Below are 57,323 nucleotides of genomic sequence, written 5' to 3'. Positions count from 1 at the left end.
GCGGCGCTTCCATCAGAAAGGCGGCAACAGCCGAGGCCGCCGGTACGACAGCCAGCGCGATCCCGCCCGACGGCGATTCGCCACTGCCGCCACGAATTGGAGCCGATCATGCAGAGCAATGCCGATGTCTCGACGGCCATGCCGTTACGCCCGTTCATCCCGCTGCATCCCGTCGCGCCGCTGGACCAGCCCAAGCGCGCCGCCTCCCGCTGCTCGACGTGCGCATTGCGCACCGTGTGCATGCCCCCCGATCTTTCTCCCGACGATTTCGTGCGCGTCGACGCGATGATCTGCACGACCCGCCACATCAGGCGCGGCGAGACGCTGTTTCGCGCGGGCGACACGTTCAACAGCATCTATGCGGTGAGAACCGGGTCGTTCAAGACCATCGTGATGCATCGCGACGGCGACGAGCAGATCACCGGCTTCCAGATCGTCGGCGAGTCGCTCGGGCTCGACGGCGTGTCCACCGGACACCACAACGGCGACGCCATCGCGCTCGAGGACAGCACGGTCTGCATCATCCCGTTCGGCCAGCTCGAGCAGATGTGCCGCGAAGTGCGGCCGATGCAGCACCACTTGTATCAGATGATGGGCGGCGAAATCGTGCGCGAGTCCTGCCAGATGCTGCTGCTCGGCACGATGACGGCCGAGCAGCGCGTGGCCGCGTTCCTGCTGAATCTTTCGTCGCGCTTCAAGGCACGCGGTTACTCGGCCGCTGAATTCGTGCTGCGGATGACGCGCGACGAGATCGGCGAATTCCTCGGGATGAAGCTCGAAACGGTCAGCCGCATGCTGTCGAAGTTCCAGCGCAAGGGGCTCGTCGCGGCGCAAGGCAAGCAGATCCGGATCGTCGATCCGGAAGGACTCCGGCAGATCTGAGCGCGCCGCCGATCCGTCGCGTGAATCAACCGCGCATGCCCAGCACGGCGGCACCCGACACGCGGCCGCTGCGCAAATCGTCGAGTGCGCGGTTCGCATCGGTCAGCGCATAGCGCACCGTCTCGACCCGCAGCGGCATCGCGGCGGCGATCCGCATGAATTCGACGGCATCCGCACGCGTCAGGTTGGCCACCGACGCGATGCGGCGCTCGCCCCACAGCCACGCGTACGGAAAGCCCGGGATGTCGCTCATGTGAATGCCGCCGCACACGACGATCCCGCCTTTGTCGACCGCGCGGAGCGCGGCCGGCACCAGTGCGCCCACCGGCGCGAAAATCAGCGCGGCATCGAGTGGCTCGGGCGGCGCTTCGTCGCTGCCGCCTGCCCATGCGGCGCCCAGCGACAGCGCGAGCTGCTGCGCCACGGCATCGCCGGGCCTGGTCAACGCAAACACCTTGCGTCCTTCGCCCTGCGCGACCTGCGCGACGAGATGGGCCGCCGCGCCGAAACCGTAGATGCCGATGCGGCGAGCGTCGCCCGCCATGCGCAAGGTTCGATAACCGATCAACCCGGCGCACAGCAGCGGCGCGGCCTCCAGGTCGGAATAGCGCCGCGGCAGATGCACGCAATACCGATGATCGGCAACGGTGCACTCGGCATAGCCGCCGTCGATCGTATAGCCGGTGAATCCCGGGCTGTCGCACAGGTTTTCGCGGCCGGATGTGCAATACGCGCAATGCCCGCACGTCGAGCCGAGCCACGGTACGCCCACCCGGTCGCCGACGGAGAAACCCGTCACGCCTTCGCCGAGCACGCGCACCGTTCCGACGATCTCGTGCCCGGGAACGAGCGGCAGCTTCGGATGCGCGAGCTCGCCATCGACGACGTGGAGATCGGTCCGGCATACGCCGCAGGCGTGTACGTCGATCAGTAGCTGCCCAGCCGCGGGCGACGGGGCCGGCACGTGCGCCTCGCGCAAATGCGGTGTCGTGCCGTCAAACATCATCGCAAGCATGTTCGCCTCCTCGCGTGGCCGTCGTCGCGCGCTTTGCTTTCCAAGGCTAGTCGTTGCGCATCGTGCGCGCACCACCGAGAGCCTGGCGCTTGATGTGGGTCAACGGCCGCCGGACGGTTGCTGACACGATGAAGTGGTGTTCCGCCGCCAGCGCGGCGACCTGGAGATGAACAAATGATATCCGTTCCCCCGCTTGCCGCAAGCGCCCGTCCCGACCAGCAGTTGCGGTCGCTGCTGGGCTACGCGGTGCTGGCGCCGTCCAGCCACAATTCCCAGCCGTGGCGCTTCCTGGTCAACGGCGCCACGATTTCGGTCTGCGCGGACCGCGTGCGCGCGTTGCCCGTGATCGATCCGTTCGATCGCGAGCTGATCATCAGCTGCGGGGCGGCGTTGCTCAATCTGCGGGTCGCGCTCGATCACGCCGGGCTCGCGCACACGATCAGCACGTTTCCTTCCGAAGTCGATCCCGATCTCCTTGCGCTCGTCCGGGTCTGCGACGACGGCTATTCCGATGCATCGCTCGGTACGTTGTTCGATGCGATTCCGGACCGCGTCACGACACGCGCGCCGTTCGAATCGAGCCCCGTGCCCGAGGATCTCCAGCGCGAGCTGATTGCGGCCGGCGTCGCGGAAGGCGCCGACATCGCGTGCGTCGACTCGATCGCGCACCGCGCGCGCGTTGCAGAACTCGTTGCGGAGGCGGATCGCCAGCAGTTCGCCGACCCGCGCTTCCGGCGCGAGCTGGCGAGCTGGATCGATCCGCGCCGGCACGTGGACGGGATGCCGGCATTCGCGGCCGGCGTGCCGGCGTTACTCGATTTCGCGGCACCGGTCGTGACGACGGCGGTACGGACCTTCGATCTCGGCAACGGGCTCGCCGCGCTGCATCACCAGCTCGTCGGCGCATCGCCGTTGATCGTGTGCATCGCGACCGTGCGCGACGATCGCGAAGCGTGGCTCGCCGCAGGACAGGCGCTGGAGCGGATCCTGCTCGTCGCGACGCGCGCCGGTTATACGGCGTCGTACCTGAACCAGCCGATCGAGACGGCCGGGCTGCGCGCCCACCTGTGCCACATGCTCGGGCTGCGTGGCGAGCCGCAGTTGCTGCTGCGCGTCGGGCGCGGCCCGCACACGCCGCATTCCCCGCGTCGCCCGCTCGACGAAGTGATCTCCTTCGCCTGATCTCGACGAGGAAACGACCATGAACATCCTGCGTTGCGTCGCCTTTTGCGCGATGGCCGCGACGGCCGGCATGGCCGCCGCGCAGACGGCCGTGCCCGAACCGACCGAACTCGTCGACGCGCAGCACTGCATGTTCTGCCACACACCCGACATGACGTTCCTCGGGCCGTCATTCCACGAGATTGCAGAGCGGTACCGCGGCGATCCGAATGCCGGCGCCGAACTGGAACGCAAGCTGCTCGTCGGCGGCCGCGTGCACTGGGGCGACACGCCGATGCCGTCGGCGATCGATCGCGGCGGGCCGCTTTCCCCCGACGACGCGCATCAACTCGTGCAATGGGTGTTGAGCCAGTGAGCCGCGCGCGTCCCGTCCATTCATGTCGACCATGACCAAACGCGTGCCCGCCGGCATGACGCGGCACGTCGCGACGATCGCGAAGGCGCGCGGCAAACGGCCCGCCACGCGGTCCGATGCCGTCGTCGGCGACGACGGTAGCCGACGCATCCCGCGTCGCTCGCGGCGCGTCGCCAAAAGACCGGACTGCGCACCTGCCGATGAGGATGCGGCGCTGCTGCAGCGCGCGAGCATGCGAGGCATCCGGCTGCAACTCGACTACTGGAAAGCCGAGGAGCGTCTGCAGAACGAACGCATCGGCCATGCCGTCGTGATCTACGGCAGCACGCGCATCGTTGCGCCGGCGGCCGCACATGCGCGGCTGGGCGAAGCGAATCGCCTGCTCGCCGAGCGTCCGCACGACCCGGGCCGGCGGCGCGCCGTCGCGGCCGCCAGCCGGCTCGTCGAGCACAGCGGGTATTACCGCGTCGCGCGCGAGTTCGGGCGCATCGTCGCGCATGCCGACCGCTGCACGCGCGCCGCGCGGCTCGCGATCGTGACGGGCGGCGGCCCCGGCATCATGGAGGCCGCCAACCGCGGCGCCTACGAGCGCGGCGCGCCGAGCATCGGCTTCAACATCGAGCTGCCGCGCGAACAGGCGCCGAATCCGTACATCACGCCGGATCTCTGCTTCCGGTTTCACTATTTCGCGATCCGCAAGCTGCACCTGCTCGAGCGCGCGAAGGCGGCGGTATTTTTCCCCGGCGGCTACGGCACGTTCGACGAACTGTTCGAAGTGCTGACGCTGCTGCAGACGCGCAAGATCGCGCCGTTGCCTGTCATCCTCGTCGGCGAGGCGTACTGGCGCCGCGCGGTCGACCTGCCGTTTCTCGCGGACGAAGGGATGATCGACCGCCGCGACCTGGAGCTGTTCACGTATTGCGAATCCGCCGCGCAGATCTGGCACGCGATCGGAAGCTGGTATGCGCTGCGTCGGGAACGCGCGCCGGCACGCTGCGGTGCCGCTTCGAAGCGGCGCGCCGTGTAGGAATCCGCCGACGGCATTTGCACGATTCCTACCGCAGCTTCGGGCAACGCTGATTGAATCGCGCCGTGGCGACGACGATACTGAAATCACCGAGAACGGTTGCGCAATATACCGTTCGCAGGCACGAGGAGAGACGCCATGTCACACGCCGACACCCGCACCGACCCGGACGATTCGTCTCGCACGGCCGCACTCGATCAGCAGGCACTCGTCGCACTCGCTCGCGACGCCGGCATGCTCGTGATACTCGACGGACAGATCGGGCGCGAGCGCTACGAAAGCGTGACGGGATCGATCGCCACGCTGGCCCGCTTCGCCCAGGCGCTGCAGCTGTCGATGCTCAAGGCCGCGTGACGCCTGCCCGGCACGGCCGCGTCGTGACGCTGCGCCGGATTGCGACGCAATGGAGTCGCCCCGGCACTGGACGCGACGGCCACGCTCGTATCGCCCGACTCGTCCACCTCGTCCGCCTGTCGATATCGACTGTCTCCCGATGAACGCGCGCTTGCCGGACCGCCCCCCGCCTTTCGCCTGGATTGCGCCCGGATGAGCGCCGCGATGAACCGGCCCCGTTCCGGACGGATCGCCCGCATGCTCCCGGGCGTCGCGCTGCTCGCGAATTACCGGCGCGCGTGGCTGTCGCGCGACCTGTACGCAGGCCTTGCACTGTCCGCCGTACTGGTGCCGGTCGGCATGAGCTATGCGCAGGCGGCGGGGCTGCCGGCCATCACCGGGCTCTATGCGTCGATCGCCGCGTTGCTCGCCTATGCACTGCTCGGCCCGAGCCGGATCCTCGTCCTCGGCCCGGATTCCGCGCTCGCCGCACTGATCGCGGGCGCCATCGCGCCGCTCGCCGACCACGACCCGCAGCGCGCGATCGCGCTGTCCGGCGCGCTGGCGCTGTCGGCCGGAACGCTCTGCATCCTGCTCGGCGCACTCGGCCTCGGCTTCGTCACCGATCTGCTGTCGCGCCCCATCCAGTATGGTTACCTGAACGGCATCGCGGTCGCGCTCGCGCTTGGGCGGCTGCCTGAACTATTAGGCATGCCCGTATCGGGCGGCGATGTGTTTTCCAGCGTGCCACGCATCGCGCATGCGCTCGTCGACGGCCGTTTTTCCGTCGATGCCGGCCTGCTCGGCGTCGCCGTGCTGGCGGCCATCTTCCTGATGCAACGCGCGATGCCGCGCCGGCCCGGCGTATTGATCGCCGTGCTGGCGGCTACGCTCGTCGCCCGCCTCGCGCCTTTGCACGGCGTCGCGACCGTCGGCGCATTGCCGGCCGGCATGCCTGCCCCGCACCTTCCGGTCGTCTCGCTCGCCGACGTGAGCGGGCTCGCGTCCGGCGCGATCGCTGTCGCGCTGGTGTCGTTCGCCGACATCAGCATGCTGTCGCGCGCGCTGTCCGCACGGGCGGGCGATACGCCGGACCGCAACCAGGAACTGATCGCCTTGGGCGCGGCCAATCTGCTGGCCGGCGTGACGCGGGGTTGCGCGGTCAGCAGCAGCGCGTCGCGCACGCCGGTCGCGATCGCCGCCGGCGCGCAAAGCCAGGTCACGAATCTCGTCGCGGCCGCGTGCATCGCGATACTGCTCATTGCCGCGCCGGCACTGCTGACGTTCGTTCCGCGCACGGCGCTGGCCGCGGTCGTGATCTACGCGACATTCGGCATCGCCGACGTCCGCAGCGTCGTGCGGCTGTACCGGATGCGCCGCGGCGAATGCCTGATTTCGGTGCTGTGCTTTGCCGGCGTGATCGGCCTGGGTGTCGTGCCCGGCATTCTGCTCGCCAGCGCACTGTCGCTGCTGTCGTTCGTCTGGCGGGCCTGGCATCCGTACGATGCGGTGCTCGGCCGGCTGAAGGGCGTGCGCGGCTATCACGACGTCGCGCGGCATCCGGACGCGGCGCAAACGCCCGGGCTCGTGCTGTTCCGCTGGGATGCGCCGCTCTTCTATGCGAACGTCGAGATCTTCTGCGAGCATCTGCGCACCGCGATCGCGCGCTCGGCGAGCCCGGTCACGCGCATCGTGGTGGCTGCCGAGCCCGTCACCGACATCGACGTGAGCGCCGCGGATCGGCTCGTGGCGCTGCACGACGAGCTCGCCGAACGCGGCATCGCAATGAATTTCGCGGAAATGAAAGGGCCGGTGAAGGATCGCCTGCGCGCTTACGGCTTGTTCGACGTGTTCGGCGCCGGCAGCTTCTTTCCGACCGTGACCGATGCAGTCGCCCGTCACGTTCGGCGGCCGGGACGGCATGCGCATACCTGCAAGAGAAAGCGCGTGTCGCGCGAGCGGAGGATGTAGAAAAACGGGGCGCGCATCGATGCGGCAGTCGCCGCGTCGTGCGGCGGGACCGACGCCGTCGTCGCCGCGCGCTGCCCCGCCATGCTCGCCGGTTCAGTCGGTAAAGGTGTTCGACTTCCGCATCTCGATCCACGTCATGCCGGCCCGCAGCCCGTCGATCGCGGCGTCGCGCTCGGTCGCATGGATCCTGCTGTGCGCGAATGTGCGCTCGCACACGCCATCCGGCGACGTGAGCGTGACGTGGATCCGGCAGCGGAAGCCGCCCGTTTCGGCCGCGGTCGTTTCGATCGAGACCGACCAGTCCGCCTCGTGAAGTTCGCCCGAAAGTGTCATCTGACTGCCCTCCTGGATCTCCGCGGACCGCACCTGCGCCGGCCGCCTGCGGGATTCACTCGACCACCAGGTCGTCGACGACGGCACGCACGCCTCGCGCGGACCACGCGGCACCGCGCACGGCCTTGCGCTCGGAAAACGAGCCGACCTTGCCGGACAGCCGTACCGTGCCGTCGTGCACGTCGATCGCGATGTGCTTCGCCTCGCGCTCCGCGTGACGCATGATCGCGCGCTTGATGTTGCCGCCGATGTCGTCCGAACCGACCGTTCCCTGTACCGCGATGTGATCGGTCACGCCCGTCACGCTGCGCATCTGCGAAATCGCGCGCACGGCCAGGTGGCTCTGGTACGCCCAGTCGACCCTGCCGGACAGCGTGATCCAGCCGCGTTCGACCTGCACCTTGACCGCGTCGTCGTGCAGCCCGACCGTCCAGTGCAGCACCGAACGCACCGCTTTCGCGATGTCTTCGTCGGTGCGCACGTCGTCGTCCGGCAGATGCACGGTCATGTCGACGACGAGTGCCCTGACGCCGGCCACGCGGTTCGCCGCGCGCTCGATCGCCAGCTTCTCCGCGTAGCTCGGCGGGTGACCCGACAGCGTCACGATTCGGTCGGCCACCTCGACACCGATGCGTGTCGCATCGATCGACGGGTCGGATTCCAGTTCATCCTGAACGTCCTGCTTCAACTGCTTGTCGGTTTTCATCGTCTGCTCTCCTGTGAGCCGCGGCGTGCCTGTTCACCGCACGCAGCCAGATTGGCACACGCACGACCCCGGACCGCTGATACAGGTCAACGGATGCCTCGTGCCGTACCGCGCCGCCGGTCGATGCATCGCTTGACGAAGGTCAAGCCGATGCGGCCCGGCCGTCTTATCGTGAGATCGCCGATGCGCGACGTTCCAGGCACGCGCAACCACGCTTCAAGGAGACTCGCATGACCGAACAGCAACTGCTGGCCTATTCGCCGGCGCCCGCGGCGCAGCCGGCGTCGCCCCAGGGCGAGTCGCCGGCGAGCGTCGACTTGCCCCCCCCGATGCTCGACAGCGACGTGTCGCTGATGGCCGCGCTCGCGAGCCGAACGAGTTCCCGCGAATTCGCCGCCACGCCGCTGCCGCCCGCGACGCTCGGCACGCTGCTGTGGGCGGCGGACGGCATCAACCGGCCGGCGAGCGGCGGTCGTACGGCACCGTCCGCGCATGCATTCAACGAAATCGACATCTACGTCGCACTGCCGTTCGGTGTCTACCGATACGACGCATCCGCGCATCGGCTCGTGCTCAAACATGCGGTCGATGCGCGCAACCTGACCGGCTACCAGGACTTCGTCGGACGCGCCCCGCTGGATCTCGTCTACGTCGTCCGGACAGCCGCGATACTGGACATGCCGCCGCAGCAGCGCGACGTGTTCTCGGCCATCGCGGCCGGCGCCATCGCGCAGAACGTGTCGCTGTACTGCGCGGCGGCCGGCCTCGGCACGGTCGTGCGTGGCTGGATCAATCACCGCGCGCTCGCCGACGCGCTCCGACTGAACGAGGACGAGTTGCCGATCCTCGCGCAGACGGTCGGCTATCGGGCCGGCACTGCGATGTCGCACGCGTGAGCGAACCCGCGTCAGCATCGATGAAAACGGCGCGCGGATCGCTCCGCGCGCCGGATCCTCCCGATGGGCGATGCGTGCCTGCATCGCCCGTTGCCCGTCAACCGGTCAACTGATCGTCAGCTTCTTCTGCCCGACCGGCGCCTTCTTCGGCAAGGTCAGCGACAGCACGCCATCCAGATACGTCGCCGTTGCGTTCGCGTCGTCGATTTCGGCGGAAAGCGAAAACGACCGGCTGATCGCACCGCTGTAGCGTTCGCGCCGAATCACCCGCTCGCCGTCCTTCTGTTCGCGGTTGCGCTCGACCTTTGCGTTGATCGATACGGTCGAGCCCTTGACTTCGATGTCGATGTCCTCCTTCGCGACGCCGGGCAGTTCCGCGTTGACCTTGTAGGCATCGTCACTTTCCGTCACGTCGATCTTCATCGACGCAAGATCCGGCTGCTCGGCCAGCGCCATGCCGCGCAGCGGCCTGAACAGCCCCTGAAACAGGTCGGACACGGGTTCCATCGAGAACGGATCGTAACGCGTCATATTGCTCATGATTCGCACTCCTCATACAGATGACATGCGGCCGCCGCTTTCGTCCCGACAGCATAGGCCGCAATGGAGATCGGATGGCACGGCACCGCATGCCGCGCAAGGGACGAATGATCGCTCGAAGTCCAGCGTAACTGCCCGCACCGGTACGTGCTTGATGCGGGTCAAAGTCAGCGGCCGATTACGTACAGAACCGGAAATAGCCGCTATGAAGCAGGATCGGCCGCCCGCCGACTTCCTCGAGCAGGCAGCGTGCCGCCCGCTCGATGGCGGGACGGTGTCGCGCAAAGGCGTCGACGAGATCCTGCTCGCGGGGCGATGCCGCGCGGAAGTGGTCTTCCAGCGCCTCCGCGGTAATCACGCATCGCACGCGGCGGCCTTCGACGAGCGCCGGAAAGGCCAGCGCCGGGTCCAGGCCGCAGTATGTCGGATGCTCGACAGGAAAGGATATCTGCATGATGGTCACCCTGCGGCGCGACGCTAGGCCGCCGCCACGGCAGCAGGCGCGGCGTCGTGGCTGCGCACGAGCAGTACCGGACAACTCGATCCGCGCAGGAAACGTTCGGCGACACTGCCGAGGAGCAGCCGCCGCACACCGCGTCGTCCGTGCGTCCCGATCACGGCCAGATCGATCGACCGATCCACGACATAGCGCTGCAGCCGCTCGGCGATATCCTGACCGAGTTCGGTTTCGATGATTTCCGTCTCGCCGTTGACGGCCGCGTGCGAGATGGTTCGTTCCGCGTTTTGCAGAACCGCCGCGCCCTCCCGCCGGACATCGTCGAGCAGCGCGTCCGGGTCCAGTCGCCCGACATACGTGATCAGCAGCGACTTGTCGACGACGAAAACGGCGAACAGGCGCGCACCGCTCGATCTGGCCATCTTCAAGCCTTCGTCGAGTGCCCGCTTCGACGAAGGACTGCCGTCCACGGCGACCATGATGTTTGTGTACATACCGACCTCGCAGGATGATCCGGCGCGCTGGCGGCGTCCGGGTTTGCTTTCATCATCGGCGCGCGCCGGAAACCGGCGTTGACGGAGGTCAATGGTTTGAAAGCGCAATGAAACAGACCTGAATCGGGACGGGAGCGCCGGGTTATCGAGGCTCGACCGGTTGCGCCGGCGTTTCCGGTGAACGCAGCGGCTTCTCATACGACTGGAAGCCTTGCTCGATTTCGATGATTTTCATCGCGCACGCATCGTATTGCCAGCCCGGGCCGCCATCGCTGTCGTACATGCCCTTGCACATTGCCTTGAGCCGGATCACCGAGCCGCCGTCGCCCGACGCCATGCGGGACGCCCACAGATAGACTTCCCCGGCGAGATACGGTTGTGCGGTTTCGATCCGGTCTGCACTGAAGCGCGTGATTCGGGTCGACGAATGTGCTTCGACGTAGCGCCGTGCGCGATTCCACGCAGGGTCGCATTCAGATGGCGTCGAACACTGCAGCGCCGCGGCTTCGCGCGCCGCGAGCAAGCGCGTTTCAGTCGACCTGAATGTCGAGGCCTGCTCGACGCCTGCACACGCTCCCAGCACGAGCAGGGCGCTCGCAGCCAACACTCGTTGTTTCATCGCCATTGCCTCGCAGAGCCATGCGGTCCGCTTGCCATCCGGCAGCACGATCATGCTCGACGTCATTCCGGTCGTGTCGCGGCGGCCCGTGCCGCATACGACGCGCAGTCACGCGCCGCATTGCGCAAGCGCCCGAGTCGACTGTATCGCCGACATGCGGGATTCGGTTGTCCTGCGTCAATCGTGCGCCGATTGCCGACCTTCCGTCGTCGAGACACACCCTCTCGAACACTGAAAATCGCGCGCGAACAGGCGCCTCGGTCGGTATCGGCAGTTCACCCGCTCGAAGGCCCTTGCCGGCCGGTGCTTCGGCGGATTTCAGCGCACCTCGACGGAACAAAGGTCGCGGTGTCGTATCGATACGGCATAACGAGCAGTAGGGAAAAATAAGGTTCATCGTGGATTACCGGGGAGCGCGGCGCGGATCTTCAGGAAGAAGTATTCCTCGTCGCGGTACCCGGTAATCCACGATGAACCCAAAAAATGGCCCCCAAACCATCGGCAAGTCGCGCGGAGGATGGACAACCAAGATTCATATGGTTGCCGCGGATGCTCGAACAGCCATAACGTTCGCACTGTCTCCCGGCCAAGCCGGTGATGCCCCACTGGGGCGTGCACTGCTCGAACGTCCGGGAGCGCCGAATCGACCGCTGCACCTGCTAATGGACAAGGCGTACGAAGGCAACGAAACCCGACAACTCGCGCTCGATCTCGGTTTCATCCCGGTCGTTCCCCCGTTGAGTACGCGAGTCGAGCGTTGGGAGTACGACCGGGAAATGTACAAGCGTCGCAATGAGGTCGAGCGACTGTTCCGTCGATTGAAGGGCTTCCGCCGCATCTTCTCGCGCTTTGACAAACTCGATTTGATGTTCATTGCCTTTATCAACTTTTCCCTGATCGTCGAAACCCTTCGCTAGTGTGAACACGCCCTAGTCTGCCCGTTCGGGCGATAAGCTGACGCTTCGTCAGTACCGGAACGCAATTCGCGACGAACCGTGCGATCGGCTCCGGTACTGCGTCGGGCGGGGAAACTAGGTTGGAGTGCGAATTAAACCAAAAACAACGTCGTAGTCGTTCCTGTCTCCAGGAGAAATGCGTCGAGGTAAGGTTAGCAGACCACCAGCGAGAATCTATGATCGTCCAGCGGACGGCGCCACGAAAAGTCGCTCGTCCCATACGACCGGTCTTGGATCCGTCACGACGATGCGTGCGGCGTCAGGATGCGCAGGATTCACCAACACGTTGCACTCCGCTCGAGCGACTACGGACGGCACGACCAAAATAGCGGTCCGCGATTCCGTGAGCCATGCGTCACCGAACTGACGTGCCGGGCGCTGCGCGGCCGAATCCCATCCCGCCGGTAGTGTGTCGCCGGACTGGCGTTCGACGAGAACATCGTCGGGAACCGTTGCCTCGACCCATCCGTGCGTCTTCGGTACCTTGCCGATTCGTGCATGCACGAGCACCTCGAGCATCGCGCCGGCAAAGGTCAGCGCCGCATAGATGACCGGCCGGCCCGGACTGTTGAAACGGCCGCCAACCAGCATCGCGCCGGTGCCGCTCCAGATCGTGTGTCGCGTGTCGGCGATGCGATACAACTTCATGCCGGCAACCCGTAGAACAGCTTCCAGAGCAATTCTTCGACACGGCGCGCGCCGAGCTCCGTGAGTGCGACATCGAGAGGCGCCCTGCCCTCCAGTTCGGGGTGCGGCGTCGACAGGAATTCTCGCGCATCCGCTTCGTCGTTCCAGACGTAGGTGGTCGTCGCAACGATCCGCGCGAGACGTTCGGTCTTTTCGGATTCATCTTGTGTCAGGCGATCGCGACGACGCTTGTACGTCGCTTCGGGAATGATGCGCGCGAGCAGCGCACGCCGGGCGTCCGCTCCTTGCGTCGCATGTTCGACGCCGGCGCGCAGCGCGGACTTCGGCAAGCCGTCACGCACGAGCGCCTCGAGCTCCGCCAGTGTATGCGGAACAGGCATCAGCTCCATGACCGCAGCCACGGCTTCCGGGGTAACGAGTGACATGGCAACTCCCCACTCAGTATCAATTGATACCACATTATAGACCAAATGATACCTGACGCAAGTCGCGCGTAAACGACGAACTACGGTCGGGCGCCGATCAGGAATCGCGCTTGGCCCGTCTGGCGGATCGTCAGAAGGGCTGCACGGAACAGCGATGCACGCGTTACCGCAACCCGCTTTCGACACGGAAGCGCTGCAGCTCGCGATCGCGATCGCGGCCGGGCATGTCCTCTGCACGGTGGCCGACATTCGCCGCGAGCTTCGATGCTCGCAGACGAAGGCGGCCGAGATGCGTAGACCAAAGGAAAGATGTCAACTCGAGATGCCCCCTGCGAACGTCGCTCATCGCGTGAATTGACGACTTTATCGACAGTCCCTCCAAATAATTCTGTCACCTCGCCTACGTTCGAAACAAATTCGTCAATTCACGTCGCAGACTTCCGCAGCCGGACCGTAAATTAACGACTGCATAGTCGATCGCTGCAAGACAGCGTAGGGTCAACGACTGGCCAGGGCCGACTGCTCCCGCATCCAGGAACCGTCATTCAAAAATAAAATCCGAGCGGCCGATATAGGCTGCGGCGGCCGGTCAGCGTCGAGACTCTCGGTGACCGGTTTGCCTGAGAGAGCTGACGTTAGGGGATGCCTGACGAGTACTCGTGCAACCGTTGGGCAGCTTCCGAAACGTCGGGATATTTGCCAGACCAACTGAGAGGAAACATGACGCGCGTCCGTCGCCTTGAAATTCGCAATTTCCGCTCGCTACAAACGCTCGATTGGACACCGTCCAACGGCGTGAACTGCCTTATTGGCCCGGGTGACAGCGGCAAGTCGATCATCCTCGATGCCATCGACTTGTGCCTTGGAGCGCGGAGAAGCGCAACTGCCGCAACGGCCGGCGCTCCAGACGACAGGGCTCAATGCAGAAGTCGCGCTTGAGCGGGTCGTCGACGTACACCAACATCTTCAAATGGGTCCAGTTCTATTCTCTCCGCAGCGCGGAGAGAATTGGTTCGTCAGGAAACACCTCGGCCGCGCGGATGCAGTGGCGCATTTACTGCTCGCTCTAACCCCGGCCGTACTCGCCTCTTAGCTGCCGGGCAAGCGCCGGGAGGATCTGTTGGCCGTAGCCTGCGCGCTCACCGCCCAGCACATCGTCTCTGATGCGACAACCAACCGGCCGATAAAGGGGGAGGCAGTTCCTCATTGACGGCCGCGGCAGCCCGGGCGCGCGCCGAATCAATCATGCGACGGATGCCGGTCAAGAGGGATGCGGGAACGAGTTCGGTCATCTTGTCAGGAATGGAGAGATCGGCGGCCCGGCGCACGCCAATAGGCCCCCCGGACTTCACGAATCGTTTAACTTTCCGTGAGGACTTCGACACCGGCCGCTGTCTACTCTGTGCGCATGTTTTCAGCACCTGCTTCCAGGAGCCCACCATGCCCACCCGCAGAAATCTGCTGTTTGCCGGCGCCACCGGCCTTGCCGTGCTCGCGGCGCTGTCGTCGGTCGGCCGCCGTGCGCTGGTCGGCCGCGCGTTCGCTGCGCCACCGGCCGCCGGCGGCGGCGAACCCGCCGCCCCGCCAATGGCCGCCCCGCAGATAGCCGCCCCGTTCGAAGTCACCCTCAGCGACGCCGAATGGCGCCACCGCCTGACGCCCGCCCAATACACGGTGCTGCGCAACGCCGGCACCGAGCCGCCGTACAGCAGCCCGCTGAACGACGAGCACCGCCGCGGCACGTTCGCGTGCGCCGGCTGCGGCCTCGCGCTGTTCTCGTCGAGCACCAAATTCGACAGCCATACCGGCTGGCCGAGCTTCTGGAAGCCGCTCGACCACGCGGTCGCGACCGAGGTCGATACGTCGTTCGGAATGGCCCGCACCGAAGTGCACTGCCGCCGCTGCGGCGGCCACCTCGGCCACGTATTCGACGACGGCCCGCCGCCCACCGGGCTGCGCTACTGCATGAACGGGCTCGCACTCGTCTTCCACCCGGCCGCCGCCTGAGCGGCCGCCGCCTTCCTGAACGACCGGAGATGCTTCCATGCTGCTCATCGTCCTCGCCTATCTCGGCGGCGTGCTCACGATCCTGAGCCCGTGCATCCTGCCCGTGCTGCCGTTCGTGTTCGCGCGCGCCGACCAGCCGTTCGTGCGTACCGGCCTGCCGCTGCTCGTCGGCATGGCGCTCACGTTTGCCGTCGTCGCCACGCTCGCCGCCGTCGGCGGCGGCTGGGTCGCGCAGGCCAACCAGGCCGGCCGCTGGCTCGCCATCGCGCTGCTCGCGGTGTTCGGCCTGACGCTGCTGCTGCCGCGCCTGGCCGAACACCTGACGCGCCCGCTCGTCGCGGCAGGCAACCGGCTCACCGGCTTCGCGCAGCGCGACGGCCGCGCAGCCGGCCCCGTGTCGTCGCTGCTGCTCGGCGTCGCCACCGGCCTGCTGTGGGCGCCGTGCGCGGGCCCGATCCTCGGACTCGTGCTGACCGGCGCCGCACTGCGCGGCGCGAGCGTCGGCACGACGGTGCTGCTCGTCGCCTACGCGGCCGGCGCGGCAACGTCGCTCGGCATCGCGCTCGTAATCGGCGGCAAGGTGTTCGCCGCGATGAAGCGCTCGCTCGGCGCCGGCGAATGGATCCGGCGCGGCATCGGCGCGGCGCTGCTGGCCGGCGTCGCGGCGATCGCGCTCGGCCTCGATACGGGCGCGCTCGCGCAGTTGTCGACCGTCACGACCGGCGGGCTGGAGACGAAGCTCGTCGACCGGCTCGGCGGCCACCCGCATGGCGCGCCCGTGGCGATGGCCGCGACCGGCAACGCCGACAACACCGGCGGCAGCGGCGGCAGCGGCGGCGCAGCGAGCGGCGCGATGATGGCCGCAACGTCCGGCGACGCACCGGCCGCGGGCGGCACGATGACCGGCAGCGCGATGATGCGCGCGGCCGACACGACGCCTGCAATGCATGCACCGGCCGCACTGCCGGTCGAAGGCACGTTGCCGTCGCTCGACGGCGCCGTGCAATGGCTGAATTCGCCGCCGCTGACGGCGGCCGGCCTGCGCGGCAAGGTCGTGCTCGTCGATTTCTGGACATACTCGTGCATCAACTGCCTGCGCACGCTGCCGTACACGACCGCGTGGGCGCGCAAATATGCGCCGTACGGACTCGTCGTGATCGGCGTGCACGCGCCGGAGTTCGCGTTCGAACGCGACATCGGCAACGTGAAGAAGGCCGTGCACGACCTCGGCATCGACTACCCGGTCGCGATCGACAACCGCTATGCGATCTGGCGCGCATTCGGCAACGAATACTGGCCCGCGCACTACTTCATCGACGCGCAGGGGCGAATCCGCCACCATCACTTCGGCGAAGGCGAATACGCACAGTCGGAACGCGCGATCCAGTCGCTGCTCGCGGAAGCCGGCCACCCCGAAGCGCTGAACGTGCCGCTCGGCCTCGCCGGCGCGCCTGCGAAGGGCACGCTCGCGGCGGCCGACAGCGCGGACGTGCGCTCGCCCGAAACCTATATCGGCTATGCGCGCGCCGAAGACTTCACGTCGCCGGGCGGTGTCGTGCGCGACGCGACGCACCGCTACGACTCACCCGTGCATCCCGAGCTGAACGACTGGGGCCTCGCCGGCGCATGGCAGGTCGGCGCCGAGCGTGCGACGCTCGCCACGCCGGCCGGGAAGATCGTCTACCGCTTCCACGCACGCGACCTGCACCTCGTGCTCGGCCCGGGCGCGAACGGCAAGCCGGTGCGCTTTCGCGTAACGCTCGACGGCGCGGCGCCCGGCGCCGCCCACGGCACCGACGTCGACGCGCAGGGCTACGGCACCGTCACCGGGCAGCGCCTGTACCAGCTCGTCCGGCAGCCGGGCACGATCGCCGATCGCACGTTCTCGATCGAGTTTCTCGACCCTGGTGTCGATGCCTATGCGTTCACGTTCGGTTGAGCACACGCGCCGCCAGACGGCCGTCTTCCGTCCCGCATCCCGAAGGAGCAAACCATGATCCCGACATCCACTCGCGATTGCCCGCCACGGCGGCGCGCGGTCATGCTGCGCCGCATCGGCGCGATCGCCGTCGCGGCCGCCGCCGTGTTCGGCTACCAGCGCGTCGTCGCGTCCGCTGAACCGATGCATGCGGTGCCCGCGCCGACGCTCGACGAAACACCGGGCGCGGCGCACGAAGAAACGGCCGTGCTGGCAGGCGGCTGCTTCTGGGGCGTGCAGGGCGTATTCGAGCACGTGAAGGGCGTGAAGCAGGTCACGGCCGGCTACGCGGGCGGCGCTTCCGAAACCGCGCACTACGCGCTCGTCGGCACCGGACTCACGGGCCATGCGGAATCGGTACGCATCGTGTACGACCCGACGCAGATCACGTACGGCCGGCTGCTGCAGGTGTTCTTCTCGGTCGCGCACGACCCGACCGAGCTCAACCGGCAAGGCCCCGACGACGGCACGCAATACCGGTCGGCGATCTTTCCGACCACGGCACAGCAGCGCGCCGTCGCGACGGCCTACATCGCGCAGCTCGGTGCCGCACACGCATTCGCGGCGCCCGTCGTCACGCGCGTCGAAGCGTACAAGGGCTTCTATCCGGCCGAGGCGTACCATCAGAACTATCTCGAACTGCATCCCGACGCGCCGTACATCGCGTTCAACGACTTGCCGAAGATCGCCGGACTGAAGCAGCGCTTCCCGGCGCTGTACCGCGCCGATGCGGTGCTGTGGCACGATGCGCCGATGTGACGGCGTGCCGAGCGTGCGACGCGGCACGGGCACCCCGCGCCGCCGCCCGAGTTTGCGCTGCATCAAGGAAACCCGCGCCGCCCCGACCGGGCATACCCGCATCGCACCAGCCTCGCGCGTCAACTTCGCGTAGACTGCTTCAGATTCCCGCCGCGTTTCGCGGCGCTCGGAACCCCAGTCCAGCCAGGAGGCGTCACGCATGCGCGCAGTGCCTTTGTCTGACAGCGGAACCCTCGAACCACCGCTCGAACAAACGTCCACCGGCACGGTCGTGCGCGACCTGCGCCGCGTGCCCATCCATCCCGATCACTGGTATCCGCTCGCGTGGTCGCGCGAACTCAAGCGCGGCAAGACACTCGGCGTACATTTCGCCGGCGACCCGATCGTGCTCGTCCGCACCGAATCCGGCGCCGTGTATGCGCTCGAAGATCGTTGCGCGCACCGCCAGGTGCCGTTGCATGCGGGCGTCGTGACCGGCGAAACGCTGCGGTGCTGCTATCACGGCTGGACCTACGCGTGCGACAGCGGCCGCTGCGTCGACGTCCCGTATCTCGGCCGCGATCGCCTGCCCAACGGCGTGCGCGCCTATCCGTGCCGCGAAGCGCACGGGCTGATCTTCGTCTTCCCCGGCGACGCGACGCTCGCCGACGCACGCCCGTTCCCCGCACTCGAATCGGCGGACAATCCGGCATACAAGACACGCCGTTTCGGCCGCGAGGTCAAGTGCCACTACTCGTTCATGCACGAGAACCTGATGGACATGAACCATCAGTTCCTGCATCGCAAGCAGATGGGACAGATGCGCGCGCGCAGCGTCGGCCGCCGCCGCGGCGACGACTGGGTCGAGGTCGACTACACGTTCGCGCGAATGGAAGGCAAGCAGCCGGTCGGCGAGGCGCTCGTGTTCGGTTCGAGCAAGAAGCCCGGCGACCAGGCCAACAAGAGCGTGATGACAGTCCGCACGGGCTACCCGTACCAGACGCTACAGATCCGCTCGAGCGAAGGCACGCTCGTGATGGACCTGTGGATCGTCTACGTGCCGCTCGACGCCGCGCAGCGTACCAACCGCACGTTCGGACTGCTGTCGATCCACAAGCCGGGCATTCCGTTCGCGCTCGATCTCGCGTGGCCGCTGCTCGTATGGTTCACCGAGCGGATCTTCCGCGAGGATCGCTGGATCGTCGAACGCGAGCAGGAAGCGCACGACCGGCAGGGCGCCGACTGGAACCACGAGGTGTTTCCGGTCATCAACGAACTGCGCGACCTGCTGCGCGAACGCGGCGCGCGCACGGTGATCCCGATCCACCAGGCAGGCGCGGGCGACACGCGCTGACCGCCGCAGCGAACGCGCCCGCCCGGCGGCCGCCTAACGGGCTCGCTTAACCGAGCCCGCGCAGCTGGCCCGCTTAGCCGGACCGTTCAACCGGCTGCGGCTCGCGCAGCCGGTTCGCGATGCGTGCGGCCTCGTAGTAGCCGGCAGCAGGCGGCCGCTTCAGGTAGCGGCCGGCACCGCGCTGCGCACGCAGCTCGCCGTCGGCCCACGCGAGCGCGCCGCGCGTGAGCGTGTGCGTCGCGACGCCCTGCACCGTCATCCCTTCGAACACGTTGAAGTCGACCTGCTGGTGATGGGTCTTCACCGAGATCGTCTTGGTCGCGGCCGGATCCCACACGACCAGATCCGCATCGGCACCGACCTGCACGGCCCCCTTGCGCGGATACAGGTTGAAGATCTGCGCGGCATTGGTCGACGTGATCCGCACGAACTCGTTCGGCGTGATGCGACCGTGATTCACGCCGTGATGCCACAGCACCGACATGCGGTCCTCGACACCGCCGCAGCCGTTCGGGATCTTCGTGAAGTCCTCGCGACCCATCGCCTTCTGCGATGCGCAGAACACGCAGTGATCGGTCGCCGTCGTATGCAGCTGCCCTGCCTGCAGCCCGCGCCACAACGCCTCGCGATGCTCGGCCGAGCGGAACGGCGGGCTCATCACGTGCGCGGCCGCGCGCGTCCAGTCCGGGTCTCGATACACCGCTTCGTCGATCACCAGGTGGCCCGGCAGCACCTCGCCGAACACGCGCAGCCCTTCGCTGCGCGCGCGAGAGATCGCATCGACCGCATCCTTCGCCGATACGTGCACGATATACACGGGCACGCCGAGCACTTGCGCGATGCGGATCGCACGGTTCGCGGCCTCGCCTTCGACCTCGGGCGGACGAGACAGCGGATGCGCTTCCGGCCCCGTCATCCCGCGCGCAAGCAGCGCCTTTTGCAGCTGGAACACGAGCTCGCCGTTTTCCGCGTGCACGGTCGGCAGCGCGCCGAGCTCGAGCGAACGCGAGAAGCTGTTCACGAGAATCTCGTCGTCGGCCATGATCGCGTTCTTGTACGCCATGAAGTGCTTGAAACTCGACACGCCGTGCTCGCGCACGAGCGTGCCCATGTCGCGATGCACCGATTCGTCCCACCACGTGACGGCGACATGGAAGCCGTAATCAGCCGCCGCCTTCTCGGCCCAGCCGCGCCACTCGCGAAACGCGTCCATCAGCGGTTGCTTCGGGCTCGGGATCACGAAGTCGATGATGCTCGTCGTGCCGCCCGACAGGCCGGCTGCCGTACCCGAGTAGAAATCGTCGCTCGCCGTCGTGCCCATGAACGGCAGTTCCATGTGTGTATGCGGATCGATGCCGCCCGGCATCACGTACTGGTCGTGCGCGTCGACGATGCTCGCGCCGGCCGGCGCGTCGATCTTCTCCGCAATCTGCAGGATCGTGCCGCCGTCCTGCGGGTCGGCACACAGTACGTCCGCACGATAGGTCCGGTCTGCATCGACCACAGTGCCGCCGCGAATCAGGATTGCCATTTCGTTGCCTCCTCGTTGACTGTCGGGTGCCGCATGCGGCGCCGATGCCGGATGTGTCCGCGCATCGGCTGCATCAGGTGCATCAGGCGCTCGCGATCTGCGCGCGCTGTCCGGCGCGCCACTTCATCCAGGTGCCGTACACGCCGGACGCCAGCACGAGGCCGACGAACCACGCATACGTGTAAAGCGTGTTGAAGAACGCCGGCACGTTCGCGAACGATGCCGGAAATGCCGTGTGCAGGAAACCGGGCAGGTTCGGCAGCACGCCGATCGCGAGCGCGACCAGCGCGGCCGGGTTCCAGCCGCGCGTGTAGCTGAAGCCGCCGCGCTCGTCGAACAGCGCGCGCGTGTCGAGCCGCGTGCCGCGAATCAGGAAGTAGTCGACCATCAGGATCCCCGCGACCGGCCCGAGCAGCGCCGAATACCCGACGAGCCAGGTGAAGATGTAGCCGTCGGTCGTGGCGAGGATCTTCCACGGCATCATCACGATCGCGATCGTCGCGGTGATCAGGCCGCCCGTGCGATACGAGATCGCCTTCGGCCAGAGGCTCGAGAAGTCGTACGCGGGCCCGACCAGATTCGCCGCGAGGTTGCAGCACATCGTGTCGAGCGTGAGGATCACCAGCGCGATACCGACGCCGATGCCGGTCATCCGGCTCGTCAGGTCGATCGGATCCCAGATCGCGTTGCCGTAGATCACCACGGTGGCCGACGTCACGACGACCGACACCACCGACAGCAGCGCCATCGGCAGCGGCAGCCCGATCGACTGTCCGATGATCTGGTCGCGCTGAGAATGCGCGAAGCGCGTGAAGTCGGGGATGTTCAGCGCGAGCGTCGCCCAGAAGCCGACCATCGCGGTCAGGCCCGGCCAGAACGTCGCCCAGAACAGCCCGGCCTTCTTGCCGCCCGCCGCGAACTGCGACGGCGCCGACAGCATCGAGCCCACGCCGCCCGCCTGCGACGTCGCCCACCACACGAGCGCGACGCACATCACGACCTTGATCGGCGCGGACCAGCTTTCGAGCCAGCGGATCGAATCGGTGCCGTGCAGGATGAAGTACAGCTGCAGCGCCCAGAACACGAGGAAACATGCGAGCTGCCCGAGCGAAATGCCGACGATCGGCAACGCCGCGCCGTGCAGCGCGTTGCCGGTCAGGATATTCAGCAGCGTATAGATCGCGCTACCGCCGAGCCAGGTCTGGATGCCGTACCAGCCGCACGCGACGATCGCGCGCAACAGCGCGGGCAGCTTCGCGCCCTGCGTGCCGAACGACGCGCGCACGAGCACCGCGTACGGAATCCCGTGCTTAGCACCGGCATGACCGATCAGCAGCATAGGCACGAGCACGATCAGGTTGCCGAGCAACACGGTCAGCACCGCCTGCCACGGCGACATGCCTTCCTGGATCAGCCCGGCCGCGAGCATGTACGACGCGATGTTCATCACCATCCCGACCCACAACGCCGCGAAGTGATACCACCGCCACGTGCGCTGCGCCGCTGTCGTCGGTGCCAGGTCGTCGTTGTACAGGCTGCCGGCCGGCGCCGCGGCGCTGTCGGAATCGGCGGGAATCGCTGCTGGTTTCATCGAGGGCGCTCCACGTAAACGTCAGCGCCGGCATCGCACGATGCCGGCCGAACAGAACAAAGGCAGCGGCGCGGACGGTCCCGCGCCGCCGGCCGCCGGTCAGGCCGCCTTCGCGTGCTTCTCCGGTTGCGCGGGGCTCGCGCCCGCATCGACGCGCGCCGGGTTGTTCGGATGCGTGGTCCAGTTCGCGTAGTCGCCCGCGTCGACACGCTCCATCGTGATGCATTGCTCGACCGGACACACATGCATGCAAAGATTGCACCCGACGCACTCCGCGTCCACCACGTCGAAACGCCGCACGCCGTCCTTTTCGGCCGTGATCGCCTGGTGCGACGTGTCCTCGCACGCGATATGGCACAGCCCGCACTGGATGCAGCGGTCCTGGTCGATGCGCGCCTTGATGTCGTACTTCAGGTTCAGGTATTTCCAGTCGGTGACGTTCGGCACCGCGCGACCGCGCACGTCGTCGAGCGTCGCGTAGCCCTTCTCGTCCATCCAGTTCGACAGTCCGTCCGCCAGATCCGTCACGATCCGGAAACCGTAGTGCATCGCGGCGGTGCATACCTGCACGCTGCCGGCGCCCAGCACCATGAATTCGGCCGCGTCGCGCCACGACGAAATCCCTCCGATGCCGGAGATCGGCAAGTTCGGCGTTTCCGGGTCGCGCGCGATCTCCGCGACCATGTTCAGCGCGATCGGCTTGACCGCCGGACCGCAATAGCCGCCATGCGTGCCCTTGCCGTCGACGGTCGGCATCGGCGCCATCAGGTCGAGGTCCACCGCGACGATCGAGTTGATCGTGTTGATCAGCGACACGCCATCCGCGCCGCCCTTGTACGCTGCGCGCGACCCCATCCGGATGTCGCTGATGTTCGGCGTGAGCTTCACGAGGCACGGCAGCTTCGTGCCCTCCTTGACCCAGCGCGTGACCATCTCGACGTACTCCGGCACCTGCCCGACGGCCGCGCCCATGCCGCGCTCGCTCATCCCGTGCGGGCAGCCGAAATTCAGTTCGACCGCGTCGGCACCCGTATCCTCGACGAGCGGCAGGATCCACTTCCAGTCGCGCTCGTTGCACGGCACCATCAGCGACACGATCAGCGCGCGGTCCGGCCAGTCGCGCTTCACCTGTGCGATCTCTTTCAGGTTCACGTCGAGCGGGCGGTCGGTGATCAGCTCGATGTTGTTCAGCCCGGCGATCCGCTGCCCGTTCCACTGCACCGCGCCATAGCGCGAGCTGACGTTGACGACATGCGGATCGAGCCCGAGCGTCTTCCAGACGACGCCGCCCCAGCCGGCCTCGAATGCGCGGTTGACGTTGTACGCCTTGTCCGTCGGCGGCGCGGAGGCGAGCCAGAAGGGATTCGGCGAGGTGATGCCTGCGATAGTGCAGCGAAGGTCGGCCATGTTCGGCTCCGTGAGAATGGGGACGTTATCGTGGCGCGCGTGACGTGCGCGTTGCCGTTGCGTATGCCGCGCTCACGCGGCCTTGGCGTCGCGCGGCGCGAGCGCCGCATCGATCGCGGCGGCCGCGTGCTTGCCGTCCTGCACGGCCTGCACCGTCAGATCGATGCCGCCCGTCGCCGCGCAGTCGCCGCCGGCCCATACGTCGGACAACGCCGTGCGTCCGTCGGCATCGACCGCGATGCGTGTGCCGTCCGCCGTCAGCAAGGCAGCGGCGACGCCGTCCGGCGCCAGCGTCTGGCCGATCGCCTTCAGCACCATGTCCGCGTCGACGGTGAAGCGTTCGCCGGACGCGGCCTCGAATTCGACGCCCGTCACGTGCCCGTCCGCGCCCGCGATACGCACCGGCTTCGCATGCGTGACCAGCGTGACACCGTTTTTCTGAGCGAACTCGCGTTCGGCCCAGGTCGCGCTCATCGCCTCCACGCCGCGCCGGTACACCATCGTCACGCGCTGCGCGCCGAGCTTGCGGCTCTGCACGGCTGCGTCGATCGCGGTATTGCCGCCGCCGATCACGACCACGCGCCGCCCGACCGGCACGTTCTCCAAAGCGTCGGCCTGCCGCACCTGCTCGATGAAGTCGACCGCGTTCATCACGCCGCCCAGTTGCTCCCCGTCGATCGCGAGCATGCGCACCCCGCCCAGGCCCATCGCGAGAAACACCGCATCATGCCGCTCGCGCAGCACGTCGAGCGTCATGTCGCGGCCGAGTGCGACGCCGGTCTCGAGCGTGATGCCGCCGACCGACAGCAGCCACTCGACTTCGCGCTGCGCGAATTCGTCGACGGTCTTGTATGCGGCAATCCCGTATTCATTCAAGCCGCCCGCCTTCGGCCGCGCGTCGAACAGCGTGACGCGATGGCCGGCAAGCGCGAGCCGGTGCGCGCATGCAAGTCCGGCCGGGCCCGCACCGACCACGGCGACATGCCGCCCGGTATCGGGTGCACGCGTGAAGCGCACCGCACCGGTCGCCATCGCCCAGTCGGTCGCGTGCCGCTGCAGCGCGCCGATCGCAACCGGCTGCGCATCCTGGTGATTGCGCACGCAGGCGCCTTCGCACAGGATCTCGGTCGGACATACGCGCGCGCACATCCCGCCGAGCGGATTCGCGGACAGGATGTCCATCGCCGCCCCCTTCAGGTTGCCGTTGCCGATCTTGCGGATGAAGCTCGGGATGTCGATCTGCGTCGGGCACGCCTGCACGCAGGGCGCGTCGTAGCAGTAGTGGCAGCGGCTGGCCGCGGCCGCCGCGGCAGTCGGATCGAGCAGCGGCGCGATATCGGCGAATTCGCACGAGAGTTGCGTGGACGACAGGCGATGCGCGGCGATATCGCCGGTTGGCTTGGTGGTCATACGCGTTCCTTCGACTGGGTGGAGACAAAGCCGTCCCCGCCGGCTGTGAATGCACAGTCGGGGCGGTTTTTATAAGGAATGCTACGGTATGATGCCGGGCAGCCTACTGGCTGCGTTACGTCCGATGCGTCATGAAGCCGGCTCGCAAGCGCGCGACAGCATCGCGTGCAGCAGCACGTTCGCGCCGGACTCGATCCACGCCGGCGTCGCGTCCTCGATCTCGTTGTGGCTGATGCCGTCGACACACGGCACGAACACCATCGACGTCGGTGCGACCTGCGCCAGATAGCATGCGTCGTGGCCCGCGCCCGACACGATGTCGCGATGCGAGTAGCCGAAGCGGTCGGCTGCGGCGCGCACGGCCGCCACGCAGGCCTGATCGAATGCGACCGGCTCGTAGTAGAAAATCTGCTCGAGCTCGGTTTCGAGCCCGATGTCGGCGGCGATGCGTGCGACGCCGTCGCGCAGCGCGGCGTCCATCTGCGCAAGCACGGCGTCGTCCGGATGCCGAAAGTCGACGGTGAAAAACACGCGGCCCGGGATCACGTTGCGCGAGTTCGGGTGGATCTGCATCATGCCGACCGTCGCACAACCGAACGGCGCGTGATCGAGACCGATCCGGTTCACCAGATCGACCACGCGCGACGCGCCGAGCAGCGCATCGCGGCGGCGCGGCATCGGCGTCGGGCCGGCATGCGCTTCCTGCCCGGTGAACGTGATCTCGTACCAGCGCTGCCCCTGCGCATCGGTCACGACGCCGATCGTCTTGCACTCCGCCTCGAGAATCGGTCCCTGCTCGATATGCAGCTCGAACGCCGCGTGCAACTTGCGCCCGCCGCACGGCACGTCGCCCGCATAGCCGATGCGCGCGAGCTCCTCGCCGATCGTCGTGCCGTCGACGTCCTTGCGCGACAGCCCGTATTCGAGCGGGAACACGCCCGCGAACACGCCCGACGCGACCATCGCCGGCGCGAAGCGCGACCCTTCTTCGTTGGTCCAGATCACGACCTCGACCGGATGCTCGGTCTCGATGCCATGATCGTTCAGACTGCGAATCACTTCGAGACCGCCCAGCACGCCGTAGATGCCGTCGAACCGGCCGCCCGTCGGCTGCGAATCCGCGTGCGAGCCGGTGACGACCGGTGCCGCATCGGCCACGCGGCCCGCGCGGCGCATGAACACGTTGCCCATCGTATCGACCGTCACCGTGCAGCCGGCGGCCTTCGCCCAGCCGACGATCAGGTCGCGCCCGGCCTTGTCGAGATCGGTCAACGCGAGGCGGCAGACGCCGCCCTTCGGCGTCGCGCCGATCTTCGCCATCTCCATCAGGCTGTCCCACAACCGCTTGCCGTCGACCTTGATCGACGTGTCGAATGCTGCCCGTTTCACTGTTTCCGATACCGCGTTCATTCGTATCGCTCCTGTGGGGTCGTCATGTCGTCATTCCGGTCGATGCCGGTGCACGCATTGCTTCTGTCGGGGCAAACCCGCACACGCAATGTGCATGTGCGCATCGTTCGCGTCATACGTCCGATCGAGCGGCGGAGACATTGGCACTCGATTCCGTCACGCGTCGAATCCTGTCCGATTGGACAGGTTTTAGACGATCAAAATGTGCAATGCAATGTCTTTCTTTCGCGGGTCTCACCGAGCGAGAAACGTGCCACCGCATCGCAGCATTGCGCGCGCTGCCGTGATGCAAGCACGTGCGCTCGACGCAAGCGAGCGGCTAGAATGAAGCCCAACGCGGCATGCACGCCGCGCGAGGGCAACGATGAGACATGACGAAGCGGACGCCGAGGCGACCGGCACCGACGAAACGCGCACGCCTTTGCGGCGACGCAAGGCACACATCCGCGAGTCCAACGAAGCGCATTTGCTGGCCTGTGCGGAAGCCGTATTCGCTGAGCGCGGGCTCGACGGCGCGAGCACCGCGATGATCGCCGAACGTGCGGGCCTGCCGAAGGCGAACCTGCATTACTACTTCCCGACCAAGCTCGCGCTGTATCGCCGCGTGCTCGACGATCTGTTCGAAGACTGGCACCACGCGGCCGGATCGTTCGAGGACGGCGACGATCCGGTGGAGGCGATCGCCAGCTACGTGCGCGCGAAGATGGATCTGTCGCGGCGGCGCCCGCTCGGCTCGAAGGTATGGGCCAACGAGATCATCCACGGTGCGACGCACATGCAGGACATCCTGTCGGAACGCGTGAAGCCGTGGTTCGACAAGCGCGTGGCCGTGGTCGAAGGCTGGATCGCGCGCGGCTTGCTTGCGCCGATCGATGCGCACGCGTTGCTGTACCTCGTGTGGGCGACCACGCAGCACTATGCGGATTTCGATGCGCAGATCCGCGCGCTGAGCGGCAAGCGTGCGTTCACGCAGAAGGGGTTCGACGAGAAGACCGAGCAGGTCGTGCAGCTCGTGATCCGCGCATGCGGCGCGGTGTCGCCGAACGCGAATGCGTAACGCGCTCGCGCCATCCCCGAAAGACAAAACGGGCGACGGGCACGACGCAGGAAGACCCTGCGCGCTGCCCGCCGCCCGCGTCGCGATACGGCGTGCCGGCCGTATCGCGCACGATGCGTTTGCGTCGTGCGTTTGCGTCGTGCGTTTGCGTCGTGCGTTTGCGTCAGGCGATGCGTTCGATCGCGATCGCCGTCGCCTCGCCGCCGCCGATACACAGCGACGCGACGCCGCGCTTCTGACCATACGCTTCGAGCGCGGCCAGCAGCGTCACCATCACGCGCGCGCCCGATGCGCCGATCGGATGTCCGAGCGCACACGCGCCGCCGTGCACGTTGACCTTGTCGTGCGGCAGGTCGAGATCGCGCATCGCGGCCATCGCGACCACCGCGAACGCTTCGTTGATCTCGAACAGATCGACGTCGCGCAGGTTCCAACCGGTTTTTTCCGACAGTTTGCGGATCGCACCGATCGGCGCCGTCGCAAACAGGCCCGGCTTGTTCGCGTAGGTCGAATGCCCGACGATCACGGCTTTCGGCGTGAGGCCGAGCCGTTCCGCTTCCGAGCGACGCATCATCACGAGCGCGGCCGCGCCGTCCGAGATCGACGACGCGTTCGCCGCCGTCACCGTGCCGCCTTCGCGGAACGCCGGCTTGAGCGTCGGAATCTTGTCGAGCTTCGCGTTGCCCGGCTGCTCGTCGATCGACACGACGGCTTCCGTCTTGCCGGCCTTCACCGTCACCGGTGCGATCTCCGACACGAAACGCCCTTGCGCGATCGCACGTTGCGCGCGCGTCAGCGACGCGATCGCAAAGGCGTCCTGCTCCTCGCGCGTGAACTGGTAGGCCTGCGCGCAATCCTCGGCGAAGGTGCCCATCAGCCGGCCCTTGTCGTACGCGTCCTCGAGCCCGTCGAGGAACATGTGGTCGAGCACCTGGCCGTGCCCCATGCGCATACCCGCGCGCGCCTTCGGCAGCAGGTACGGCGCATTCGTCATGCTCTCCATCCCGCCCGCGACGGCGACATCCGCCGAGCCCGCCAGCAGCAGGTCGTGCGCGAACATCGCGGCCTTCATACCCGAGCCGCACATCTTGTTGACCGTCGTCGCACCTGCACCCAGCGGCAGCCCTGCCTTCAGTGCGGCCTGCCGTGCGGGCGCCTGCCCCTGGCCGGCGGGCAGCACGCAGCCGAACACGATTTCATCGATGCGCTCGGCCGGTACGTTCGCGCGCTCGAGTGCCGCGCGGATCGCCACCGCGCCGAGGTCGCTCGCGCTGGCGGCGGCCAGGTCGCCCTGGAAACCGCCCATCGGCGTGCGTGCCGCTCCAACGATAACGATCGGATCCTGTGTCGTCATGATTGATTTCCTCCAGTGTCAGCGCGGTGCCATGCGCAGCGCGCCATCGAGACGGATGACTTCGCCGTTCAGCATCGTATTCTCGGCGATGTGGCGCACCAGCGCCGCAAATTCGTCCGGGCGGCCGAGCCGCGGCGGAAACGGCACGCTCTTGCCGAGCGCATCCTGCACGTCCTGCGGCATGCCGCTCATCATCGGCGTCGCGAAAATGCCCGGCGCGATCGTCACCACGCGAATGCCGAACCGCGCGAGTTCGCGCGCGATCGGCAGCGTCATGCCCACCACGCCGCTCTTCGATGCCGCATAGGCGGCCTGTCCGATCTGCCCGTCGAACGCCGCGACCGACGCGGTATTGACGATCACGCCGCGCTCGCCCTCCGCGTTCGCGTCCTGCTTCGACATCGCGTCGGCCGCCAGCCGGATCATGTTGAACGTGCCGATCAGGTTGATCGACACCGCGCGCGCGAAGCGGTCGAGCGAATGCGGACCTTCGCGGCCGACGACCTTCTCGCCCGGCGCGACGCCAGCACAATTCACGAGCGCATCGATCCGGCCGAACGCGTCGCGCGCGGCGGCGACGGCCGCCTGACCTTCGGCGTCGCTCGTCACGTCGGTCTTCACGAAGCGCGCGGCCGCGCCAAGCTCATGCGCGAGGCTCGCGCCGGCGTCTTCATTGACGTCCAGCAGCACCGCGTTGCCACCTTCGGCGACCACCATCCGCGCGACCGCGGCACCGAGGCCCGAACCGGCGCCCGTAATCAGAAAAACGCGATCCTTGATATTCATTCGCAGTCCATATTCAGTATTCAGGATTGAACGGCCTTCTCGGCTTCCATCTTGCGCAGCACGAAGCGCTGGATCTTGCCGCTCGGGGTTTTCGGCAGCGCGTCGACGAAGTCGATCGCGCGCGGATAGGCGTGCGCGGACAGCCGCCGCTTCACGTGCTGGCTCAGTTCGTCGGCTAGCGCGGGCGTGCCTTCGAAGCCCTTCGACAGCACGACGTACGCCTTGACGATCTCCGTGCGCTCCGGGTCCGGCACACCGATCACGGCAGCCTCGCTGACGGCCGGATGCTCGATCAGCGCGCTTTCCACGTCGAACGGGCCGATCCGGTAGCCGGACGACGTAATCACGTCGTCCGCGCGGCCGATGAAGCTCACGGTGCCGTCCGGTTCCAGCTCGACGTTGTCGCCGGTACGGTAGTAGCCGCCCGCGATCGCCGGTGTGTCCTGCTGCCAGTAGCCGTGGAACCACAGCAGCGGCGAGCGAGCGATGTCGATCGCGAGGTTGCCGGGCTCGCCGGGTCCGAGTTCGCGGCTTGCGTCGTCGAGCACCGCGACGCGATAGCCGGGCATCGCGAAGCCGGCCGATCCGGCGTGGACGACGTGCGCGAGCCCATGATGATTATTCACGACCATCCCGAGTTCGGTCTGGCCATAGTGATCGTAGATCGGCACACCGAGCGCCGCGTCGAACCAGCGCACGACTTCCGGATTCAGCGGCTCGCCCGCGCTGCTGACCACGCGCAGCACCCCTTTCAGGCGCGCCGCCGCGTCGGTGCCGGCCGCCATCAGCATCCGGTATGCGGTCGGCGAGCCGGCGAGGCTCGTGATGCCGAGCCGTTCGATCACGTCGTAGGTGCTGTCGACGGTGAAGCCGCCTTCGTACAGCGTCGTCGCATGGCCGAGCAGCAGCGGGCCGGTGATCGCGTAATAAAGACCGTAGGCCCAGCCCGGATCGGCGATGTTCCAGAAGCGATCGCCTTCGCGCAGGTCGACCGCGTCGCGCATGTACGCACCGAACGCGAGCAGCGCGCGCAGCGGCACCGGCACACCCTTCGGCAAGCCCGTCGTACCCGACGTCGACATCATCATGAACAGGTCGGTGCCCGTGCGCAGCACCGGTTCGAACGCGTCAGACTGCGCATCCAGCGCCGCGCGAAAATCGATGTCGCCGGCCGGCAGCGCGTCGCCGGGCTCGCGCACCGTGGCGACCCGGGGACAATCGGCGATCTCGTCGAGCTTCGCGCGATTCGCGACGTTGGTCACGACCAGCCGCGCGTCGCTCATGCGCAGCCGGTGCTCGATCGCCTTCGGGCCGAATGCGGTGAACAGCGGCTGATAGACGGCGCCCGCGCGCCACGTGCCGAGGATCGTCGCGACGAGCTCGGGCGTACGCGGCAACAGGCCGGCCACCACGTCGCCCGGCTTCACACCCTGCGCGACCAGCAGGTTCGCGACTCGCGCCGACAGCGCCTGCATCTGCGCGAACGTGAAGCTGCGGTGCTGGCCACCGGCGTCGATCCAGTCGAGCGCGATCGCGTTCGCGTCCGCCGCTGCATGCCGGTCGCAGCATTCGACGCATGCGTTCAGGCCCCGTTCCAGGTCCCCGTGCAACTGCGTTGCGGCAGTCTCGATACGGAAGCCGGCCACGGCGTCGGCGTAGGCCGGCACCACCCGGGCGTTTGCTCCATCACGCATGCGTGTCTCCTGTTCGTTATGACCGTCGGCGAACCGGCGGTATATCGATGATGGTAGACAGCCGTCACATTGCAATCAATGACAAACAGAATCTAGAATCGTGATCGCTTTTACCATGTCAGGAGGGCATGAAAAAATGGGGCCGCAGATGATCTCGCCGGATTTCGTCGACGATGCGCTCGAGAGCCTGCGCGGGCAACGGATTCCGGTCGGGCCCGTGCTGCGCGCCGCGGGCTTGCCGGATACCGTGCGCGAGCCCGTCACGCCGCAACAGTACGGCCGGCTGTGGCTCGCGATCGCTGCCACGATCGATGACGAATTCTTCGGGCTCGCCGCCCGCCCGATGCGGCGCGGCAGCTTCACGCTGCTCTGCCACGCCGTGCTGCATGCGGGCACGCTCGAACAGGCGCTGCGGCGCGCGCTCCAGTTCCTGCGCGTGGTGCTCGACGAGCCGCACGGCGAACTCGTCGTCGCCGACGGGCGGGCGCAGATCGTCCTGACACAATCGGGTGCGCCGTATTCGGCGTTCGCTTACCGGACGTTCTGGCTGATCCTGCTTGGCGTCGCATGCTGGCTGATCGGGCGCCGCATTCCGCTGCAGCGCATCGATTTCGCGTGCCCGAGCCCCGATCAGCGCAGCGATTACCACCAGTTCTTCGGCGTGCCGGTGCATTTCGACCGCCCCGACAGCCGGCTCGCCTTCAACGCCGCGTATCTCGCACTGCCGACGATCCGCTCCGCGCAGGCGCTACGGACGTTCCTGCGCGGCGCGCCCGGCAATCTGCTGGTCCGCTATCGGCACGACACCGGCTGGGTCGCGAAGACACGTGCGCACCTGAAGGCGCGGCCGGCCGCAGAGTGGCCGGATTTCGATACGTTGGCCGTACGCCTCGGCACGACGCCCGCGACGCTGCGGCGACGTTTGCGCAGCGAAGGGCAGAGCTTCGCGTCGATCAAGGACGAACTGCGCGGCGCGCTCGCCCAGTCGCTGCTGCGCGGGCACACGCTCAGCGTCGCGGAAATCGCGGCCGAACTCGGTTTCACCGAGCCCAGCGCGTTTCATCGCGCGTTCCGGAAATGGACGGGCACGAGCCCGGGCGCGTTTCGCCGCGACGTCAATGCGGCGCAGCCGGAGCATTGACGCGCGGTGCCGGTTGGTCAGCGCGACATGCCGTCGACGCTCGGCGCAACCTCGTGCATCGGTCGCGAGAACAGCTTGCAACCCGCGTAGTAGACGAGCGACGTCAACGACAGCCCGACGATCCACGAGATGTCCGCACCGCCCAGCCGGTTTGCCAGCTCCCCGGTATAGAGATCGGTCGCCATGAACGGCGCCTGTGCGACGATGCCGATCAAATACGACCCGACCGCAATCGCGTTGAAGCGCCCGTAGATGCCGCCGTCCTGCCGGAAGAACGAATCGACGTCGTATTCCCCGTGGCAGACGAGGTAGTAATCGACGAGATTGATGGCCGTCCACGGCACGAGCACGTACAGCAGCAGAAGGATGAAGTTCGTATAGCCGGCCAGGAAATTGTTCTGCCCGAACAGCGCGATCACGAGTGCGATGCAGCACAGCACGATCGCCGTGATCGCCCGTGCGCGGGCCCGGCCCGACCACGACGGAAAGAGCGTCTGCAATACGGTGATCGCCGACAGCGCGCCGCAATACAGCTCCATCGCGTTGCTGGCCGCGATGCCGAACGACAGCACGACGATCACGAGCACGCTGATGCCCTGCGTGAGGCCCGTGAGGCCGTTCACGACGTTGCCGTCTGGCGTGGCGAGGCCCACCAGGCAGCCGAGCAGCATCGGGAAGAACGACCCGAGCACGCAGCCCCAGTAGCTCGACCAGAACGCGGTGCGCGGCCCGGTATCCGGCGGCAGGTAGCGCGAGTAGTCGGACACGTACGGCGCATACGCGATCTGCCACAGCGCGGCCACCGACATCGAGCCGAGAAAGCCCGACAGGTTCAGCGAATGCTTCGAAAACGTATCGCCCGGCAGTCCATGCACGAAGAGGATCCACACGAATGCAAGCACGAGCACGGTGCCCGAACACCAGCTCAGCAGCCGTGCATACGCGTGGATCAGCTTGTACCCGTAGATCGATCCAATCAGGCTGATCAGGCCGATCGCCACCACACCCGCGTCGAGCGGGATCCCTGGGCTGAGACTGTGCAGCGCTTGCCCGCCGAACACGCAGTTCGACGCGAAGAAGCCGACGTACATCACGACGACCAGCGCGACCACCAGCAACGCACCGAACGAACCGAACTGCCCTCGTGTCTGGATCATCTGCGGTACGCCGAGCTGCGGCCCCTGTGCGGAGTGCAGCGCCATGAATATCGCGCCGATCAGGCTGCCGACGAGCGTCGCGAGCGCCGCCCACCAGAATGGCTGCTTGAACACCGTCGTCGCGAGCGATCCGGTGACGATCGTCAGCATCATGATGTTCGAACCGAACCAGATCGTGAACAGGTCCTTCGCGCTGCCGTGCCGCTCGGTCAGCGGAATCTGCTGGATCGTACTTTCCTCGAGATGAGCAATGGACTCGCCCTGACTCATTTCGTCTCCTTGTCTCTGTTGTGATGTTCGTTGGCTTGCGGTCGATCGGATCAAGTCAGTTGCACAAGCAACGGGGGCGTTCTTCCGCATGTACGGGAAACGTCGCCTCCATGCGCGACATATTCAATTCGCATTCCTACATAACATCGGGACGAACACCCGACGTCGATGCGCTTGCTACCCTCAATCGATCCGATCGGGTTCGCTTCGGATCGCCACTTGCCGAATCACGCGCAATCGTGCGGCCTCGGAAGCGGCGTCCGTCGCGAGGCGCGATTCCGCACATCCTGCACCGAGCGGAAATCGCGTCGCACGCTCGGTCAGCAGTCGATCCCGAGTACCTCCCTGGCGGTTGCATCCACCGCCTTGCGCATCGTGCCGACCAGTTCGTCGATTTGCGCATGGTCGATCACGAGCGGCGGCGCAACGATCAGACGGCCGTTCGTCGAACGCACGATCGCACCGAGTTCGAACCCGACCGTCCGGCTGTGCCAGGTCAGATCGGCCTCGTTTGCGAAGCGCTCGCGCGTCGCCTTGTTCTTCGCGAACTGGATGGCACCGACCGCGCCCGCGCCCTGGATTTCTCCGACGAGCGGATGGCCGTCGAACGCTTCGCGCAACGCCTGCTGCAGGTACGGGCCCGTATCCGTCTTCGTCCGCTCGACGAGACGCTCGCGCTCGAGCACGTCGAGGTTGGCCAGCGCGACGGCGGCCGCGACCGGGTGTCCCGAATAGGTCAGCCCGTGTGCATAGACACCACCCTTCTCGACCAGCGCATCGCCGACGCGCCGGCTCATGACTAGGCCGCCCATCGGCACGTAGCCCGACGTCAGCCCCTTCGCCATGCAGATCAGGTCCGGCTCGAAGCCGAAGTGGCGATGTGCAAACCATTCGCCGGTACGGCCGAAGCCGCCGATCACTTCGTCCGCGCACAGCAGCACGTCGTATTGACGGCAGATGCGTTCGATCTCCTGCCAGTAGCCGTCCGGCGGGAAGATCATGCCGCCTGCGCCCTGGAACGGCTCCGCGACGAACGCGGCGACACGATCCGCGCCGATCTCGAGGATCTTGCGTTCGAGCGACAGCGCCGCCTGCTTGCCGAATGCCTCGGGGCTCAGGTCGCCGCCGTTCGCGTACCAGTACGGCTCGTCGACGTGCGTGATGTTCGGAATCGGCAAATCGCCCATCTCGTGCATGAACGCCATGCCGCCCAGCGACGCGCTGCCGACCGTCGAGCCGTGATAGCCGTTCACACGGCCGATCAGCACCTTCTTCTCGGGTTTGCCCATCACGTCCCAGAAGCGGCGCACGGTTCGAATCAGCACTTCATTCGATTCGGAACCCGAATTGGTGTAGACGACATGACTGAAGCGATTGCCGAGCAGTGCAAAGAGCCGCTCCGACAGTTCGATCACCGACGGATGCGTCGTATGAAAGAACATGTTGTAGTACGACAGTTCCTTCATCTGCCGCGCGGCCGCGTCGATCAGCTCCGGCCGGCCATAGCCGACGTTGGTGCACCACAACCCCGACATCCCGTCGAGATAGCGGTTGCCGTCGTTGTCCCACAGATAGACGCCTTCGCCGCGCACCATCACGCGCGCGCCTTCCTGGTTCAGCGCCTTCTGGTCGACGAACGCATGCAGGTGATGCGCGGCGTCGCTGCGTTGATAGTCCTGGGTCGTGCGGTGCGGAAAGTTGGGCGCATTCATGTGCGAGTCTCCGGTTTCATTGTGTGAATCAAGGGGAGGGTGCGCTGCCGGCGCAGCAGACTTCCTCGGCTCGGCAGCGGTGTGAGGTGATGCGAATCGCCGCACTGGATCAGTAACTGATCCAGGTCGTCTTGAGTCCCGTGTACTTGTCGATCGCATGCAGCGACAAGTCGCGACCGAAACCCGACTGGCGGAACCCGCCGAATGGCGTCTGCGCGCTCAATGCGTCGACGGTATTGACGGACACGGTGCCGGCACGCAGGCGGCCCGACACGCGATGCGCGCGCGACAGGCTGCCGGTCCACACCGACGCGGCAAGCCCGTAGATCGAGTCGTTCGCGAGACGCACCGCTTCGTCCTCGGTATCAAATGAAATCACCGACAGGACGGGCCCGAAGATCTCGTCGCGCGCGATCGGGTCGCCATGCTTCACGTCGATGAAGATCGTCGGCTCGACGAAGTAGCCTTTGCCATCGATGCGCGGCGCGCCTCCGCCGATCACGAGCGTTGCGCTCTTGCGGCCACGCTCGATCCAGTCGCACACGCGACGATGCTGGTGTTCGTCGACGATTGCGCCCATGCCGCTTGCCGGATCCAGCGGATCGCCCGGCATGAACGCGGCGGCATGCGCAATCAGCCTGTCAACGAACGCATCGTGAATCGAGCGCTGCACCAGCAGCCGCGCATTCGCGGAGCACACTTCGCCCTGATTGAAGAAAATGCCGAAGCAGGCCTTGCGGGCCGCGAGATCGAGATCGTCCGTATCGTCGAAGACCAGATTCGGGCTCTTGCCGCCGCATTCCAGCCATACCTGTTTCATGTTCGACTGCGCGGCGTACTCGAGGAATTTCTTGCCCACGGCCGTCGATCCCGTGAACGCGAGCACGTCGACGTCGGGATGCAGGCCGAGCGCCCGCCCGGCGGTCTCGCCGTACCCCGGCACGACGTTCAGGACACCCGGCGGCAAGCCGGCCTCGAGCGCGAGTTCCGCGAGACGCAGCGCGGACAACGGCGATTGTTCGGCCGGCTTCAGCACGACACTGTTGCCGGCCGCCAGCGCAGGCGCCACCTTCCACGCGACCATGTCGAGCGGGAAATTCCACGGCACCACCGCACCGACGACACCGAGCGGCTCGCGCGTGACGATCGCGAGATTACCGGGATCGGTGGAAGCGACCTCGCCGTTCAGCTTGTCGACGGCTTCGCCGTACCAGCTGAAGAGCCCACCAGCAGCCGGCACGTCGATGCTGATTGCATCCGCGACACGCTTGCCCATGTTGAGCGAATCGAGCAGCGCGAGTTCCACGCCATGCGCGACGATCAATTCGCCAAGCCGGCACAGCACACGCTTGCGTTCGGCCGGCGCGCAACGCGACCACACGCCCGATTCGAATGCTTCACGGGCCGCACGCACGGCATCGTCGATATCCGCCGCGTCGCACGACGCGACTTCCGCGATGACGGCTTCCGTGGCCGGATTGATTGCGGCGAACGTGTGGCCGCTTCGGGCAGGCACGTTGCGGCCGGCGATATGCGCGAGCGTTCGCGGCGTCATCTGTGCGGCGAGTTGTCTCCAGTCCGCGTGCCGATAGTTTTCTGTTGAAGTTGGGTTCATTCAAGACTCCGTTGTGACGACCAGGCGCTTGTGCGTTGTTCTCCGCCTGGACTCGACCCGACGAAAGACGCCAGCGGGCACGACCTATGTCGCTGACCGCCGTGAGTCGCGGCAGTCGTCCGGTTGTCAAACTGTCGGCCATCAAAAAGAGATTTGAAAGAACAGTTTTTCTTCTCATTGAAGAGGTTATTTCTATTTATTCGACCGTCGTGCAGGCGGTCTTTCTGTGACTTCGCGATCGTTGAGTGGTTTGTTTGGGTTCGATCGTTTCGAGGTTCGACGGCGACGGACGGCGCGACTCGCGGCGCCGAATACCGGCGCGGCGTTGCGCGTCGTCCGGTGCGGCCACATACTGGTCGGCCCATACGAACAAGGCTGCGTTGACCTGCCCCCTTCAAACCGGGCCAGCCGGAGTCTAGTAAAGTTCGTTTTCGGAGAAGAAGACGAACATGAAGAAGCGCTTTACGGAACAGCAAATCATAGGGTTTCTGAAGGAAGCTGAAGCCGGCATGCCGGTCAAGGAACTGTGCAGGCAGCACGGGTTCAGTGACGCGTCGTTCTACACGTGGCGCGCAAAGTTCGGCGGCATGGAAGTCTCGGAAGCCCGCCGGCTCAAGGACCTCGAGGTGGAGAATGCCCGGCTGAAGAAACTGCTGGCCGAAGCAATGCTCGATATGGAAGCGTTGAAGGTCGTCGTCAAGGGAAAGCCCTGAGCCCGCAAGCCAAACGCGAAGCAGTGTCGGCGATTCGGGAGAAGGTCAACATCTCCGAGCGCCGCGCCTGCCGGCTTGTCGGGCTTTCTCGCAGCGTGCTGCATTACGACGCGAAGCCGGACCACGAGAATGAGGTGCTCGCGGCGCGTCTGGTGGAGTTGGCGCACGAACGTCGTCGATTCGGCTACCGTCGACTGCACGCCCTGGTGGAGCGCGAAGGCACGCACGCCAATCACAAGCGCATCTATCGCCTGTACCGTGAGGCAGGGCTGGCTGTGCGGCGCCGTCGCAAGCGCCAGGGCGTCATGATTGAGCGCGAGCAACTGGCATTGCCGGGCGCGCCCAACGAGGTGTGGTCAATCGATTTCGTGATGGATGCGCTTTCCAACGGCCGGCGCGTGAAGTGCCTGACCGTCGTCGACGACTTCACGAAAGAGGCTGTCGACATCGTCGTCGACCACGGCATCTCAGGTTTGTATGTCGCTCGGGCATTGGACCGTGCAGCTCGCTTCCGTGGCTATCCCAAGGCGGTGCGAACCGACCAGGGACCCGAATTTACGAGCCGCGCGCTTGACCAGTGGGCGTATGCGAACGGCGTCACGCTGAAGTTGATTCAGGCGGGCAAGCCAACGCAGAATGCGTACATCGAATCGTTCAACGGCAAGTTCCGCGACGAATGCCTTAACGAGCACTGGTTCACGACGCTCGCGCACGCTCGGGCAGTCATCGCGGCATGGCGTCAGGACTTCAACGAGCAAAGGCCGCACAGCGCACTGAACTACCTTGCGCCGTCAGAGTTTGCGGCGAAACATCGGGCAACCGCGGATGCTCCTGCCGCTTTCCAGGAACTGGTTTAAAGGGACTTTGCTAGAAGCCCATTGGCCCGATTGAAGGGGGCAGGTCAGGCTCGCACCGGCATGCGATCGATCAGCCAAAGCAATCTGCCACCGCCCGCCTGCATTTCCGTCGCTCAAATGCAAAAACCCCCGCCTAGTCGGGCGGGGGTTTCTGGCTTAGGGAGCCTGACGATTACCTACTTTCACACGGGAATCCGCACTATCATCGGCGTAGAGTCGTTTCACGGTCCTGTTCGGGATGGGAAGGGGTGGGACCGACTCGCTATGGTCATCAGGCAAAGAGGGTTGTTCTGCTGGCGCGGCCAACAGAACCAATCTGGGAAGAAGCAGTAATTTAGGTTGTGTGTATCACACACGAGAATCCAACATGTCGCGCTGGATCGCAGCCGGTGCTTGCGCACGGCGCCGATCTACAAGGCAGACTTGTTATAGGATCAAGCCTTACGGGCAATTAGTATCAGTTAGCTGAACGCATTACTGCGCTTACACACCTGACCTATCAACGTCCTGGTCTCGAACGACCCTTCAAGGGGATCTAGTCCCCAGGGATATCTCATCTTAAGGCGAGTTTCCCGCTTAGATGCTTTCAGCGGTTATCTCTTCCGAACATAGCTACCCGGCGATGCCACTGGCGTGACAACCGGTACACCAGAGGTTCGTCCACTCCGGTCCTCTCGTACTAGGAGCAGCCCCCTTCAAATATCCAACGCCCACGGCAGATAGGGACCAAACTGTCTCACGACGTTTTAAACCCAGCTCACGTACCTCTTTAAATGGCGAACAGCCATACCCTTGGGACCGGCTACAGCCCCAGGATGAGATGAGCCGACATCGAGGTGCCAAACACCGCCGTCGATATGAACTCTTGGGCGGTATCAGCCTGTTATCCCCAGAGTACCTTTTATCCGTTGAGCGATGGCCCTTCCATACAGAACCACCGGATCACTATGACCTGCTTTCGCACCTGCTCGACTTGTCGGTCTCGCAGTTAAGCACGCTTATGCCATTGCACTATCAGCACGATTTCCGACCGTACCTAGCGTACCTTCGTACTCCTCCGTTACGCTTTGGGAGGAGACCGCCCCAGTCAAACTGCCTACCATGCACTGTCCCCGACCCGGATCACGGGCCAAGGTTAGAACCTCAAACAAACCAGGGTGGTATTTCAAGGACGGCTCCACCGAAACTAGCGTTCCGGTTTCATAGCCTCCCACCTATCCTACACAGATCGGTTCAAAGTCCAATGCAAAGCTACAGTAAAGGTTCATGGGGTCTTTCCGTCTAGCCGCGGGTAGATTGCATCATCACAAACACTTCAACTTCGCTGAGTCTCGGGAGGAGACAGTGTGGCCATCGTTACGCCATTCGTGCAGGTCGGAACTTACCCGACAAGGAATTTCGCTACCTTAGGACCGTTATAGTTACGGCCGCCGTTTACCGGGACTTCAATCAAGAGCTTGCACCCCATCATTTAATCTTCCGGCACCGGGCAGGCGTCACACCCTATACGTCCACTTTCGTGTTTGCAGAGTGCTGTGTTTTTATTAAACAGTCGCAGCCACCAGTTTATTGCAACCCCTTCACCCTTTGCGCGCAGGCGCATCAAGCTACAAGGGCGTACCTTATCCCGAAGTTACGGTACCAATTTGCCGAGTTCCTTCTCCCGAGTTCTCTCAAGCGCCTTAGAATACTCATCTCGCCCACCTGTGTCGGTTTGCGGTACGGTCATCGTTAGACTGAAGCTTAGAGGCTTTTCTTGGAACCACTTCCAATTGCTTCGCTCCCTAAGGAGCTCGCGCCACACCCTTGAATCCTGCGCCCGGATTTGCCTAAGCGCCTTCTCCAATGCAGCGACCGGGACTTCCAACACCCGGACAACCTTCCGCGATCCGTCCCCCCATCGCATCTAACAATGGTGCAGGAATATTGACCTGCTTCCCATCAGCTACGCATTTCTGCCTCGCCTTAGGGGCCGACTCACCCTACGCCGATGAACGTTGCGTAGGAAACCTTGGGCTTACGGCGAGGGGGCCTTTCACCCCCTTTATCGCTACTCATGTCAGCATTCGCACTTCCGATACCTCCAGCACGCTTTTCAACGCACCTTCGCAGGCTTACGGAACGCTCTCCTACCATGCGAGCAAAGCTCGCATCCGCAGCTTCGGTATATAGCTTAGCCCCGTTACATCTTCCGCGCAGGACGACTCGATCAGTGAGCTATTACGCTTTCTTTAAAGGGTGGCTGCTTCTAAGCCAACCTCCTGACTGTTTTAGCCTTCCCACTTCGTTTCCCACTTAGCTATATTTGGGGACCTTAGCTGGCGGTCTGGGTTGTTTCCCTCTTGACACCGGACGTTAGCACCCGATGTCTGTCTCCCGTGATTGCACTCTTCGGTATTCGGAGTTTGCTATGGCGGGGTAATCTGCAATAGACCCCCCAACCATGACAGTGCTCTACCCCCGAAGGTGAGACACGAGGCACTACCTAAATAGTTTTCGGAGAGAACCAGCTATTTCCAAGTTTGTTTAGCCTTTCACCCCTATCCACAGCTCATCCCCTAACTTTTCAACGTTAGTGGGTTCGGACCTCCAGTACGTGTTACCGCACCTTCATCCTGGCCATGGATAGATCACTTGGTTTCGGGTCTACGCCCAGCAACTGAACGCCCTATTCGGACTCGCTTTCGCTACGCCTGCCCTATACGGTTAAGCTTGCTACTGAACGTAAGTCGCTGACCCATTATACAAAAGGTACGCCGTCACCCCTTGCGAGGCTCCGACTGTTTGTATGCATGCGGTTTCAGGATCTATTTCACTCCCCTCCCGGGGTTCTTTTCGCCTTTCCCTCACGGTACTGGTTCACTATCGGTCGATCACGAGTATTTAGCCTTGGAGGATGGTCCCCCCATCTTCAGACAGGATTTCACGTGTCCCGCCCTACTTGTCGCACACCTAGTTCTTTCATACTGTTTTCGCCTACAGGGCTATCACCTGCTATGGCCGCACTTTCCAGAGCGTTCGGCTAACAATACAAATAAAGAGTGCAAGGCTCATCCCATTTCGCTCGCCACTACTTTGGGAATCTCGGTTGATTTCTTTTCCTGCGGTTACTTAGATGTTTCAGTTCACCGCGTTCGCTTCGCATGGCCTATGTATTCAGCCATGGATACTCCAAAAGGAGTGGGTTTCCCCATTCGGACATCTACGGATCAAAGCTCGTTTGCCAGCTCCCCGTAGCTTTTCGCAGGCTACCGCGTCCTTCATCGCCTGTGATCGCCAAGGCATCCACCACATGCACTTGTTCGCTTGACCCTATAACGAGTCTGTCTCATCGACAGTCGTTACAGGTTGAGTTCTCGCGTTGTGCCGTATTCCAATTGAGTCAAACATAGAGTTCGAATCATCTTGAGATACATCGATACAATCACAACCCGGATAACTTCCACGTCCATCTCAAGACGCTTCCGCTATCCAAATTACTTACTTCTTCCAGATTGTTAAAGAACGACAGCCGATACGTAAGACGTATCACTCTGACTGGCTCAATCGCCAATGACAAAGACTCGAACAACGCTTCGTTCGAATGCTTGTCATTGAAGATTGGTGGAGGCAGACGGGATCGAACCGACGACCCCCTGCTTGCAAAGCAGGTGCTCTCCCAGCTGAGCTATGCCCCCATTTGAGTACAGATACCCTCAGGTGTGTTACCGCCAGACAATGGTGGGTCTGGTTGGATTCGAACCAACGACCCCCGCCTTATCAAGACGGTGCTCTAACCGACTGAGCTACAGACCCCTGAGTCTGTCTTTAATTTACAGCCGATAAGCGTGAGCGCTCAACTTTGCGAGAAGCTCTGGAAAGGAGGTGATCCAGCCGCACCTTCCGATACGGCTACCTTGTTACGACTTCACCCCAGTCATGAATCCTACCGTGGTGACCGTCCTCCTTGCGGTTAGACTAGCCACTTCTGGTAAAACCCACTCCCATGGTGTGACGGGCGGTGTGTACAAGACCCGGGAACGTATTCACCGCGGCATGCTGATCCGCGATTACTAGCGATTCCAGCTTCATGCACTCGAGTTGCAGAGTGCAATCCGGACTACGATCGGTTTTCTGGGATTAGCTCCCCCTCGCGGGTTGGCAACCCTCTGTTCCGACCATTGTATGACGTGTGAAGCCCTACCCATAAGGGCCATGAGGACTTGACGTCATCCCCACCTTCCTCCGGTTTGTCACCGGCAGTCTCCTTAGAGTGCTCTTGCGTAGCAACTAAGGACAAGGGTTGCGCTCGTTGCGGGACTTAACCCAACATCTCACGACACGAGCTGACGACAGCCATGCAGCACCTGTGCGCCGGTTCTCTTTCGAGCACTCCCACCTCTCAGCAGGATTCCGACCATGTCAAGGGTAGGTAAGGTTTTTCGCGTTGCATCGAATTAATCCACATCATCCACCGCTTGTGCGGGTCCCCGTCAATTCCTTTGAGTTTTAATCTTGCGACCGTACTCCCCAGGCGGTCAACTTCACGCGTTAGCTACGTTACTAAGGAAATGAATCCCCAACAACTAGTTGACATCGTTTAGGGCGTGGACTACCAGGGTATCTAATCCTGTTTGCTCCCCACGCTTTCGTGCATGAGCGTCAGTATTGGCCCAGGGGGCTGCCTTCGCCATCGGTATTCCTCCACATCTCTACGCATTTCACTGCTACACGTGGAATTCTACCCCCCTCTGCCATACTCTAGCCTGCCAGTCACCAATGCAGTTCCCAGGTTGAGCCCGGGGATTTCACATCGGTCTTAGCAAACCGCCTGCGCACGCTTTACGCCCAGTAATTCCGATTAACGCTTGCACCCTACGTATTACCGCGGCTGCTGGCACGTAGTTAGCCGGTGCTTATTCTTCCGGTACCGTCATCCCCCGGCTGTATTAGAGCCAAGGATTTCTTTCCGGACAAAAGTGCTTTACAACCCGAAGGCCTTCTTCACACACGCGGCATTGCTGGATCAGGCTTTCGCCCATTGTCCAAAATTCCCCACTGCTGCCTCCCGTAGGAGTCTGGGCCGTGTCTCAGTCCCAGTGTGGCTGGTCGTCCTCTCAGACCAGCTACTGATCGTCGCCTTGGTAGGCCTTTACCCCACCAACTAGCTAATCAGCCATCGGCCAACCCTATAGCGCGAGGCCCGAAGGTCCCCCGCTTTCATCCGTAGATCGTATGCGGTATTAATCCGGCTTTCGCCGGGCTATCCCCCACTACAGGACATGTTCCGATGTATTACTCACCCGTTCGCCACTCGCCACCAGGTGCAAGCACCCGTGCTGCCGTTCGACTTGCATGTGTAAGGCATGCCGCCAGCGTTCAATCTGAGCCAGGATCAAACTCTTCAGTTTAAACCTGTTACTGTTTTCGGTTCTTTCGAACCGGTCGCTCACTCAAAGCTGACAGGAATATGAATTGCTTCATAAACCTGACTTACTTTAGTGTGAGACTCTTGATACTTTCGCTATCTGATCCGAAGATCAGCTCGCGGCCATCAAGCGCCCACACTTATCGGCTGTTAATTTTTAAAGAGCATTTCCGCGAGAAATCTATCTTTCTCAGCAGCGCTGCGTTTTCAGCAGCAGAGAAGCGAGATTATGAACCGCTTTTTTCAGATCGTCAACAACTTTTTTAACTGCTTCGTCGCGACGGCTGGGGTTCAACTCCGTGTGCGCCAAGGCTTTGCAACAACCTCGACCGCACCGCTTCCCTTCTTCCCCCGCGCCTTGTTTCCGTTAGCGCGAAAGAGGCGTGATTCTATGCACCCGCCCCCATCTCCGCAAGCCCTTTGTGAAAATATTTTGAAAAAGCCTCCGTGCGCTGCCGCGCACGGAGGCTTGGGGTATGACGGGCCGCAGTCGTAACAGAAACGCCTTATATGAATCGACGGCAAGACTTTCTTTCATCCTATATGAAGGAGGCACGCTGCATCGCGTGTTCGACCGTATTTCACATCCTCGTCTCGCGGGCCGCCTGGTTGCCGAACGCATAGAGGATTTCGCGCCGTCGAGTATCATGCCGCGATCGAACAACGCACTCATACCGACGATGGACAGCACCACTCAATCCGGCGACGCCGATCTCCGCGACGAATACGCCGCGCTGCGGGAGCGCGCCGTCATGCTGGAGGAACAAGTTCCGCCGCTTCTGCAACGTATCTCGGATGTCCTCCCGCGCATCAGCGGCGAATCCGGACTGGCGGACGAGCATCGCGAACGGCTCGTCGGCGCGCGCAATGCGGCGATGGTCTCGATCGAAAACTATCAGCAGGCGATTCCGTTCCTCCAGACCGCCGATTCGATCATCGAACAGCTGGACAAGACGCCCGAGCGCGACGAGGACATCGAATGGCGCGAATCGCTGCTGCAACGGCTCGATGAACTGATCGACGTCGCGGTCGTGATGATCGACGATGCGCAAGGTTATTTCGAGCAGGCGGCCGCTTGCGATCTGTCCAACGTGCCGAAGTCCATTCTCGAAGACTGAGCGTCGCGCGAGCGCGGCGTATCGACTGCCCATGTCAGGTACGCCGTCTGCGGCGCGCATGCACCGCACAGCGCAGCTGCCGACAGTCGGCCACATCTCCCGCAAAAGCTCGCCTCGCCGTAGCCGACATGCGCCGGCCGCACGCCACGGTCAAAGCGCGTCGAGAACGATCGTCTCGCTGACGACCGGTACACGAATATATCCGCCCTGCGCATCGCCATATGCATGCGCGTTTCCGTCGACCACGTATTGCGCGGTCAACGCACAAAGCGTGGCGTCCCGCGCATCGACCGATCGCAGCGTCGATACGTCGATCCCCAGCCGTTCCAGCAATTGCCGGCGCTGGATACATTTCTGCTTCGCGGAAGCAATCGCCTTGCCGAGCATCGCGCAGGTAATCGCGTACGGATAAGTCTCGAAGCTCACGCGGCCGCCGGCATACCGCGCATCGGTCAGCAGCGGATACGCATCCGCCAGCGCGCGGTAAACGCGCTCCCCCATGAACATCCAGTCGAAGAAGCCCGACGTGCTGGCAATCGCCTGCTCGCGCGACGGCGTCGGAAAACACGAGATCCGTTCGCGCGCGAGCGCCTGCTCGGCCGCCCGACGTCCGCTTCCGGTCCACCACCGGCTCGGCGCATCGACACCGACGGCCACGACATCATGCTCGACGCACAGCGCAGGCAACGCCTCGGGCGCAATCTTCGCCTCTCGACACACGATCGCCGAACCACGCAGGATCACGAGATCGCATCGTTTCCTGTCGCCGCCCACGTCGATGCCCGCCACCGCGGGCAGCGGCCGGGCAGCGGATCGGGATCGGACCGCCGACATGGCCGCGCTCAGTGCGTCGGCCGTGCGTCGTACGCGACGTCGAAAATCCCCTCCAGGCCGGGATGCACGCCGCGCATCCGGTCGACGACGGATTTCGCCCAGTCGAAGTACGCCTGCTTGCGCTCGAGCGGCCAGTCCGCGGGCGGATGCCGCGCGATGTCGCGCAGGTTGCAGATCTTGTCGGCCAGCTTCACGAGCTTCGCGCGCCGGCTGATGGTCGCCGCATGCTCGACCTGCAGGCGCTTGCGCTCGTCCTTCGGCAGCGATTTGTCGTCGGTGACCTCCATCACGATGTCGGCGACGTCCTTGCCGAACAGCCGCAGCAGTTCCTGTTCGGTGGTCTCCGTATCCTCGATCGTGTCGTGCAGCACGGCGGCGACGATCACGCGCTCGTCCTCGATGCCGGCTTCGTTTGCCAGCACATCGGCAAGCGCGATCGGATGATTGATGTACGGCGACGCCTCATCGTCCTTGCGGCGCTGATTGCGATGCTTGTCCGCCGCGAACGCAATGGCGGCTACCAGCTTGTTCATATTGACCCCTCGTATGGCCGGATCCGCGATCTTCGGAACCGGTCGCGTGCGTTTCGGAACCGCACATACTACCTGTACGCGATGACCTTTCCCGAGTATCGGGACATCAAGACGGCCAGCGTCATGCGCCGGCCATCCCGCGCTGCAGCGCGACCACGTTGACCTGCGCGCCGAACACGTCCCGCACGAGCGGCAGCAAATGGTCGTGGTGCGTCAGGAACAGCACCTGGGTCCGCGTCGACAGATCGCGCAGCGCCTCGAGTCCGGCCTTCGCTCGCGCATCGTCGAAATTGATGAACAGATCGTCGGCGACGAAGGGCAGCCCCGTCCTGCTGGCCAGTTGCAGTTCCAGCGCCGCGATCCGCAGCGCAAGAAACAGCTGGTCGCGCGTGCCCTCGCTCAGGCCGGCGACTTCGACGGACGCGCCCTGCGTGCGCCGCGCGTACAGCGCCGGCGGCGTTCGTTCGGTATCGACGGTCAGCCGCGCGAATTCACCCAATGTTAGCACTGCGAATATCTCGCTCGCTCGACGAAGCATCGGCCCCTGCTTCTGATCGCGATAGCGATCGGTCGCCCACTTCAGCAAGCGGCTCGCGGTGGCCGCCTCCAGATACTGTTCGGCCGCGTCGCCCATCGCCGCCAGCGCTTCCTGCCGCTTCGCCTCGGCCACGGCCGCGCTCGCGTGGCCGTCGATCGCGCTGAACGCCTGTTGCGCCACGACCTGTCGCTGCGCGAGCTCGTTCAACCGCTTGCCGACGTCGCCGAGCGCTTGCTTGGCCGCTTCGAGATGCACGGGCACGTCGGCGATCTCCTGCTCCGCGACCTCCGCCTCGATGGCCTGCTGGGACAGCCCGTCGCCGTCGCGCACCAGCGCTTCCTTTGCGGCATCGACGGCCTGTCGGAACTGGCGCTGCCGATCCGATCGCTCGGCAAGCGGCAAGGCCGCATCGATCGACGCGACGCCGGCCAGTTGCCGCAGCGGCTGGATGCGGGCATCCGCGCCCGCCACTGCGGCAGACGCATCGGCGAGCTTGCCGTCTGCCAGGCGCACGGCCTCGTCCGCACGACCGATCGCGCGCGCGGTTTCGCGCGCCGCCGCCACGCGCATCGTCAGCTTGCGAGCAACGTCCAGCCAGTCGCCGCTCTTGAGCCACTCGGGTTCGAGCGCTTCGGCAAGTCGCCGTGCACCGGCCTCGAGTGCGGCCAGCTCCGCACGAATCGCGGCAACCCTGTTGCGCGGCGCATCGGCGTCGGCCAGTTCGGCCATCACCGTGTTCGCGAGCGCGAGCGCACCTTCCGCAGCAGCCTGCGTCACTGCGTTCGCGGACAGTTTCGCGTCGGCAAGCGCGTCGCGCCACTGTGTGCCCCACGCATCGTAGGCAGCCTGAGCGTGGCCGGCGCGCAAACGCGCCGTCGCGCATCCGCGTTCGGCTTCGCGCGCGCGATCCTCGAGGCTGTCCTTCTGCGCGAGCGTCTTCTCGGCCGACTGCACGAAGGTTTCGGCAATGGCGATGAGCGCCGCCAGCCCGTCCGCGTCACTGCCGCGCGACACCAGACGCAGCGCCGAACGCAAAGCGGCTTCCGCATCGGTCCGTGCATCGCGAATCGTCGCGAATTCGCGGCGCTGGCGGTCGAGCTCGGCCTGCGCGGCGAATGCCGCGTCGCGCTTCGCGAGCCAGTCGCCCATCGCCGCCAGCGGCATACCCGGGACGCCGGCCGTCGCCGCCATGTCGGACCACGCGTCGCGATGCGCGGCCAACTCGCGTTCGCGCTCGTCCGCGGCGGCCTGCCGGCGCGTCAACACGGCCCGTGCGGACTCGACCTGCTGACGCAGCGATTGCAGCGTCGCCGCCGCTTGCGTGGCGCCGAGCTGCGCATCGACGAGTTCGTCAGCCAGGCGAATCGTATCGTCGACAGCCGGTGCGCCCGTGGCGAGATCGATCGCGCCGCTGCGAATGTCGCCCCACGCGCCATCACGACGCGCACGCGCCGCCAGCACCTCGGCGGTCGTGACGACCTTGTGGGTCTCCGCGAAATGCTTCTCCTGCAGCTCGAGCCGTTCGTGTTCTTCGTGCGCACCGTCCCGTGCGTCACGTGCAGCGGCCGCCGCGCTCGCGCGCTCGCCTGCTTCGTTGAGCAGCGCACCGAGCCGAGCCGCCGACGGCACGTCGAGCACTCGCAGCGTGTCTACCGGCTGGCGCCACTGGCCGAGTGCATCGAGCGAGTCGGCAAGCACACGTTCGGCGGCGGCGATGTCGCGTTCGAGTGCCTGTTCGCGCTGGCCGCTCGCGCGAAAACCCTGCGCCTCGGCAAGCGACGCACGAAGCGCCTCCGGCACCTCGATGGTCGACAGGCGCGCCAACTGCTCCTGGACCTGTGCAAGTTCCTGCGTGCGCTCGTCGAGCGATTCGCGCGCACCGGCCAGCGCCTGATGCAGTGCGCCGTGGTCGCGCAGCAGGTTTGCGACCGTCTTCAGCGACAGCGCGGTCGGCAATGCCGCGCGCAGCGACTTCTCGTCGGTCGGCCAGCCGAGTTGCGCGGCGGCGGCACCCGCAGCAGACAGATGCCGCTCGACGTCCGCGCCGAGCAGCAGCAGATCCTGTGCGTGATTCATGCACGCGCCGCGCAAGCGGTCGAGCGCTTCGATGTCGCCCTCGAGCGCCAGCGCGTCGGCATCCGGATCGATCGCATCACGCGCCTGCCGTTTCGCGAGCAGATCGGCGCGCCGTTCTTCGCGCACCTTCTGTTCGGCCGCGAGATCGCCCTGCGCTTTCAGCAGATCCGCATACGCGGTCGGCGGCAACTCGACGACCGCGCCCAGCTCGGCCAGCGCCGCTTCCTTGACCGTCAGTTCCTTCAGATACGGCGCCAGCCGCCGCACACGCTCGAGCTTCGAGCGCAGCGCTTCGAGACGGCGCTGCTCCGCGCGTGCCCGCTCGATCTCGTGCTCGACTGCGTCGCGCGCCTCCTTGCGGTCGACCCAGTCGCGCGTACGCACCTGGACCGTCTTCAGTTCGCCGACGGCTTCGTTGAACGACGTCTCGGCCTGCGCAAACGCGCTGCCGCTGCGGCGCGGCGCCCACAACTCGCCCGCCCGTGCATCGAGCTCCTCGCGCACGGGCCCGAGCGTGCCGACGCCTGCCGCCGACTCGAACAGCACCTGGCCAAGCTTGTCGGATGCATCGAGAATGCTCCGGCCGCCGTCGACGAGCCGCCCGTGGTCGAGCCCGAACATCTGCTCGAAGAACTCGCGTGTCGCGCCGTCGAGGATCGCCGCGAGATAGTCGTCCGGCAGCTTGTCGTCGGCGGGGGTGCGCAACGGGCTGCGCCCGCGGGCGCGATGAAACGCGAGCGCGCCGGCGCTCCCCTCCAGCACGCCGCCGATCCGCAGTTCGGGCGTCGCGTGCAGGAAGTCGAGCGGCGTCTGCAGCTTCATCCCGAACAGCAGTTCCGACACGGCCGTCCGGATCGTCGACTTGCCGGCCTCGTTCGGCCCCACGATCACATGGAAATCCTGACTGGCCGACGGAAATCGCAGCGTCTCGTCGGTGAACTTGCCGTACTTGATCAGATCCAGCTGACTGATGCGCATCGCTTATTCTCCCCTCGCCAGCCGCGCGAGCAGCGCGGGACCGACCTGCTCGACGAGCGCCGTAAGCTCGCCCGCACGCGCCATCGTCAGCAGCGGCACCTCTTCCTTCACGTCGCTGCGCACCTTGCCGACGAACGGCTTCAGGTCACGCTCGAGCAGCGCGAGAAAGTCCGGATCGTGCGCCGCATCGGCCAGGATCTGCTTCAGGTCCTCCAGCGCTTCGAGTTGCTCGCTCTCGCCCGGTTGCTGCTCGGGCGCGGACGTCGCGAGCCGGACCTTCTCCAGCCACAACCGCTCGTTGCCGATGATCCCGATCTGGTTCAGCACCTCCGCGCGCAACTGCGTCGCACGACCGAAAAAAAGGCCGTGCGCGGGTGTGCGCCCCGTGACCGTCACGCGCACCGCGCGCGGCACATGGCCATCGACCTCCAGCAGCGCCTCCAGCGACTGGCCGATCTTTCTCGACAGATCGGCCACGGTAAAGCAGTCGGACGCATCGACCGAGACGGCTTCCCAGCGCAGCACGTCGAGATACAGGCGTTCGACGTGCGTGCGGCCCTGCTCGAGCGTCACGAGCACCGCGCCACGGCGGCCCGTCTCGCGGATATGGCGCCCCTGCAGGTTGCCGGGAAATACCACGGTCGACGGCCCCGACCATTGCTGGAATTCGTGCACGTGGCCAAGCGCCCAGTAGTCATAGCCCTTCGCGTGCAGCTCCGCCAGCGTGCACGGCGCGTAGTTCGCGTGCGCCGCATAGCCTTCGAGCGCCGTGTGCAGCACGCCGATGTTGTAGCAGCCCGGCACGGGATCCGGATAGCCGATCGCGAGATTGTCGACGACGGCCTTGTCCTTGAAGCTCTGTCCGTGCAGCGCGATGTCGAACTCCGGCAACCGGTGGGTTTCCGGCTTCCTGTGGCCGAACACGGTAACGTTGTCGGGCAGCGTCAGCTTCTTCGTCATCTCGCTCTCGGCGTCGTGATTGCCGCCGAGCACGAATGCGCGAATGCCGGCCTTGCGCAGGCGGCCCATCTGCTGGCCGAAGAAAATGCCGGTGTTGTGGTCCTTCCAGTCGCCGTCGTACAGGTCGCCGGCGATCACGAGGAATGCGACCTCCTCTTCGATCGCACGATCCACGAGTTGCCGCAGCGCCTCGCGCGACGCGTTGCGCAACTGCGCGGCCGGCGCGTCGGGATACGCGCTCAGGCCGTGCAACGGGCTGTCAAGGTGAATGTCTGCCGCGTGGATGAACTTCACGAAGGGTCCTCTGTGTCATGACGAAGGGGCGATGTCGATCCGCATTGTGCGCCGTCGACCGGCGGGCAAGGCCGCCGGTCGCATTTCGGCCGGCTGCCGGGCGCGCGGTCGCGATGCGGCAACGGGCCGATGGTGCCGTCCATCACCGGCGGGTCGCGATGGTACCTGAAAGCGGGCGCCGCAAACGCGCGCCGCCGGGTGTTCCTCACCGATCGCGTGATAGCGCGGTCTCGACGAACCTGCAATCCGAACACGGTAGACGCGATGCGGCGCTCCGTCGCTCGCATCGCAGGGTCTTCCGAAGTCGGTGGCGAACGGCGTCAGCAATGTGCGTCCTCGCGCGCGTCACTCGCCGCGCGGCACGGGCGGCGGAGCAAACCCGTTGTCGTTACCCGGGAACGGATTCGCGTTGCGACGCAGCGTTTCCTCGTCGTTCTCCTTCTGCGCAAACAGCGCGACGCCGATCACGCCGACGTTCGCCGTATCGCCGTACTTCGAATTCGCGACATAGCTGTCGGGCACCGACGCGAAGCGGAACGCGGCGACTTCATCGCGACTCTTGCGAAACCCCTCGATCGTCAGCGTGCGTCCGGGATACAGCACATAGCCGCCGTTCGTGTAGCTGCCCGCCCGGCCCGACAGCACGTCGAGCCCGTCGACCGTCGACACGACCTCGAACGCGCGACGCCCCTGGTTGCGCAGCACGATCATGTAGCGCGCGCCCTCTACGCCGGCCATGTGCCAGCGGCCGTTGCTGCGTGCGAGATGCAGCGGCGCACCCTTCTCGTCCGTAAACGACAGCGCGATGTCGCCGTTCGCGAGCGCGACGCGCGTCGGCAACCGGCGAATTCGCGACGCGGACGGATGCCCGGGCAACGCATCGTTGTAGTAGACCGCCGCGAGATCCGTCGGCGTCGTCAGGTCGGCCCGTTCGAAATCGACCTTGCGGGTTTCGGAACGTACCGACTCGCCCCATGCGGTGCCGAGCCCGCGGCGTTCGCTGGCTTCCTGGCTGGACGGTGCGGGAGCGGGCGCCGCGATGCTCGCGGAAGGCCGGGGCGGCGATGCGCACGCCGCAAGCCACAGCACGCAAGCGAGCGCGAGAAGACGGAGCAGGATGGTCATGATCGTGATGCCTCGGAATGTTATTGGACCACGCCGGACGGGCCGGGCGGCACTTTGGCGTCGTCTGTCGTCACGATGCCGATCGGACATGCTTGCCTGCATCGACAGGCGCCGCCGCGTGGCGCGGCCCGGCAACCGGAAGCCCCGCTATTTAAGCATGACGGGCAGGCAATGGGCAGAGCGTGCGGGGGCCTCCCGTTTCGGTCCGAGGCAAACGCATCCGGTCACGATATGCGGCGCGCCAACAAAAAGGCCCGGCCCGCATCGAAGCGGGCCGGGCCTTGGTTCGGAGCAGATCGCTTACAGCGCGCCGCCTTGTGCCGATGCCGAACCCTTCACGCCGACCGATGCGCCGCCCTGCACCGAGTTCGTCGCGCCCTCGAGCGCTTCACCGGCCTTCACCTTGGCGCCTTGCGCGTGGCTCTTCGCCGATGCCGCGGCGTGCTTCACGTGCGACTTCGTCGCGTGCGCAGCCGATGCCGTCGCATCCTTCGCCGAGCCAGCGGCCGAGCCGACCGCGTGCGTCGCGCCGCCAACCGCATCACCGGCCGCCGAGCCGACACCGTGCAGTGCGCCACCGACGAGACTGCCTGCACCCGAACCCGAGCCCGACGCATTCGCACCTGCGCCACCCTGCACGCCCACGCCGCCGCCGAGCAGCGGCGTCTGGACCTGTGCGCCGACGCCGGCGGAACCTTCCGCGCCCGTCTGCGCCGTTTGTGCGAAAGCAGCCGATGCGATTGCCGTCAGCGCGGCACCAAGCAGGATCGTGCGAATCTTGTTCATGGTCATTCTCCCCAAAGACGTTGTTGCTGCGGGCCGCCTTCGTGCGGCTTGTCGCATGCCTTGCCGCGACGTGCGGCAGGTGGAGCTAATGTAGCGGCGCCAACGTCCGGAGCCACCAAATTGCGGGGACTGTTACTTCAGTTGCAAATGCTGACGATTGACTCACACTGCTTGACAATCTCACCGTGCGGCCATGGATTTTGAATCGCCCGATGGTATGCATCGGCGCGGCAGGCACGAGGCATCGCTCAGCACGGGAAGCGGCCGTTTTGATATGCATTCCAAAGCAAGTGGATCGGCCAGCCGTCGACACGACCCGACAGCCGGCTTCTCGCGATCAATTCGATGTCGTCGGCAACGCATGCCGCAATGTCGGCGTTCCCCGACGCCCTGAACGCGAGCCTGAACGCCTTTTCCCTCAGCACGTCCACTGCCGGCTTGTCGAGCGCGGCGCCCGGATCGCCGTCGACCTCGTCGAACGCCGCCATCCATAGCGTATCGAAAGGCTCGGCATCGCGACTGTCCAGCACGCGATCGCAATCGACGTCGCCGAGGAAATCGAAGAAGCCCGGGGCCGACAGGATTGCGTCCATTTCAAGCAGATACGGGTTCGTCACGGCAATCCCTTGCCACGATACGTGGCGATTCCATTCATCGATCGGCCCTGCCGCGGCGCACTGCATCGGCTTTCGGATCGGCGACGCGCAGCTCCGGCGCTGCCATTGCCGGCAGGCCGGGGCCGCGCGCCGTCCCGGGATACCGTCCGCTTACGGCCTGAACGTGTCGCCCAGCACGACGCCTTCGCGACGCGGATCGGTGCCGCCCTGCAACACGCTCGCCTGCCCGAGCGTCACACGCATCACCGTGTTGACGCCGCTCGCCTGCGCGGACGTCGACACCTTGTGGCCGAGCGCGACGAGCCCCGTGATCAGCGGATCGTTCGCGCCGTTGTTCGACGCGTCGACGTTCGGATGTTCGCCGCCGATGGTCGTCGTCGGGCTGTTGCTGGCGCCGAAATCGACGAGCCCCGCGGATTGCTGCGCGTCGAGCCCCCAGTCGAGCGCGCCGACGAGCGTCTTGACCACGTATTGCGGAATCGTACCGCCGCCCGGCGAACCGGTGGCCATCACGAAAGCGCCACGCGAGCCATCGGCGGCCTTGCCGAACACGATCGTCGGCGCCATCGAGCTGCGCGGCCGCTTGCCGGGTTGCAGGCGGTTCGCCACCGGATTGCCGGCGCTGTCGACCGGGTTCGCCGAGAAATCGGTCAGCTGGTTGTTCAGCAGGAAGCCGTTGGTCATGTGAAACGAGCCCATGCTCGACTCGACGGTCGTCGTCGCACTCAGCACGCTGCCGTCGCCATCGACGATCGTGAACTGGTTGGTGCCGTGCTCGATCAGCGTCGTGTCGACGCCGAGCGGCACCGAGCCGAGATCGCCCGGTTGCGCGGTCCCCATGCTCTTGCTCGTGTCGATCAGCGCCGCACGCGACCTCAGGTACGGTTTGTTCAGCAACGTGTCCCACGTGCCGCCCGGCAGCGGCACGAAGTCCGTATCGGCCACGTACTTGTCGCGGTCGGCATACGCGAGACGCTCGGCCTCGGTCACGAGATGCACGCCGGCGACGGTCGGCTTGCCGCCTTCCAGATCGATCGCCGTCGGCTTCAGCGGCTTCAGGTCGAAGTTCTCGAGAATGCCGAGCGCCGACGCAACCGCAATACCCCCCGAAGACGGCGGCGGCATCCCGCATACCCAGTAGCTGCGATAGGTCGTGCACACAGACTCGCGGCGCTTTGCCTGGTATGCGGCCAGATCCGCGACGGTCGTCTTGCCCGGCGTGATCGTCGAACCGTCCGCGCCCTTCGCCGTCGCGATCTTCGCAACGATGTCCTGCGCGATCTGCCCGGTGTACAGCGCGTTCGCGCCGGACTGCGCCATCAGTGTCAGCGTGCGTGCATATGCCGGGTTCTTCAGTACGGTGCCGAGCGTCTTCGGCGACCCGTCCGCGTTCAGGAAATACGCGGCGGCCTCGGGATCGCGTTTCAGGTTCGCGGCGTTCGATGCGATCGCGTCGGCGAGCCGGCCGCCAATCGGAAAGCCGTTGGTCGCAAGCGTGATCGCGTCGCCGAACAGGCCCTGCCACGGCAGCTTGCCGTGATCCTGCTGCAATGCCTCGATGAGCCTCGGCACGCCGATCGTGCCGATCGAACGGCCGCTTGCGCGCGCGTTCGGTTGCGGCGCCGACTGGTCGCTCTGGTCGTCGATGTAGCGCAGGTAGTTCTCCGTTGCAGCGGCCGGTGCGGTCTCCCGGCCGTCGTACGCCTGCAGCGTCTTGCCGCGCGCATCGTAGTAGAGCAGCACGCCGCCCGACCCGAGGCCCGTCGCCTCCGGCACCGTCAAACCCAGCACGGCCTGCACGGCGACCGCCGCATCGGCGGCCGTGCCACCCCGCTTCAGCACCGCGCAACCGGCCGCGCTCGCATACGCGTTCGAGGTCGCGACCAGGTAGGTTTTTGCATAGACGGGTTTCATGCCGGTGCGATAGCCCGACGCGGCTTCGGGCAGCGACGGGTCACCCGGCTGGTTCGAGCCGACGACGACCGTCGAACCGCTGTTGTCGAGCGCGAGGCAGCTCGCGTCGGATCCGGGTGTCGGTGTCGCGCCGGCGTCGTTTTCGATGTCGTTACCGCCGCATGCCGCCATCATGGCGGCTGCAACCAGTCCGAACGCATACGGGAAGATCGCTGTTCTGTTCATTGTCTGTCGATGTTCTTGTAGGTCGTTGCGATATTCGTCATCGCTGCCTGCGACCCCCTCGGTGCGCGGGCAACGCAGTCGATAGTCCCACGAACGGATTTTTTTGCGCAATAAGGAAATGATGCGAGGTTGTGTGTGTAACGTCACCGAACCTGAATCCGGAATCGCGCGATGCGCATGAGCTGCGTCGTGCTGCGCCGCGAAACGGCCTCACTTGACGACGCCCGCGCTTGCGCCGACAATCGCCGCACCTTCCTGGCGCGGGCACTCGATCCAGCCGGCACGTGCGTCTCCTCGACGCTGCGCCGGCTTCAGGTCTTCCAGTCCCGATCTCCGCGCCGCCGTGCTCACGCATGCATATCCACCGGCCCGGCCGGAAACGCTGTCGCAAGTATCGTCCCCCAACGTCGGTTCAGCACCGCGCGCTCACACGTGCGCGTGCACATTCACTTCGGAGTCCATTATGATCGTTCGCCTTTCCAAGGCCGCCATGGTGCTCGCCATGGCTTTCTTCGCATCGCTCGTCGCGTTCGGCAACATGACCGATTACGCGACGAATTTCGCGTTCGTGCACCACGTCTTTCTGATGGACACGACCTTTCCCGGCAACGGCATCATGTATCGCGCCATCGACACGCCCTGGGTCCATCACGCCGGCTATGTCGCGATCATCTCGATGGAAACGCTGACGGCCATCCTGTGCTGGATCGGCGGTATCCGGCTGCTTCGCGCGCGACGCGCGAACGACGCGGTATTCCGCGCCGCCAAATCGTGCGCGATCGCCGGGCTGACGCTCGGCTTCCTCACGTGGCAGGTCGGATTCATGTCGGTCGGCGGCGAATGGTTCGGCATGTGGATGTCGAAGCAATGGAACGGCGTGCCGGACGCGTTTCGCTTCTTCATCACGCTGCTGCTCGTGCTCGTCTATCTGACGATGCACAACGACGGGGTCGACGGGACTGACGCGGCCTGCATCGTGCGTTGAACCATCGATTTCATCGCACCGACAGACGCATCGAACGTCGCGGCGATTGCCGGCGCCACCGCGTTCCGGATATAAATCGAGAATGGACACGAATCGCTGAACTCACGATCCTGTCGGGCGTTTCGCGCATGGCAGGAAACGGCCGCGACCGGCGGACTCGCCGGCCGCGTGCCGAAATCGTGCGATCGTCGCGCTGCTGCTCGCGAGCGGGATCACGTCGGCCGAGATGCGTGCGGTGACGTACGGCGCGCTCGATCTCTAGGCGCGGCCGCCATCGCTCACCGTGCTGCGCCATCGCGCTCGGCCCGAGCG

General features: G+C 65.3%; 46 protein-coding genes, 2 tRNA genes, 3 rRNA genes and 3 pseudogenes (1 of these 54 only partly in view). 20 read left to right on the top strand and 34 right to left on the bottom strand.

The genetic code is table 11. The annotated features are described in order from the left end of the window. The first annotated feature begins 108 nt into the window (after positions 1 to 108). Positions 109 to 882, top strand: coding sequence for a helix-turn-helix domain-containing protein (locus J7024_RS02880; protein ID WP_124897370.1), 774 nt, complete (start codon positions 109 to 111; stop codon positions 880 to 882). 25 nt (positions 883 to 907) lie between these two features. Here J7024_RS02880 and J7024_RS02875 read toward each other — a convergent pair whose 3' ends face one another. After that, on the bottom strand, positions 908 to 1,897 hold the full coding sequence (locus tag J7024_RS02875; protein WP_124897369.1) for a zinc-dependent alcohol dehydrogenase family protein: 990 nt from the start codon (positions 1,895 to 1,897) through the stop codon (positions 908 to 910). A gap of 174 nt (positions 1,898 to 2,071) precedes the next feature. Between J7024_RS02875 and J7024_RS02870 the strand changes: the two genes are divergently transcribed. From J7024_RS02870 to J7024_RS02850, 5 genes are all read left to right on the top strand, one after another. After that, on the top strand, positions 2,072 to 3,079 hold the full coding sequence (locus tag J7024_RS02870) for an Acg family FMN-binding oxidoreductase (protein ID WP_124897368.1): 1,008 nt from the start codon (positions 2,072 to 2,074) through the stop codon (positions 3,077 to 3,079). A gap of 19 nt (positions 3,080 to 3,098) precedes the next feature. Next, the gene (locus tag J7024_RS02865) at positions 3,099 to 3,434 is read left to right on the top strand and encodes a c-type cytochrome (RefSeq protein ID WP_124897367.1); all 336 of its coding nucleotides are present in this window, start codon (positions 3,099 to 3,101) and stop codon (positions 3,432 to 3,434) included. A 31-nt stretch (positions 3,435 to 3,465) separates the two neighbouring features. Continuing rightward, positions 3,466 to 4,461, top strand: a complete 996-nt coding sequence (locus J7024_RS02860; RefSeq protein ID WP_175751415.1) for a TIGR00730 family Rossman fold protein — start codon at positions 3,466 to 3,468, stop codon at positions 4,459 to 4,461. Positions 4,462 to 4,599: 138 nt separating this feature from the next. Continuing rightward, on the top strand, positions 4,600 to 4,815 hold the full coding sequence (locus J7024_RS02855) for a hypothetical protein (RefSeq protein WP_124897365.1): 216 nt from the start codon (positions 4,600 to 4,602) through the stop codon (positions 4,813 to 4,815). Positions 4,816 to 5,019: 204 nt separating this feature from the next. After that, positions 5,020 to 6,765: a SulP family inorganic anion transporter gene (locus J7024_RS02850; RefSeq protein ID WP_124897364.1), complete on the top strand. Its 1,746-nt coding sequence runs from the start codon at positions 5,020 to 5,022 to the stop codon at positions 6,763 to 6,765. 93 nt (positions 6,766 to 6,858) lie between these two features. Here the strand turns inward: J7024_RS02850 and J7024_RS02845 are convergent, their stop codons facing one another. Beyond that, a complete protein-coding gene (locus J7024_RS02845; RefSeq protein ID WP_124897363.1) occupies positions 6,859 to 7,098 on the bottom strand; it encodes a hypothetical protein in 240 nt (79 codons plus the stop codon). Between the two features lie 55 nt (positions 7,099 to 7,153). Then, a complete protein-coding gene (locus J7024_RS02840; protein WP_124897362.1) occupies positions 7,154 to 7,804 on the bottom strand; it encodes a BON domain-containing protein in 651 nt (216 codons plus the stop codon). Between the two features lie 230 nt (positions 7,805 to 8,034). Between J7024_RS02840 and J7024_RS02835 the strand changes: the two genes are divergently transcribed. After that, positions 8,035 to 8,700 carry a nitroreductase family protein gene (locus J7024_RS02835; protein WP_124897361.1) on the top strand — a complete coding sequence of 222 codons (666 nt, stop codon included), beginning with the start codon at positions 8,035 to 8,037 and terminating at the stop codon, positions 8,698 to 8,700. A 105-nt stretch (positions 8,701 to 8,805) separates the two neighbouring features. Here J7024_RS02835 and J7024_RS02830 read toward each other — a convergent pair whose 3' ends face one another. The 4 genes from J7024_RS02830 to J7024_RS02815 all read right to left on the bottom strand — a co-directional run bounded on the left by J7024_RS02830 (position 8,806) and on the right by J7024_RS02815 (position 10,810). After that, positions 8,806 to 9,240, bottom strand: a complete 435-nt coding sequence (locus J7024_RS02830; protein WP_124897360.1) for an Hsp20/alpha crystallin family protein — start codon at positions 9,238 to 9,240, stop codon at positions 8,806 to 8,808. 178 nt (positions 9,241 to 9,418) lie between these two features. Beyond that, on the bottom strand, positions 9,419 to 9,694 hold the full coding sequence (locus J7024_RS02825; protein WP_124897449.1) for a DUF1488 domain-containing protein: 276 nt from the start codon (positions 9,692 to 9,694) through the stop codon (positions 9,419 to 9,421). Positions 9,695 to 9,717: 23 nt separating this feature from the next. Next, the gene (locus J7024_RS02820) at positions 9,718 to 10,191 is read right to left on the bottom strand and encodes a universal stress protein (RefSeq protein ID WP_124897448.1); all 474 of its coding nucleotides are present in this window, start codon (positions 10,189 to 10,191) and stop codon (positions 9,718 to 9,720) included. 142 nt (positions 10,192 to 10,333) lie between these two features. Then, complete coding sequence (locus J7024_RS02815) at positions 10,334 to 10,810, bottom strand: hypothetical protein (RefSeq protein ID WP_124897447.1); 477 nt, start codon at positions 10,808 to 10,810, stop codon at positions 10,334 to 10,336. A 479-nt stretch (positions 10,811 to 11,289) separates the two neighbouring features. On the opposite strand from J7024_RS02815, the pseudogene J7024_RS02810 reads away from it, so the two are divergent. After that, positions 11,290 to 11,727 (top strand): annotated as a pseudogene (locus tag J7024_RS02810) (IS5 family transposase); the annotation flags it as partial. A 213-nt stretch (positions 11,728 to 11,940) separates the two neighbouring features. On the opposite strand, the gene J7024_RS02805 reads toward J7024_RS02810, so the two are convergent. Together J7024_RS02805 and J7024_RS02800 are read right to left on the bottom strand one after the other, a co-directional pair. Continuing rightward, a complete protein-coding gene (locus tag J7024_RS02805) occupies positions 11,941 to 12,414 on the bottom strand; it encodes an RES family NAD+ phosphorylase (protein WP_124897359.1) in 474 nt (157 codons plus the stop codon). After that, a complete protein-coding gene (locus J7024_RS02800) occupies positions 12,411 to 12,839 on the bottom strand; it encodes an antitoxin Xre/MbcA/ParS toxin-binding domain-containing protein (protein ID WP_124897358.1) in 429 nt (142 codons plus the stop codon). The genes J7024_RS02805 and J7024_RS02800 overlap by 4 nt, the downstream gene beginning before the upstream one ends. 642 nt (positions 12,840 to 13,481) lie before the next feature. Between J7024_RS02800 and J7024_RS02795 the strand changes: the two genes are divergently transcribed. Beyond that, positions 13,482 to 13,778: an AAA family ATPase gene (locus J7024_RS02795; RefSeq protein ID WP_311769311.1), complete on the top strand. Its 297-nt coding sequence runs from the start codon at positions 13,482 to 13,484 to the stop codon at positions 13,776 to 13,778. Here the strand turns inward: J7024_RS02795 and J7024_RS37425 are convergent. Then, positions 13,717 to 14,131: pseudogene (locus J7024_RS37425) on the bottom strand (DUF1016 N-terminal domain-containing protein); the annotation flags it as partial. The gene J7024_RS02795 and the pseudogene J7024_RS37425 overlap by 62 nt on opposite strands. Before the next feature lie 148 nt (positions 14,132 to 14,279). On the opposite strand from J7024_RS37425, the gene msrB reads away from it, so the two are divergent. The 4 genes from msrB to J7024_RS02775 all read left to right on the top strand — a co-directional run bounded on the left by msrB (position 14,280) and on the right by J7024_RS02775 (position 18,916). Continuing rightward, a complete protein-coding gene (gene msrB, locus J7024_RS02790) occupies positions 14,280 to 14,846 on the top strand; it encodes a peptide-methionine (R)-S-oxide reductase MsrB (protein WP_175751383.1) in 567 nt (188 codons plus the stop codon). Positions 14,847 to 14,883: 37 nt separating this feature from the next. Then, positions 14,884 to 16,785, top strand: a complete 1,902-nt coding sequence (locus tag J7024_RS02785; protein ID WP_175751385.1) for a cytochrome c biogenesis protein DipZ — start codon at positions 14,884 to 14,886, stop codon at positions 16,783 to 16,785. A 54-nt stretch (positions 16,786 to 16,839) separates the two neighbouring features. Continuing rightward, entirely contained in the window at positions 16,840 to 17,583 is a 744-nt protein-coding gene (gene msrA, locus J7024_RS02780; RefSeq protein WP_124897354.1) for a peptide-methionine (S)-S-oxide reductase MsrA, read from the top strand. Positions 17,584 to 17,782: 199 nt separating this feature from the next. After that, positions 17,783 to 18,916 carry an aromatic ring-hydroxylating oxygenase subunit alpha gene (locus tag J7024_RS02775; protein ID WP_175751387.1) on the top strand — a complete coding sequence of 378 codons (1,134 nt, stop codon included), beginning with the start codon at positions 17,783 to 17,785 and terminating at the stop codon, positions 18,914 to 18,916. Between the two features lie 73 nt (positions 18,917 to 18,989). Here the strand turns inward: J7024_RS02775 and hydA are convergent, their stop codons facing one another. The 5 genes from hydA to J7024_RS02750 all read right to left on the bottom strand — a co-directional run bounded on the left by hydA (position 18,990) and on the right by J7024_RS02750 (position 26,265). Continuing rightward, entirely contained in the window at positions 18,990 to 20,447 is a 1,458-nt protein-coding gene (hydA, locus tag J7024_RS02770) for a dihydropyrimidinase (RefSeq protein ID WP_175751389.1), read from the bottom strand. Positions 20,448 to 20,529: 82 nt separating this feature from the next. Next, positions 20,530 to 22,038 carry an NCS1 family nucleobase:cation symporter-1 gene (locus tag J7024_RS02765; RefSeq protein WP_124897351.1) on the bottom strand — a complete coding sequence of 503 codons (1,509 nt, stop codon included), beginning with the start codon at positions 22,036 to 22,038 and terminating at the stop codon, positions 20,530 to 20,532. Between the two features lie 99 nt (positions 22,039 to 22,137). Further along, positions 22,138 to 23,445, bottom strand: a complete 1,308-nt coding sequence (gene preA / locus J7024_RS02760) for an NAD-dependent dihydropyrimidine dehydrogenase subunit PreA (RefSeq protein WP_175770496.1) — start codon at positions 23,443 to 23,445, stop codon at positions 22,138 to 22,140. Positions 23,446 to 23,517: 72 nt separating this feature from the next. Beyond that, the gene (locus tag J7024_RS02755; protein ID WP_234744779.1) at positions 23,518 to 24,855 is read right to left on the bottom strand and encodes an NAD(P)-dependent oxidoreductase; all 1,338 of its coding nucleotides are present in this window, start codon (positions 24,853 to 24,855) and stop codon (positions 23,518 to 23,520) included. Between the two features lie 129 nt (positions 24,856 to 24,984). Continuing rightward, positions 24,985 to 26,265, bottom strand: coding sequence for a Zn-dependent hydrolase (locus tag J7024_RS02750; RefSeq protein WP_175770498.1), 1,281 nt, complete (start codon positions 26,263 to 26,265; stop codon positions 24,985 to 24,987). Positions 26,266 to 26,629: 364 nt separating this feature from the next. Between J7024_RS02750 and J7024_RS02745 the strand changes: the two genes are divergently transcribed. Then, positions 26,630 to 27,322, top strand: a complete 693-nt coding sequence (locus J7024_RS02745) for a TetR/AcrR family transcriptional regulator (RefSeq protein WP_124897347.1) — start codon at positions 26,630 to 26,632, stop codon at positions 27,320 to 27,322. 163 nt (positions 27,323 to 27,485) lie between these two features. Here J7024_RS02745 and J7024_RS02740 read toward each other — a convergent pair whose 3' ends face one another. Genes J7024_RS02740 through J7024_RS02730 form a run of 3 tightly spaced genes read right to left on the bottom strand, consistent with a single transcriptional unit; the run spans position 27,486 to position 31,156 of the window. After that, entirely contained in the window at positions 27,486 to 28,676 is a 1,191-nt protein-coding gene (locus tag J7024_RS02740) for an acetyl-CoA C-acetyltransferase (RefSeq protein WP_124897346.1), read from the bottom strand. Positions 28,677 to 28,694: 18 nt separating this feature from the next. Further along, positions 28,695 to 29,462, bottom strand: coding sequence for a 3-hydroxyacyl-CoA dehydrogenase (locus J7024_RS02735; protein WP_175751399.1), 768 nt, complete (start codon positions 29,460 to 29,462; stop codon positions 28,695 to 28,697). Positions 29,463 to 29,482: 20 nt separating this feature from the next. After that, positions 29,483 to 31,156 (bottom strand): acyl-CoA synthetase, encoded by a 1,674-nt coding sequence (locus tag J7024_RS02730; protein ID WP_124897344.1) that lies wholly within the window; start codon positions 31,154 to 31,156, stop codon positions 29,483 to 29,485. A gap of 136 nt (positions 31,157 to 31,292) precedes the next feature. On the opposite strand from J7024_RS02730, the gene J7024_RS02725 reads away from it, so the two are divergent. Further along, positions 31,293 to 32,297 carry an AraC family transcriptional regulator gene (locus J7024_RS02725; RefSeq protein WP_124897343.1) on the top strand — a complete coding sequence of 335 codons (1,005 nt, stop codon included), beginning with the start codon at positions 31,293 to 31,295 and terminating at the stop codon, positions 32,295 to 32,297. A gap of 17 nt (positions 32,298 to 32,314) precedes the next feature. On the opposite strand, the gene J7024_RS02720 is transcribed toward J7024_RS02725, so the two are convergent. The 3 genes from J7024_RS02720 to J7024_RS02710 all read right to left on the bottom strand — a co-directional run bounded on the left by J7024_RS02720 (position 32,315) and on the right by J7024_RS02710 (position 37,051). After that, positions 32,315 to 33,724 carry a purine-cytosine permease family protein gene (locus J7024_RS02720; RefSeq protein WP_124897342.1) on the bottom strand — a complete coding sequence of 470 codons (1,410 nt, stop codon included), beginning with the start codon at positions 33,722 to 33,724 and terminating at the stop codon, positions 32,315 to 32,317. Positions 33,725 to 34,044: 320 nt separating this feature from the next. Next, complete coding sequence (locus J7024_RS02715; RefSeq protein WP_124897341.1) at positions 34,045 to 35,436, bottom strand: aspartate aminotransferase family protein; 1,392 nt, start codon at positions 35,434 to 35,436, stop codon at positions 34,045 to 34,047. A gap of 109 nt (positions 35,437 to 35,545) precedes the next feature. Next, on the bottom strand, positions 35,546 to 37,051 hold the full coding sequence (locus tag J7024_RS02710; protein WP_124897340.1) for an aldehyde dehydrogenase: 1,506 nt from the start codon (positions 37,049 to 37,051) through the stop codon (positions 35,546 to 35,548). An 86-nt stretch (positions 37,052 to 37,137) separates the two neighbouring features. Here J7024_RS02710 and J7024_RS02705 point away from each other — a divergent pair, with 86 nt between their 5' ends. Together J7024_RS02705 and J7024_RS02700 are read left to right on the top strand one after the other, a co-directional pair. Continuing rightward, on the top strand, positions 37,138 to 37,281 hold the full coding sequence (locus tag J7024_RS02705; protein ID WP_175751403.1) for a hypothetical protein: 144 nt from the start codon (positions 37,138 to 37,140) through the stop codon (positions 37,279 to 37,281). 219 nt (positions 37,282 to 37,500) lie between these two features. Continuing rightward, positions 37,501 to 38,621, top strand: a protein-coding gene (locus J7024_RS02700) for an IS3-like element IS407 family transposase (RefSeq protein ID WP_199568652.1) whose coding sequence is annotated in 2 segments (ribosomal slippage) — positions 37,501 to 37,759 and positions 37,759 to 38,621 — 1,122 coding nt in all. Because the reading frame shifts where the segments join, the coding sequence is not laid out codon by codon here. 163 nt (positions 38,622 to 38,784) lie between these two features. On the opposite strand, the gene rrf is transcribed toward J7024_RS02700, so the two are convergent. The 5 genes from rrf to J7024_RS02675 all read right to left on the bottom strand — a co-directional run bounded on the left by rrf (position 38,785) and on the right by J7024_RS02675 (position 44,011). Beyond that, positions 38,785 to 38,897: ribosomal RNA gene (rrf, locus tag J7024_RS02695) — 5S ribosomal RNA — on the bottom strand. A 154-nt stretch (positions 38,898 to 39,051) separates the two neighbouring features. Further along, positions 39,052 to 41,933 (bottom strand): 23S ribosomal RNA (locus tag J7024_RS02690). Between the two features lie 289 nt (positions 41,934 to 42,222). Beyond that, a tRNA-Ala gene (locus J7024_RS02685) sits at positions 42,223 to 42,298 on the bottom strand. 41 nt (positions 42,299 to 42,339) lie between these two features. Continuing rightward, positions 42,340 to 42,416, bottom strand: a tRNA-Ile gene (locus tag J7024_RS02680). A 62-nt stretch (positions 42,417 to 42,478) separates the two neighbouring features. Further along, positions 42,479 to 44,011 (bottom strand): 16S ribosomal RNA (locus tag J7024_RS02675). Together the 16S, 23S and 5S rRNA genes with 2 tRNA genes alongside form the textbook arrangement of a ribosomal RNA operon. A gap of 664 nt (positions 44,012 to 44,675) precedes the next feature. Between J7024_RS02675 and J7024_RS02670 the strand changes: the two genes are divergently transcribed. Then, positions 44,676 to 45,146: an ATPase gene (locus J7024_RS02670; protein ID WP_124897799.1), complete on the top strand. Its 471-nt coding sequence runs from the start codon at positions 44,676 to 44,678 to the stop codon at positions 45,144 to 45,146. Positions 45,147 to 45,296: 150 nt separating this feature from the next. Here the strand turns inward: J7024_RS02670 and J7024_RS02665 are convergent, their stop codons facing one another. The 8 genes from J7024_RS02665 to J7024_RS02630 all read right to left on the bottom strand — a co-directional run bounded on the left by J7024_RS02665 (position 45,297) and on the right by J7024_RS02630 (position 56,026). Further along, on the bottom strand, positions 45,297 to 45,980 hold the full coding sequence (locus J7024_RS02665; RefSeq protein ID WP_124897798.1) for a DUF429 domain-containing protein: 684 nt from the start codon (positions 45,978 to 45,980) through the stop codon (positions 45,297 to 45,299). An 8-nt stretch (positions 45,981 to 45,988) separates the two neighbouring features. Beyond that, positions 45,989 to 46,513: an HD domain-containing protein gene (locus J7024_RS02660; protein ID WP_096507993.1), complete on the bottom strand. Its 525-nt coding sequence runs from the start codon at positions 46,511 to 46,513 to the stop codon at positions 45,989 to 45,991. Between the two features lie 121 nt (positions 46,514 to 46,634). Beyond that, complete coding sequence (locus tag J7024_RS02655; RefSeq protein ID WP_234744778.1) at positions 46,635 to 50,105, bottom strand: ATP-binding protein; 3,471 nt, start codon at positions 50,103 to 50,105, stop codon at positions 46,635 to 46,637. Between the two features lie 3 nt (positions 50,106 to 50,108). Then, entirely contained in the window at positions 50,109 to 51,359 is a 1,251-nt protein-coding gene (locus J7024_RS02650) for a metallophosphoesterase family protein (protein ID WP_124897796.1), read from the bottom strand. Positions 51,360 to 51,704: 345 nt separating this feature from the next. Next, complete coding sequence (locus J7024_RS02645) at positions 51,705 to 52,484, bottom strand: hypothetical protein (protein ID WP_124897795.1); 780 nt, start codon at positions 52,482 to 52,484, stop codon at positions 51,705 to 51,707. Positions 52,485 to 52,784: 300 nt separating this feature from the next. Next, positions 52,785 to 53,270, bottom strand: coding sequence for a hypothetical protein (locus tag J7024_RS02640; protein ID WP_234744777.1), 486 nt, complete (start codon positions 53,268 to 53,270; stop codon positions 52,785 to 52,787). Positions 53,271 to 53,518: 248 nt separating this feature from the next. Further along, on the bottom strand, positions 53,519 to 53,887 hold the full coding sequence (locus J7024_RS02635) for a hypothetical protein (protein WP_234744776.1): 369 nt from the start codon (positions 53,885 to 53,887) through the stop codon (positions 53,519 to 53,521). Between the two features lie 150 nt (positions 53,888 to 54,037). After that, positions 54,038 to 56,026, bottom strand: a complete 1,989-nt coding sequence (locus tag J7024_RS02630; protein ID WP_124897792.1) for a gamma-glutamyltransferase family protein — start codon at positions 56,024 to 56,026, stop codon at positions 54,038 to 54,040. Positions 56,027 to 56,489: 463 nt separating this feature from the next. Here J7024_RS02630 and J7024_RS02625 point away from each other — a divergent pair, with 463 nt between their 5' ends. Both J7024_RS02625 and J7024_RS02620 read left to right on the top strand, forming a co-directional pair. Next, on the top strand, positions 56,490 to 57,011 hold the full coding sequence (locus J7024_RS02625; RefSeq protein ID WP_124897791.1) for a DUF2165 family protein: 522 nt from the start codon (positions 56,490 to 56,492) through the stop codon (positions 57,009 to 57,011). 139 nt (positions 57,012 to 57,150) lie between these two features. Then, a pseudogene (locus J7024_RS02620) lies at positions 57,151 to 57,323 on the top strand (tyrosine-type recombinase/integrase); its annotated part runs 351 nt beyond the window's last position; the annotation flags it as partial.

It is taken from the genome of Burkholderia sp. WTPI3 (genome assembly GCF_021483755.1).
Lineage (GTDB): Bacteria > Pseudomonadota > Gammaproteobacteria > Burkholderiales > Burkholderiaceae > Burkholderia.
The sequence above is the reverse complement of the archived record's forward strand: the minus strand, read 5'-3'. Positions and strand labels throughout refer to the sequence as shown.

Bases quoted from the DNA above. Each gene is read 5' to 3' on its own strand.
- J7024_RS02880 (WP_124897370.1), top strand. From the start codon at position 109: ATGCAGAGCAATGCCGATGTCTCGACGGCCATGCCGTTACGCCCGTTC.
- J7024_RS02875 (WP_124897369.1), bottom strand. From the start codon at position 1,897: ATGCTTGCGATGATGTTTGACGGCACGACACCGCATTTGCGCGAGGCG.
- J7024_RS02870 (WP_124897368.1), top strand. From the start codon at position 2,072: ATGATATCCGTTCCCCCGCTTGCCGCAAGCGCCCGTCCCGACCAGCAG.
- J7024_RS02865 (WP_124897367.1), top strand. From the start codon at position 3,099: ATGAACATCCTGCGTTGCGTCGCCTTTTGCGCGATGGCCGCGACGGCC.
- J7024_RS02860 (WP_175751415.1), top strand. From the start codon at position 3,466: ATGACCAAACGCGTGCCCGCCGGCATGACGCGGCACGTCGCGACGATC.
- J7024_RS02855 (WP_124897365.1), top strand. From the start codon at position 4,600: ATGTCACACGCCGACACCCGCACCGACCCGGACGATTCGTCTCGCACG.
- J7024_RS02850 (WP_124897364.1), top strand. From the start codon at position 5,020: ATGAACCGGCCCCGTTCCGGACGGATCGCCCGCATGCTCCCGGGCGTC.
- J7024_RS02845 (WP_124897363.1), bottom strand. From the start codon at position 7,098: ATGACACTTTCGGGCGAACTTCACGAGGCGGACTGGTCGGTCTCGATC.
- J7024_RS02840 (WP_124897362.1), bottom strand. From the start codon at position 7,804: ATGAAAACCGACAAGCAGTTGAAGCAGGACGTTCAGGATGAACTGGAA.
- J7024_RS02835 (WP_124897361.1), top strand. From the start codon at position 8,035: ATGACCGAACAGCAACTGCTGGCCTATTCGCCGGCGCCCGCGGCGCAG.
- J7024_RS02830 (WP_124897360.1), bottom strand. From the start codon at position 9,240: ATGAGCAATATGACGCGTTACGATCCGTTCTCGATGGAACCCGTGTCC.
- J7024_RS02825 (WP_124897449.1), bottom strand. From the start codon at position 9,694: ATGCAGATATCCTTTCCTGTCGAGCATCCGACATACTGCGGCCTGGAC.
- J7024_RS02820 (WP_124897448.1), bottom strand. From the start codon at position 10,191: ATGTACACAAACATCATGGTCGCCGTGGACGGCAGTCCTTCGTCGAAG.
- J7024_RS02815 (WP_124897447.1), bottom strand. From the start codon at position 10,810: ATGAAACAACGAGTGTTGGCTGCGAGCGCCCTGCTCGTGCTGGGAGCG.
- J7024_RS02805 (WP_124897359.1), bottom strand. From the start codon at position 12,414: ATGAAGTTGTATCGCATCGCCGACACGCGACACACGATCTGGAGCGGC.
- J7024_RS02800 (WP_124897358.1), bottom strand. From the start codon at position 12,839: ATGTCACTCGTTACCCCGGAAGCCGTGGCTGCGGTCATGGAGCTGATG.
- J7024_RS02795 (WP_311769311.1), top strand. From the start codon at position 13,482: ATGCCTGACGAGTACTCGTGCAACCGTTGGGCAGCTTCCGAAACGTCG.
- msrB (WP_175751383.1), top strand. From the start codon at position 14,280: ATGCCCACCCGCAGAAATCTGCTGTTTGCCGGCGCCACCGGCCTTGCC.
- J7024_RS02785 (WP_175751385.1), top strand. From the start codon at position 14,884: ATGCTGCTCATCGTCCTCGCCTATCTCGGCGGCGTGCTCACGATCCTG.
- msrA (WP_124897354.1), top strand. From the start codon at position 16,840: ATGATCCCGACATCCACTCGCGATTGCCCGCCACGGCGGCGCGCGGTC.
- J7024_RS02775 (WP_175751387.1), top strand. From the start codon at position 17,783: ATGCGCGCAGTGCCTTTGTCTGACAGCGGAACCCTCGAACCACCGCTC.
- hydA (WP_175751389.1), bottom strand. From the start codon at position 20,447: ATGGCAATCCTGATTCGCGGCGGCACTGTGGTCGATGCAGACCGGACC.
- J7024_RS02765 (WP_124897351.1), bottom strand. From the start codon at position 22,038: ATGAAACCAGCAGCGATTCCCGCCGATTCCGACAGCGCCGCGGCGCCG.
- preA (WP_175770496.1), bottom strand. From the start codon at position 23,445: ATGGCCGACCTTCGCTGCACTATCGCAGGCATCACCTCGCCGAATCCC.
- J7024_RS02755 (WP_234744779.1), bottom strand. From the start codon at position 24,855: ATGACCACCAAGCCAACCGGCGATATCGCCGCGCATCGCCTGTCGTCC.
- J7024_RS02750 (WP_175770498.1), bottom strand. From the start codon at position 26,265: ATGAACGCGGTATCGGAAACAGTGAAACGGGCAGCATTCGACACGTCG.
- J7024_RS02745 (WP_124897347.1), top strand. From the start codon at position 26,630: ATGAGACATGACGAAGCGGACGCCGAGGCGACCGGCACCGACGAAACG.
- J7024_RS02740 (WP_124897346.1), bottom strand. From the start codon at position 28,676: ATGACGACACAGGATCCGATCGTTATCGTTGGAGCGGCACGCACGCCG.
- J7024_RS02735 (WP_175751399.1), bottom strand. From the start codon at position 29,462: ATGAATATCAAGGATCGCGTTTTTCTGATTACGGGCGCCGGTTCGGGC.
- J7024_RS02730 (WP_124897344.1), bottom strand. From the start codon at position 31,156: ATGCGTGATGGAGCAAACGCCCGGGTGGTGCCGGCCTACGCCGACGCC.
- J7024_RS02725 (WP_124897343.1), top strand. From the start codon at position 31,293: ATGGGGCCGCAGATGATCTCGCCGGATTTCGTCGACGATGCGCTCGAG.
- J7024_RS02720 (WP_124897342.1), bottom strand. From the start codon at position 33,724: ATGAGTCAGGGCGAGTCCATTGCTCATCTCGAGGAAAGTACGATCCAG.
- J7024_RS02715 (WP_124897341.1), bottom strand. From the start codon at position 35,436: ATGAATGCGCCCAACTTTCCGCACCGCACGACCCAGGACTATCAACGC.
- J7024_RS02710 (WP_124897340.1), bottom strand. From the start codon at position 37,051: ATGAACCCAACTTCAACAGAAAACTATCGGCACGCGGACTGGAGACAA.
- J7024_RS02705 (WP_175751403.1), top strand. From the start codon at position 37,138: ATGTCGCTGACCGCCGTGAGTCGCGGCAGTCGTCCGGTTGTCAAACTG.
- J7024_RS02670 (WP_124897799.1), top strand. From the start codon at position 44,676: ATGCCGCGATCGAACAACGCACTCATACCGACGATGGACAGCACCACT.
- J7024_RS02665 (WP_124897798.1), bottom strand. From the start codon at position 45,980: ATGTCGGCGGTCCGATCCCGATCCGCTGCCCGGCCGCTGCCCGCGGTG.
- J7024_RS02660 (WP_096507993.1), bottom strand. From the start codon at position 46,513: ATGAACAAGCTGGTAGCCGCCATTGCGTTCGCGGCGGACAAGCATCGC.
- J7024_RS02655 (WP_234744778.1), bottom strand. From the start codon at position 50,105: ATGCGCATCAGTCAGCTGGATCTGATCAAGTACGGCAAGTTCACCGAC.
- J7024_RS02645 (WP_124897795.1), bottom strand. From the start codon at position 52,484: ATGACCATCCTGCTCCGTCTTCTCGCGCTCGCTTGCGTGCTGTGGCTT.
- J7024_RS02640 (WP_234744777.1), bottom strand. From the start codon at position 53,270: ATGAACAAGATTCGCACGATCCTGCTTGGTGCCGCGCTGACGGCAATC.
- J7024_RS02630 (WP_124897792.1), bottom strand. From the start codon at position 56,026: ATGAACAGAACAGCGATCTTCCCGTATGCGTTCGGACTGGTTGCAGCC.
- J7024_RS02625 (WP_124897791.1), top strand. From the start codon at position 56,490: ATGATCGTTCGCCTTTCCAAGGCCGCCATGGTGCTCGCCATGGCTTTC.